The organism is Streptomyces verrucosisporus, from assembly GCF_017114865.1.
Taxonomy (GTDB): Bacteria; Actinomycetota; Actinomycetes; order Streptomycetales; family Streptomycetaceae; genus Streptomyces; species Streptomyces fenghuangensis.
The window spans coordinates 111,645-168,796 of record NZ_JADEYH010000003.1; the positions used below are offsets into that span (position 1 = coordinate 111,645).

50 protein-coding genes and 3 tRNA genes (2 of these 53 cut by a window edge) are annotated in these 57,152 nt (G+C 72.8%); 18 read left to right on the top strand and 35 right to left on the bottom strand.

Annotated elements, in window-relative coordinates:
* The 3 genes from pdhA (IQ279_RS06210) to IQ279_RS06220 all read right to left on the bottom strand — a co-directional run.
* Positions 1-865, bottom strand: partial view of a pyruvate dehydrogenase (acetyl-transferring) E1 component subunit alpha gene (pdhA, locus tag IQ279_RS06210; RefSeq protein ID WP_206347311.1) — the 5' portion only. The gene continues 305 nt to the left of window position 1, outside the view; the window shows 865 of its 1,170 coding nt (coding positions 1-865); it begins with the start codon at positions 863-865; its stop codon lies off the left edge, out of view.
* Between the two features lie 476 nt (positions 866-1,341).
* Entirely contained in the window at positions 1,342-2,370 is a 1,029-nt protein-coding gene (locus IQ279_RS06215; protein ID WP_307792238.1) for a phosphotransferase, read from the bottom strand.
* A gap of 187 nt (positions 2,371-2,557) precedes the next feature.
* Entirely contained in the window at positions 2,558-4,312 is a 1,755-nt protein-coding gene (locus IQ279_RS06220) for a protein kinase domain-containing protein (RefSeq protein WP_206347312.1), read from the bottom strand.
* 426 nt (positions 4,313-4,738) lie between these two features.
* On the opposite strand from IQ279_RS06220, the gene IQ279_RS06225 reads away from it, so the two are divergent.
* On the top strand, positions 4,739-6,454 hold the full coding sequence (locus IQ279_RS06225; RefSeq protein ID WP_206347313.1) for a Stk1 family PASTA domain-containing Ser/Thr kinase: 1,716 nt from the start codon (positions 4,739-4,741) through the stop codon (positions 6,452-6,454).
* Positions 6,455-6,567: 113 nt separating this feature from the next.
* Here the strand turns inward: IQ279_RS06225 and IQ279_RS06230 are convergent, their stop codons facing one another.
* The 9 genes from IQ279_RS06230 to pdhA (IQ279_RS06270) form a co-directional block, all read right to left on the bottom strand.
* Positions 6,568-7,137 carry a bacterial proteasome activator family protein gene (locus IQ279_RS06230; protein WP_206347314.1) on the bottom strand — a complete coding sequence of 190 codons (570 nt, stop codon included), beginning with the start codon at positions 7,135-7,137 and terminating at the stop codon, positions 6,568-6,570.
* 68 nt (positions 7,138-7,205) lie between these two features.
* On the bottom strand, positions 7,206-7,868 hold the full coding sequence (locus IQ279_RS06235; protein WP_206347315.1) for a hypothetical protein: 663 nt from the start codon (positions 7,866-7,868) through the stop codon (positions 7,206-7,208).
* Between the two features lie 97 nt (positions 7,869-7,965).
* Positions 7,966-8,955 (bottom strand): NAD(P)H-quinone oxidoreductase, encoded by a 990-nt coding sequence (locus tag IQ279_RS06240; RefSeq protein WP_206347316.1) that lies wholly within the window; start codon positions 8,953-8,955, stop codon positions 7,966-7,968.
* A 9-nt stretch (positions 8,956-8,964) separates the two neighbouring features.
* Positions 8,965-10,026, bottom strand: coding sequence for a potassium channel family protein (locus IQ279_RS06245; RefSeq protein WP_206347317.1), 1,062 nt, complete (start codon positions 10,024-10,026; stop codon positions 8,965-8,967).
* Positions 10,027-10,030: 4 nt separating this feature from the next.
* Positions 10,031-11,479, bottom strand: coding sequence for a molybdopterin molybdotransferase MoeA (locus tag IQ279_RS06250; RefSeq protein WP_206347318.1), 1,449 nt, complete (start codon positions 11,477-11,479; stop codon positions 10,031-10,033).
* Positions 11,476-12,441 carry an NTP transferase domain-containing protein gene (locus IQ279_RS06255; RefSeq protein ID WP_206347319.1) on the bottom strand — a complete coding sequence of 322 codons (966 nt, stop codon included), beginning with the start codon at positions 12,439-12,441 and terminating at the stop codon, positions 11,476-11,478. Before IQ279_RS06255 ends, IQ279_RS06250 begins: the two co-directional genes overlap by 4 nt.
* A gap of 91 nt (positions 12,442-12,532) precedes the next feature.
* A complete protein-coding gene (locus IQ279_RS06260; protein ID WP_206347320.1) occupies positions 12,533-13,939 on the bottom strand; it encodes a dihydrolipoamide acetyltransferase family protein in 1,407 nt (468 codons plus the stop codon).
* The gene (locus IQ279_RS06265) at positions 13,939-15,045 is read right to left on the bottom strand and encodes an alpha-ketoacid dehydrogenase subunit beta (protein ID WP_372445079.1); all 1,107 of its coding nucleotides are present in this window, start codon (positions 15,043-15,045) and stop codon (positions 13,939-13,941) included. Before IQ279_RS06265 ends, IQ279_RS06260 begins: the two co-directional genes overlap by 1 nt.
* Positions 15,042-16,229: a pyruvate dehydrogenase (acetyl-transferring) E1 component subunit alpha gene (gene pdhA, locus IQ279_RS06270; protein WP_206347321.1), complete on the bottom strand. Its 1,188-nt coding sequence runs from the start codon at positions 16,227-16,229 to the stop codon at positions 15,042-15,044. The genes IQ279_RS06265 and pdhA (IQ279_RS06270) overlap by 4 nt, the downstream gene beginning before the upstream one ends.
* Before the next feature lie 179 nt (positions 16,230-16,408).
* Between pdhA (IQ279_RS06270) and IQ279_RS06275 the strand changes: the two genes are divergently transcribed.
* Positions 16,409-16,909, top strand: a complete 501-nt coding sequence (locus IQ279_RS06275) for an Lrp/AsnC family transcriptional regulator (RefSeq protein ID WP_206347322.1) — start codon at positions 16,409-16,411, stop codon at positions 16,907-16,909.
* Positions 16,910-16,957: 48 nt separating this feature from the next.
* On the opposite strand, the gene IQ279_RS06280 is transcribed toward IQ279_RS06275, so the two are convergent.
* Positions 16,958-17,626 (bottom strand): TetR/AcrR family transcriptional regulator, encoded by a 669-nt coding sequence (locus IQ279_RS06280; protein WP_206347323.1) that lies wholly within the window; start codon positions 17,624-17,626, stop codon positions 16,958-16,960.
* A gap of 181 nt (positions 17,627-17,807) precedes the next feature.
* Here IQ279_RS06280 and paaN point away from each other — a divergent pair, with 181 nt between their 5' ends.
* A complete protein-coding gene (gene paaN, locus IQ279_RS06285; RefSeq protein ID WP_206347324.1) occupies positions 17,808-19,520 on the top strand; it encodes a phenylacetic acid degradation protein PaaN in 1,713 nt (570 codons plus the stop codon).
* A gap of 64 nt (positions 19,521-19,584) precedes the next feature.
* On the opposite strand, the gene IQ279_RS06290 is transcribed toward paaN, so the two are convergent.
* The 3 genes from IQ279_RS06290 to IQ279_RS06300 all read right to left on the bottom strand — a co-directional run bounded on the left by IQ279_RS06290 (position 19,585) and on the right by IQ279_RS06300 (position 22,450).
* Positions 19,585-20,271, bottom strand: a complete 687-nt coding sequence (locus IQ279_RS06290; protein WP_307792239.1) for a TrmH family RNA methyltransferase — start codon at positions 20,269-20,271, stop codon at positions 19,585-19,587.
* Positions 20,268-21,512 (bottom strand): HTTM domain-containing protein, encoded by a 1,245-nt coding sequence (locus IQ279_RS06295; RefSeq protein ID WP_206347488.1) that lies wholly within the window; start codon positions 21,510-21,512, stop codon positions 20,268-20,270. Before IQ279_RS06295 ends, IQ279_RS06290 begins: the two co-directional genes overlap by 4 nt.
* Positions 21,513-21,706: 194 nt before the next feature.
* On the bottom strand, positions 21,707-22,450 hold the full coding sequence (locus IQ279_RS06300; RefSeq protein ID WP_372445080.1) for a DUF5819 family protein: 744 nt from the start codon (positions 22,448-22,450) through the stop codon (positions 21,707-21,709).
* Positions 22,451-22,645: 195 nt separating this feature from the next.
* Here IQ279_RS06300 and paaA point away from each other — a divergent pair, with 195 nt between their 5' ends.
* From paaA to IQ279_RS06325, 5 genes are read left to right on the top strand one after another with little or no spacing between them, the layout of a single operon-like run.
* Entirely contained in the window at positions 22,646-23,632 is a 987-nt protein-coding gene (paaA, locus tag IQ279_RS06305) for a 1,2-phenylacetyl-CoA epoxidase subunit PaaA (protein ID WP_206347325.1), read from the top strand.
* On the top strand, positions 23,629-23,916 hold the full coding sequence (paaB, locus tag IQ279_RS06310) for a 1,2-phenylacetyl-CoA epoxidase subunit PaaB (protein WP_206347326.1): 288 nt from the start codon (positions 23,629-23,631) through the stop codon (positions 23,914-23,916). The genes paaA and paaB overlap by 4 nt, the downstream gene beginning before the upstream one ends.
* Entirely contained in the window at positions 23,913-24,635 is a 723-nt protein-coding gene (gene paaC, locus IQ279_RS06315) for a 1,2-phenylacetyl-CoA epoxidase subunit PaaC (protein WP_206347327.1), read from the top strand. Before paaB ends, paaC begins: the two co-directional genes overlap by 4 nt.
* Complete coding sequence (gene paaD / locus IQ279_RS06320; RefSeq protein ID WP_372445081.1) at positions 24,629-25,177, top strand: 1,2-phenylacetyl-CoA epoxidase subunit PaaD; 549 nt, start codon at positions 24,629-24,631, stop codon at positions 25,175-25,177. Before paaC ends, paaD begins: the two co-directional genes overlap by 7 nt.
* On the top strand, positions 25,174-26,241 hold the full coding sequence (locus IQ279_RS06325) for a 2Fe-2S iron-sulfur cluster-binding protein (RefSeq protein ID WP_206347329.1): 1,068 nt from the start codon (positions 25,174-25,176) through the stop codon (positions 26,239-26,241). The genes paaD and IQ279_RS06325 overlap by 4 nt, the downstream gene beginning before the upstream one ends.
* Before the next feature lie 203 nt (positions 26,242-26,444).
* On the opposite strand, the gene IQ279_RS06330 is transcribed toward IQ279_RS06325, so the two are convergent.
* The 4 genes from IQ279_RS06330 to IQ279_RS06345 all read right to left on the bottom strand — a co-directional run bounded on the left by IQ279_RS06330 (position 26,445) and on the right by IQ279_RS06345 (position 30,280).
* The gene (locus IQ279_RS06330) at positions 26,445-26,786 is read right to left on the bottom strand and encodes a rhodanese-like domain-containing protein (RefSeq protein ID WP_206347330.1); all 342 of its coding nucleotides are present in this window, start codon (positions 26,784-26,786) and stop codon (positions 26,445-26,447) included.
* Positions 26,787-26,893: 107 nt separating this feature from the next.
* Complete coding sequence (locus tag IQ279_RS06335) at positions 26,894-27,805, bottom strand: hypothetical protein (protein WP_372445082.1); 912 nt, start codon at positions 27,803-27,805, stop codon at positions 26,894-26,896.
* 214 nt (positions 27,806-28,019) lie between these two features.
* Positions 28,020-29,438 carry a DUF2252 domain-containing protein gene (locus IQ279_RS06340; protein ID WP_206347331.1) on the bottom strand — a complete coding sequence of 473 codons (1,419 nt, stop codon included), beginning with the start codon at positions 29,436-29,438 and terminating at the stop codon, positions 28,020-28,022.
* Between the two features lie 758 nt (positions 29,439-30,196).
* Positions 30,197-30,280 (bottom strand) — tRNA-Leu (locus tag IQ279_RS06345).
* A 322-nt stretch (positions 30,281-30,602) separates the two neighbouring features.
* Between IQ279_RS06345 and IQ279_RS06350 the strand changes: the two genes are divergently transcribed.
* The 6 genes from IQ279_RS06350 to pknB all read left to right on the top strand — a co-directional run bounded on the left by IQ279_RS06350 (position 30,603) and on the right by pknB (position 38,586).
* Positions 30,603-31,418, top strand: coding sequence for an FHA domain-containing protein (locus tag IQ279_RS06350; protein WP_206347332.1), 816 nt, complete (start codon positions 30,603-30,605; stop codon positions 31,416-31,418).
* 10 nt (positions 31,419-31,428) lie between these two features.
* On the top strand, positions 31,429-31,929 hold the full coding sequence (locus IQ279_RS06355) for an FHA domain-containing protein FhaB/FipA (RefSeq protein WP_093851012.1): 501 nt from the start codon (positions 31,429-31,431) through the stop codon (positions 31,927-31,929).
* Positions 31,930-31,954: 25 nt separating this feature from the next.
* Complete coding sequence (locus IQ279_RS06360) at positions 31,955-33,556, top strand: Stp1/IreP family PP2C-type Ser/Thr phosphatase (RefSeq protein WP_307792240.1); 1,602 nt, start codon at positions 31,955-31,957, stop codon at positions 33,554-33,556.
* Between the two features lie 16 nt (positions 33,557-33,572).
* Positions 33,573-34,976, top strand: coding sequence for an FtsW/RodA/SpoVE family cell cycle protein (locus tag IQ279_RS06365; protein WP_206347334.1), 1,404 nt, complete (start codon positions 33,573-33,575; stop codon positions 34,974-34,976).
* Complete coding sequence (locus IQ279_RS06370) at positions 34,973-36,430, top strand: peptidoglycan D,D-transpeptidase FtsI family protein (RefSeq protein WP_206347335.1); 1,458 nt, start codon at positions 34,973-34,975, stop codon at positions 36,428-36,430. The genes IQ279_RS06365 and IQ279_RS06370 overlap by 4 nt, the downstream gene beginning before the upstream one ends.
* A gap of 149 nt (positions 36,431-36,579) precedes the next feature.
* Positions 36,580-38,586, top strand: a complete 2,007-nt coding sequence (pknB, locus tag IQ279_RS06375) for a Stk1 family PASTA domain-containing Ser/Thr kinase (RefSeq protein ID WP_206347336.1) — start codon at positions 36,580-36,582, stop codon at positions 38,584-38,586.
* A gap of 236 nt (positions 38,587-38,822) precedes the next feature.
* Here the strand turns inward: pknB and IQ279_RS06380 are convergent, their stop codons facing one another.
* From IQ279_RS06380 to IQ279_RS06400, 5 genes are all read right to left on the bottom strand, one after another.
* The gene (locus tag IQ279_RS06380) at positions 38,823-39,563 is read right to left on the bottom strand and encodes a class E sortase (protein WP_206347337.1); all 741 of its coding nucleotides are present in this window, start codon (positions 39,561-39,563) and stop codon (positions 38,823-38,825) included.
* Positions 39,564-39,605: 42 nt separating this feature from the next.
* Positions 39,606-40,841, bottom strand: coding sequence for a class E sortase (locus IQ279_RS06385; RefSeq protein WP_372445083.1), 1,236 nt, complete (start codon positions 40,839-40,841; stop codon positions 39,606-39,608).
* Positions 40,838-41,467: an aminodeoxychorismate/anthranilate synthase component II gene (locus IQ279_RS06390; protein ID WP_206347338.1), complete on the bottom strand. Its 630-nt coding sequence runs from the start codon at positions 41,465-41,467 to the stop codon at positions 40,838-40,840. Before IQ279_RS06390 ends, IQ279_RS06385 begins: the two co-directional genes overlap by 4 nt.
* Positions 41,464-41,649: a hypothetical protein gene (locus tag IQ279_RS06395; RefSeq protein ID WP_206347339.1), complete on the bottom strand. Its 186-nt coding sequence runs from the start codon at positions 41,647-41,649 to the stop codon at positions 41,464-41,466. Before IQ279_RS06395 ends, IQ279_RS06390 begins: the two co-directional genes overlap by 4 nt.
* 109 nt (positions 41,650-41,758) lie before the next feature.
* Entirely contained in the window at positions 41,759-42,496 is a 738-nt protein-coding gene (locus IQ279_RS06400; protein WP_307792241.1) for a DUF881 domain-containing protein, read from the bottom strand.
* 166 nt (positions 42,497-42,662) lie between these two features.
* Between IQ279_RS06400 and crgA the strand changes: the two genes are divergently transcribed.
* Complete coding sequence (gene crgA, locus IQ279_RS06405; RefSeq protein ID WP_093851020.1) at positions 42,663-42,920, top strand: cell division protein CrgA; 258 nt, start codon at positions 42,663-42,665, stop codon at positions 42,918-42,920.
* A gap of 323 nt (positions 42,921-43,243) precedes the next feature.
* Here crgA and IQ279_RS06410 read toward each other — a convergent pair whose 3' ends face one another.
* Entirely contained in the window at positions 43,244-44,134 is an 891-nt protein-coding gene (locus tag IQ279_RS06410; RefSeq protein WP_206347340.1) for a rhomboid family intramembrane serine protease, read from the bottom strand.
* A gap of 208 nt (positions 44,135-44,342) precedes the next feature.
* On the bottom strand, positions 44,343-44,870 hold the full coding sequence (locus IQ279_RS06415; RefSeq protein ID WP_206347341.1) for a peptidylprolyl isomerase: 528 nt from the start codon (positions 44,868-44,870) through the stop codon (positions 44,343-44,345).
* Positions 44,871-45,185: 315 nt separating this feature from the next.
* Here IQ279_RS06415 and IQ279_RS06420 point away from each other — a divergent pair, with 315 nt between their 5' ends.
* Complete coding sequence (locus IQ279_RS06420; RefSeq protein WP_206347493.1) at positions 45,186-45,839, top strand: DUF5324 family protein; 654 nt, start codon at positions 45,186-45,188, stop codon at positions 45,837-45,839.
* A 135-nt stretch (positions 45,840-45,974) separates the two neighbouring features.
* Here IQ279_RS06420 and IQ279_RS06425 read toward each other — a convergent pair.
* A tRNA-Ala gene (locus IQ279_RS06425) sits at positions 45,975-46,047 on the bottom strand.
* Between the two features lie 130 nt (positions 46,048-46,177).
* Here IQ279_RS06425 and IQ279_RS06430 point away from each other — a divergent pair.
* Positions 46,178-46,729, top strand: coding sequence for a helix-turn-helix domain-containing protein (locus IQ279_RS06430; RefSeq protein WP_206347342.1), 552 nt, complete (start codon positions 46,178-46,180; stop codon positions 46,727-46,729).
* Between the two features lie 66 nt (positions 46,730-46,795).
* Positions 46,796-48,190: a serine/threonine-protein kinase gene (locus IQ279_RS06435; RefSeq protein WP_206347343.1), complete on the top strand. Its 1,395-nt coding sequence runs from the start codon at positions 46,796-46,798 to the stop codon at positions 48,188-48,190.
* A gap of 36 nt (positions 48,191-48,226) precedes the next feature.
* On the opposite strand, the gene IQ279_RS06440 is transcribed toward IQ279_RS06435, so the two are convergent.
* The 7 genes from IQ279_RS06440 to gyrB all read right to left on the bottom strand — a co-directional run.
* Positions 48,227-49,519: a hypothetical protein gene (locus tag IQ279_RS06440; RefSeq protein ID WP_206347344.1), complete on the bottom strand. Its 1,293-nt coding sequence runs from the start codon at positions 49,517-49,519 to the stop codon at positions 48,227-48,229.
* A 573-nt stretch (positions 49,520-50,092) separates the two neighbouring features.
* Positions 50,093-50,992, bottom strand: coding sequence for a vWA domain-containing protein (locus tag IQ279_RS06445; RefSeq protein ID WP_241027689.1), 900 nt, complete (start codon positions 50,990-50,992; stop codon positions 50,093-50,095).
* A 302-nt stretch (positions 50,993-51,294) separates the two neighbouring features.
* Positions 51,295-51,429, bottom strand: a complete 135-nt coding sequence (locus tag IQ279_RS27775) for a DLW-39 family protein (RefSeq protein ID WP_217655894.1) — start codon at positions 51,427-51,429, stop codon at positions 51,295-51,297.
* Positions 51,430-51,608: 179 nt separating this feature from the next.
* Positions 51,609-51,682: transfer RNA gene (locus IQ279_RS06450), tRNA-Ile, on the bottom strand.
* A 93-nt stretch (positions 51,683-51,775) separates the two neighbouring features.
* The gene (locus IQ279_RS28625; RefSeq protein WP_206347345.1) at positions 51,776-52,450 is read right to left on the bottom strand and encodes a DUF3566 domain-containing protein; all 675 of its coding nucleotides are present in this window, start codon (positions 52,448-52,450) and stop codon (positions 51,776-51,778) included.
* A 7-nt stretch (positions 52,451-52,457) separates the two neighbouring features.
* Entirely contained in the window at positions 52,458-55,118 is a 2,661-nt protein-coding gene (gyrA, locus tag IQ279_RS06460; RefSeq protein WP_277402512.1) for a DNA gyrase subunit A, read from the bottom strand.
* A 38-nt stretch (positions 55,119-55,156) separates the two neighbouring features.
* Positions 55,157-57,152: the 3' portion of a DNA topoisomerase (ATP-hydrolyzing) subunit B gene (gyrB, locus tag IQ279_RS06465; protein WP_206347346.1), read on the bottom strand. The gene runs 101 nt beyond the window's last position; the window shows 1,996 of its 2,097 coding nt (coding positions 102-2,097); its start codon lies off the right edge, out of view — the gene reads right to left on this strand; its stop codon occupies positions 55,157-55,159.

Sequence of the window (57,152 nt, forward strand, 5' to 3'; positions counted from 1 at the left end):
AGGTGGTGTGGGCGCCCATCCGGTAGGTGAACGCCTCGACCAGGGTCGGGCCCTCGCCGGCACGGGCGCGCTCCAGGGCGGCCCGGGTCACGGCCAGCACCGCCAGCACGTCGTTGCCGTCCACCCGGACGCCGGGGAAGCCGAAGCCCGCGGCGCGCTGGTAGATCGGGACGCGGGACTGCTTCTCGGTGGGCTCGGAGATCGCCCACTGGTTGTTCTGGCAGAAGAACACCACCGGCGCGTTGTAGACCGCGGAGAAGGTGAACGCCTCCGCCACGTCGCCCTGGCTGGAGGCGCCGTCGCCGAAGTAGGCGATCACCGCGCTGTCCGCGCCGTCCTTGGCCACGCCCATCGCGTAGCCCGTGGCGTGCAGCGCCTGCGAGCCGATGACGATGGTGTAGAGGTGGAAGTTGTTGCTGTAGGGGTCCCAGCCGCCGTTGTTGACGCCGCGGAACATGCCCAGCAGGTTGGTCGGGTCCACCCCGCGGCACCAGGCCACGCCGTGCTCCCGGTAGGTCGGGAAGACGTAGTCGTCGTCCCGCAGCGCCCGGCCCGAGCCGATCTGCGCGGCCTCCTGGCCCAGCAGCGACGCCCACAGGCCCAGCTCGCCCTGACGCTGCAGCGCGGTGGCCTCGGCGTCGAACCGGCGGGTGAGGACCATGTCGCGGTACAGACCGCGCAACTCGTCGGGGGTCAGGTCCAGCGAGTAGTCCGGGTGCTCGACCCGCTCGCCCTCCGGCGTCAGCAGTTGTACGAGCTCGGGGCGCGCTGCCGACTGCGAGCGCTTCCTCGCCCCGCTCGTCGTGGTGCGCTTTCCGCTGCTGCGGCGCGGCTTGCTGCGCGCGGCAGTGCTCTCCACGGTCACTTGTGCTCCTCCGTCTGTCCGGCCCCCGGGGTCGCCGGGAAGCCTGGGGGTTCCCCGCCGGTGGCAGGGAGAGGCTCGCCCGGATCCGTACGGCCCACGGGGTAGGTGCGGCGCGGACGGAACCGAGCGGTGACAGGTGTCCCGTTCGACGGCCCGCTGCCAGCACGTTACCCAGTACCTCCGCACATGCGCGAAGGGTCCCTGACCTGCAATTTTGCTTGGGTTTCCAAGTAAATCGCAAAAGCCTGGAACGTCACTGGTCACAGCCTCGCAAGCGCCTGGGACAAGCGCACGTTATCCCGGTACCGAAGTGACGGGAAGAGCTGTGGATGAGTGACGCGGAGTTGGTGCCCGATCGGTATGTGAGACGGACACGGAGGGTGAAGGGGCACACGGTCCCGCAGGAGCCGTATACCACCCATATGGGCCCGTGTAACGCCTACGGGCGGAAGTACGGCCGGATCCGGCGGGCGGGACTACAGGCAGAAGGCGTCGCGCACCGCCTCGTAGCGGCCGGTCCACCACACCACCAGCGCGGAGGCCGCCGGGAACTGCGGATCGGTGCGGCGGTCGCGCAGCTGGTAGCGCCAGCGCAGCATCCAGAAGTCGTTGAGCCGCTCCCACCACACCCGGTGGACGGCCGCGGCCATCTCGTCCGCCCCGGCCCCGGTGGCGGCGCGGTAGGCGCGGGCGTAGGCCCGGATCTTGGCCAGGTCCAGGGTGCCGCCGGGCCGCAGGAAGAAGATGACGGCGGCCCGCACCGCCTCCTCCGCGCGCGGCTGCACGGCGAGCCGGTCCCAGTCCACGATCGCGACGGGCTCCCAGGGGGCCCGGTCCCGGTAGAGCAGGTTGAGGGGGTGGAAGTCGCCGTGCACCCACCCGGCGACCGGCTCGGCCCCGGCGGGCGGGCGGCGGTGGGCGTGGCGCTCCAGCAGGGCTCGGCGCTCGCGCAGCCGGTGGTCGGCCAGCTCGTCGAAGCAGTCGCGCCGGGCCCGGGTGCGCACCCGGGCCAGCAGCTCGTCGATGAGGCCGAAGGTGACCTCCGGATCGGCGCTGGGCTCGGCCGCGCACTCGGCGCCGGGCACGGGTGCGACCTGGCCCAGCCGTACGTGCACCAGGCCCAGCAGCGCGCCCAGGCGGCGCGACTGCCCGCGCGAGAGCTCGCCGCCGTCGCGGTGGCGGCCGTCCACCCACGGGTGGAGGGCGTAGCAGCGGTCCTCCACCACCGCGACGGTCCGCCCCGAGACGTCCTCGACCGCCGGTACTACCGGCACCCCCAGGGCGCCGAGGCGGACGGTGACGCGGTGCTGGTACTCGATGCGGGCCGGGTCGCGCGGATCGCCGTCGAGGTGGTGCTTGAGGAAGAACCGGCCCCGCGTTGTGGACAGCCGGTAGCCGCGGTTCAGCAGCCCCTGCGTCACCGGCTCGCAGGAGATCGGCTCCCCGGCGCCGAAGCGCCGCACCAGCGTGGCGAGGGTGAAACGGGAGAGGTGGGGAGACTGCACGCCGGGGATCGTAGATCACCGAGAGCCACCGTCCGGACGCGTTGTGCGCCGGGAGCGCGGAGGTGGTATGGGCGGTCGGAGCCGCCCGGGTGTGCCGGGGATGCCCGGGCATTGGGGGCGCCGGGCTCTGCCCGAGCCCGGCGGCCTGCCGGCCGGAGGCTGCGGAGGCCGTCCGTCGTGGGCCGGGTCAGCCGCCGGAGCCGCCGCCGGGAGTGCCCGGCGCTCCCCCGGCCGTGGCCGCCCCGTCGCCGGCTGTGGTGCCGCCGTCGGTGGTGTCGGCGCCGCCGGTGGTGGTGCCGCCGTCGCCGCCGGCGCCGCCCTCGGTCGTGCCGCCGTCGCCCGTGCCCCCGGTCTCCGTGCCGCCGCCGTCGGTGGTGCCCTCGGTCGTGCCGCCGGTGTCCGTGCCGCCGTCGGTGGTGCCGCCGTCGGTGGTGCCCTCGGTCGTGCCGCCGTCGGGCTCGCTGGGCTCGCCGCTGGTCGAGGGCTTCGGGCTGCTCTCCCCGCCGCCCGTCCCGCCGGTGCTCCCACCGCCGTTCTGCCAGCCGCCCGTGCCGCCGGGCTGGGTGTCGTCGCCCTGGCCGGGCTCCTCGGTCTCCTCCTCGTCGGGCGAGGGCTCCGACGAGCTCTCCTCCGGGGAGGGCGTGGAGGTGGTCTTCTCCGGCGCCTTCTGCTCCTGGCCGCCCTCGTTGCCGTTGACGGCCAGGAAGATGCCCGCGGCGATGGCGAGGACGGAGAAGAAGGCGATCAGCCCGTACTTCAGGCCGCTGCCGCCCCGGCCCCCGTCGCCGTAGCCGCCGCCCGTGTCGTATCCGCCGCCGCCGTACGAGCCGCCGCCGGGGGCGCCCATCAGCAGCGGCGGGCCGACCCGGGTCGCGGCGTCGTCGGGGTAGCCGCCCGCGGGGGTGGCGGAGGGGGTGTCGCCGCCCTGGTGGACGCCCGGGGTGCCCATGGCGGGCGTGGCGCCGGTGGAGACCACCGCGCCGGTGTTCCACAGGCCGCCGGTGTGGCCACCCTGCTCCTGGAGCATGCGCAGCGCGTACTGCACCAGGCCGCGCATCTCCTCGGCGGTCTGGAAGCGGTCGTCCGGGTCCTTGGCCAGCGCCCGCATCACCAGGCCGTCCAGCTCCGGCGGCACCGAGTCGTTCACCCGCGAGGGCTGCACCGGCTCGTCCTGGACGTGCTGGTAGACCACTGACAGCGGGGTCTCGCCGGTGAACGGCGGGCGCAGGGCGAGCAGCTCGTAGAGCATGCAGCCCGTGGCGTACAGGTCGGAGCGGGCGTCCACCGTCTTGCCGAGCGCCTGCTCGGGGGAGAGGTACTGCGGGGTGCCCATGACCATGCCCGTCTGGGTCATGGTGGTGGACGCGCCGTGCAGGGCGCGGGCGATGCCGAAGTCCATCACCTTCACGGCGCCGTTGCCGGTGATGATGACGTTGGCGGGCTTGATGTCGCGGTGCACGATGCCGTGCTGGTGGCTGTAGGCGAGCGCCTCCAGCACCCCGGAGATGATGATCAGCGCCTGCTCGGGCGGCGGCGCGTCGGCGTTGAGCAGGAGGTCGCGGATGGTGCGGCCCTCGACCAGCTCCATGACGATGTACGGCACGGTGTTGCCGCCGACCACGTCCTCACCGGAGTCGTAGACGGCCACCACGGCATGGTGGTTGAGGCCGGCGACGGACTGCGCCTCGCGCGTGAAGCGGGCCTTGGAGATCGGGTCCTCGGCGAGGTCCGCGCGCAGCAGCTTGACGGCGACGGTGCGGCCCAGGCGTACGTCCTCGGCGGCGAACACCTCTGCCATGCCGCCGCGGCCGAGCCGGCCCGTGAGACGGTAACGCCCGTCGCCCACCACACCGCCGCCACCCCACGACTCGGGCGAATCGGACACCCCACCAGCAGTCTCGTCGGGCTCCGAAGGCCCTCCGGCGGCTTGTGTCTGTGCCATCAGTCCTCGCCGTAGATCAGGTCCGCGAGCGCGGATCCGTACGCTCTGCTCCCTGAGCACGCTAACAGGGTCCGAGGGCCGTGCCCCTCGGCGAAGGCGAAGAGAGCGGCGCGGAACTGCGGTACCGGGAGCGCTGGGGGCAGCAACGGACCATCCAACCCGCTCGGGTGTCCGGCTGGCAAGTTACGATGTCGGGCGCCCTCGCGAGCACGTGTGACGTGTATGCGCGCATCGGGTCACGGAACGGGCAAGCGCCTTGACGTGTCCGGCCGCTGGGGCAGACTTGGCCTGGAATCACGGGTGGACCGGTACCCCGCCCGGCGTTCTCGAAGGCCGGGCGGGGGCATCACGGATACCGGCAGAGCAACCGCACACGCGCAGGCCCGTAAGACGGCAGTCCTGCGGCGCCGAGGGGGAAGCAGTCAGATGAGCGACGACGGCGCGCAGGCCGCGTACCGGGGGCGTACGGTCGGCGGCGGGCGCTACCAGCTGCGCGATCTGCTGGGCCAGGGCGGCATGGCGTCGGTTCACCTCGCCTACGACACGGTGCTCGACCGGCAGGTGGCGGTCAAGACCCTCCACACCGAGCTGGGCCGCGAGCAGTCCTTCCGGGAGCGCTTCCGCCGTGAGGCGCAGGCGGTCGCCAAACTGACGCACACCAACATCGTCTCGGTCTTCGACTCCGGCGAGGACGAGGCCGACGGCGCGACGGTGCCCTACATCGTCATGGAGTACGTCGAGGGCAAGCCGCTGCGCACCGTCCTCGACGAGGACGTGGCCCGGCTCGGGGCGATGCCGAGCGACAAGGCGCTGACGATCGTCTCCGAGGTGCTCGCCGCGCTGGAGGCCAGCCACGAGGTGGGCCTGGTGCACCGGGACATCAAGCCGGGCAACGTCATGCTCAACAGACGCGGCACGGTCAAGGTGATGGACTTCGGCATCGCCCGCGCCATGCAGTCCGGCGTCACCTCGATGACGCAGACGGGCATGGTCGTCGGCACCCCGCAGTACCTCTCCCCCGAGCAGGCGCTGGGGCGCGGCGTGGACGCCCGCTCCGACCTGTACTCGGTGGGCATCATGCTCTTCGAGCTGCTCACCGGGCGCCTCCCCTTCGACGCGGACTCACCGCTGGCCATCGCGTACGCGCACGTCCAGGAGGAGCCGCCCGTACCGTCGTCGGTCAACCGGTCGCTGCCCGCGGCCGTGGACGCGCTGATCGCGCGGACGCTGCGGAAGAACCCCAACGAGCGGTTCCCGACGGCCGAGGCGATGCGCCAGGAGTGCGAGCGCGTCCGCAACTCGGTGGTCGCCTCGAACACCACCCCGCTGATCGCCGGCGGCGCCCCCGGCCCCAACAGCGGGGCGGCCGTCTCCCAGTCGGTCTTCCCGCCGGTGGACGCCCAGACCACCCCGCCGCCGCCGAACGTGCAGCAGCCGTACCAGCCGCACTACGCGCCGGCGGCCGGTTTCGGGGCCGCGGGGCCGGTCCAGCAGGGCTACTCCACGCCGGTACCGGGCCCGTACGGTCCCCAGGGCGGTGCGCCGACCCCGCCGCCGTACACCGTCCCGCCCCAGCCCTCGGGCGGCAGGAACACCGGGGTGATCGTCGGATCGGCGGTCGCGGCGATCATCGTCGTCGCCGCCGTGATCATCGCCGTGACGCTCAACGGCGGCAGCGGGGAGGATCCGCGGGCGGGCGAGTCCCCGGGGCCCGTCCGGACGGCCGAGCAGCCCGCGGGCACCGGCGGGGGCGACTCCGGCGGCACGGGCGGCCAGGAGACCGAGGGCGAAGGCACCGGCACGGACACGGACGACGGCGGTGACGACGGCGACGACGGCGACGACGGCTTCAAGGACGAGGACACCTCGAAGACCATCGATCCGGCCAAGTGCACGGAGGCCTCGGAGAGCCTCTTCGACAAGGGCAAGACGAGCATGCCCGACCTGACGTTCAAGCACCTGGACTCGGTCAAGGACTGCGTCCGCGAGGCGGGCTGGGTCCTGGAGGACGTCGAGTACGAGGACGAGAACCTGTACGGGAAGAACACCGTCCTCAAGCAGTCCCCGGAGGCCTACGACGGCTTCGACCCGAAGAAGGACAAGATCACGCTGACCGTCTCCACCGGCCACCCGGAGGGCTGACGGCGGCGGACGCGGACGAGGGGCGGCACGCGGATCGCGTGCCGCCCCTCGCGCGTGCGGAGCCCGGGCCGCCCGGGGCGGGCGCCCGGGGCGGCGCTCTCAGGGGTGGCCGCTCAGAGGTAGGGGCCGCCGGAGCGGATCTGGCCGCCGCGCCCGTCGCCCTCCTCCTCGGGCATCACACCCGCCGGAAGCGCGCGGCGCATCTGCTCCAGCTGGGCGCGGGCCGCCATCTGCTGGGCGAACAGCGCCGTCTGGATGCCGTGGAACAGCCCCTCCAGCCAGCCCACCAGCTGGGCCTGGGCGATCCGCAGCTCGGCATCGGTGGGCACCGCGTCGTCGGTGAACGGCAGCGAGATCCGCTCCAGCTCCTCGATCAGCTCGGGCGCCAGACCGTCCTCCAGCTCCTTGACCGAGCTGGCGTGGATCTCCTTGAGCCGGGCGCGGCTGGCCTCGTCCAGGGGGGCCGACTTGACCTCCTCCAGGAGCTGCTTGATCATGCTGCCGATCCGCATGACCTTCGCGGGCTGCTCGACCATCTCCGTCACGGGGATCTCGCGCGGCTCGTCGTCGGAGCCGCCGTCCCCGCTCCTGGGAGCGGCGGCGCTGCCGAGGGCCATTCCGTCCGGCCCGACGACCAGGACGTGCTGGCTCTCCTGCGAGCGTTCGTTCATCGGCTGAGTCATACCCCCATTCTGCAATGCCCGCCCGTGCGGCCGAAGGGCGATCCCCCCGGGGGGCGACGCGGCCCTTCTCAGCGCCGCAGCCGCAGGGCGAGCGAGGCCAGGCCCAGGCCCAGGAAGGTCAGCCCCGCGCCGAGCGGCAGCACCGGGAGGAGCTGACCGCCGGTGGCGGGAGTCGCACGGTGCCGGGCCGGCTCGTCGGCGCTTCGGCCGTCGTCGTACACGTAGTCGTCGTAGTGGCCGCCGCCGCTCTGCCGGTCGACGATCTGCTCGGCCCGGCCCTGGGGGGTCTGCCGCGGCGTGCCCGGCGGTCCGGCGGATTCGGTGGGGCCGCGCTCCTCGTCGCCGTCCCCGCCGGGGGCCGTACCGGACGGTTCGCCGGAGGGCTCACCGGAGGAGGGCTCCGGCGTGGGTGTGGACGTGGACGACGGGTCAGGGCCGGGGGAGGAGCCGTCCGGCGGCCACGGCGGCAGGGTGAGCCTCGGGGGGCGTTCCGTCTCCTCCGGGTCGTCCGTCTCCTCCGGGTCGTCCGGCTCCCCGCTCTCCTCCGGGTCGTCCGGGGAGGCGGTGGGGGAGGACGAGGGCTTGCCCGGACCCTCAGCCCGGGGCTCCACCGCGTCCCGCGCGCCGCCGGGCACGGCCGAAACGGCCGCGGACTGCTGGGAGGCCAGGGCGACGGGTGCCGGAACCAGCACCATCGCGCAGGCCAGCAGGGTGATCGCGGCTTCCCTCACCGCTACGCCCCCTCCCGTACCAGGCATCGAATGGTGTAACAAGCGTCACACGAACGCGCGGACCCGGCATCCCGGCCCGGCCCGCCGGACCGGCGCCTCAGACGGTGAGGACGACCTTGCCCACGTGATCGCTCTCCTCGAGTACCCGGTGAGCCCGGGAGGCATTACTCATCGGCACCGTGCGGTCCACGACCGGGCGGACCCGCCCGGCGGCGATCAGCGGCCAGACGTGCTCGCGCACCGCGGTGACGATCTCCGCCTTCTCCTCCAGCGGACGGCCGCGCAGCGATGTGGCCGAGACCGTACCGCACTTGGCGAGCAGCGCACCCAGGTTCAGCTCCCCCTTGACCCCGCCCTGGAGCCCGATGACGACGATCCGTCCGCCGCGGGCGAGCGCCCTGACGTTCCGCTCCAGGTACTTGGCGCCGATGATGTCGAGGACCACGTCCGCGCCGCGTCCGCCGGTGGCCGCCCGGACCTCCTCGGCGAAGTCCTGCTCGCGGTAGTCGATCAGGACGTCCGCGCCCAGCTCCGCGCAGCGCTCCAGTTTCCCACGGCTGCCCGCGGTGACCGCCACCCGCGCGCCGACGGCCTTGGCGAGCTGGATCGCCATGGTGCCGATGCCGCTGGCCCCGCCGTGGACCAGCAGGGTCTCGCCGGGGCGCAGCCTCGCCTGCATGAAGACGTTCGACCAGACCGTGCACACGACCTCGGGGAGGGCGGCGGCGGCGACCGGGTCGAGCGGGCCGTCGGGAGTCTCGGGCAGCGGCAGGAGCTGGCCGTGCGGCACGGCGACCTTCTGCGCGTACCCGCCGCCGGCGAGCAGCGCGCACACCTGGTCGCCGGTCCTCCAGCCGCCCACGCCCGGCCCCAGCCCGGCGATCCGGCCCGCGCACTCCAGCCCGGGGTAGGGCGACGCGCCCGGAGGCGGGTCGTAGAAGCCCTGCCGCTGGAGGATGTCGGCCCGGTTGACGGCGCCGGCCGCCACCTCGACCAGGACCTCCCCGTCGCCGGGCACGGGGTCGTCCACCTCCGTCCAGGCGAGGACGTCGGGGCCGCCGGGTTCGGTGATGGTGATCGCGTGCATGGGGTGACGCTACCTCCGCGGGGTCTCCGAGGGCATGACGGTGGTGGAGGGGGTGGCACGGCGGATGACGACGAGGCGGTCGGTCAGCTCCAGGACGGCCGCGTCCGGGTCGTCGTAGCCCAGCACCCGGTGGCCGCGGACCACGGAGACCACGAGGTCCCTGCACTCGCGAGGGGAGCGGCCGGCCTCGGCCTTGGTGACCGGGCGCTCGGTGAGGTTCAGCCCCGTGCCCTGGTGGATCAGGTCCTCCATCACCGCGCCCGCGCTCGGGCTGAGCATGGACATCCCGAGCAGCCGTCCGGCGGCGCTGGCACTGGTGATCACGGAGTCCGCGCCGGACTGCCGCAGCAGCGGCGCGTTCTCCTCCTCGCGCACCGCCGCGACGATGCGCAGACCGCGGTTGAGCTGGCGGGCGGTGAGCGTCACCAGAACCGCGGTGTCGTCGCGCTGGGTGGAGATGACCACCTGGGCGGCCCGCTGCACCTCCGCCTTCAGCAGGACGTCGCTGCGGGTCGCGTCGCCGACGACGCCGGTGTAGCCGTCGGCGTTCGCCGCCTCGACGACCTTGCGGCTCGGATCGATTATCACGATCCGCTCCCGGGGGACCCCGGTCGAGATGAGCGTCTCGGCCGCGGAACGCCCCTTCGTGCCGAAGCCGATGATGACGGTGTGGTCGCGCAAGGAGGACCTCCAGCGGGCCAGGCGGAACTGCTGGCGGGTCCGTTCGGCCAGCACCTCCAGGGTGGTGCCGATCAGGATGATCAGGAACAGGACGCGCAGCGGGGTGATGACCAGGACGTTGACCAGCCGGGCGCTGTCGCTGACCGGGGCGATGTCGCCGTAGCCGGTCGTGGAGAGGGTGACGGTGGTGTAGTAGAAGCAGTCCAGCAGCGAGACCTCGCCGTCGGCGTTGTCCGTGTAGCCGTCACGCTCGAGGTACACCAGGAACACCGTCACGAGCAGCACGATCAGCGCGGCCACCAGCCGCCGCAGCACCTGCCGCAGCGGCCCGGCCGCGGGCTCGGGCAGCTGCACGAAGTGCTGCAGTTCCTCGGGCGAGGTGTGGTTCATGCCGTCACGCCCACGGGAGTCTCAGGAGGTGTACGCCGGCCCCGGTGGGGACGCCGCCGGGCGGCACGACCGCCAGGGCGGTGGCCGCCGCGATGCCGCGGAGCATCGCGGGGCCGCTGAACCGCAGCGGCCGCACGCCACCGCCATCCTGCACGACCGGGACCAGCCGTGTGTCACGGGGGTGGCCCTGGACCTCGCCTAGGAGGGCGGCGCGGGGCAGGGGGTCGTCCGCCGCGGACCGCTCCCCGTGCCGCGCCTCGGCCGGACCGGCGCCGGTGGCGGCCCGCAGCAGCGGTTCGGCGAGGGTGAGCAGCCCGGACACGGCCGCCAGCGGGTTGCCGGGCAGCCCGACCAGATGCGCGCCCGAGGGCAGCCGTGCCAGCAGCATCGGGTGGCCGGGACGTACGCGCACCCCGTCGACCAGCAGCTCCGCCTCCAGGCGGCGCAGGGACGGATGGACGTGGTCGACGGGACCGGAGGCCGTGCCGCCGGTGGTGACGACGAGGTCGGCGGCGGTCTCCTCCAGTGCGGCGTGCAGCGCCCCGGCGTCGTCGCCCAGGCGGCGGGTGGTGGTGACCTCGGCGCCCAGAGCCGTCAGCCAGGGACCGACCATCGGGCCGAGCGCGTCGCGGACCCGGCCGCCGGAGGGGATGCCGGAGGCCAGCAACTCATCGCCCAGCACCAGGACTTCGGCGCGGGGGCGGCGCACCACCGGCAGCTCGTCCCAGCCCGCGGCGGCGGCCAGGCCCAGCACGGCCGGGGTGACCGGCGTACCGCCGGGCAGCAGGTGGTCGCCCGCACGGCACTCCTGGCCGCGGGGACGGATGTCCGCACCGTGCTGGGGCGCGCCGCTCGCACGCAGCCGCCGGTCGCGGACCTCGCCGTACTCGGAGCGCAGCACGGCGGTGGTGCCGGGCGGGATGCGGGCGCCCGTGGCGATGCGGACGGCGTGGCCGTCCGGGAGCGGGGCCGGGCGGTCGTCGCCGGCCAGGATGCCGTGGGGCGTGGTGTGGGGGGTGCCCTGGGATGTGCCCTGGGGGGTGCCGTCCTCGGGGTCGAGCGGCTCCCACGGGCCGGGGCCGGAGACGGCCCAGCCGTCCATGGCCGAGGCGTCGAACGCCGGCAGATCGGTGAGCGCGGTCAGGGGGGCGGCGAGACGGTGGCCGAGGGCCTCGTCCAGGGGGACGGCGGCGGGCTCGGGCCACCGGCCGGCCCCGGCGCGGGCGGCGGCGGCACGGGCGGCGGGCCAGTCGCGGTGCCGTACCGCGTCCTGCGCGTCGTGGGGGGCGCGGGGGTCGTGAGGGCCGCTGCCCCGGGAGGCCGGTCCGGGTTCCCGTCCCACCGGCCGACCGTCACCGCGGATGCCGCCGTGCGTGCCGCCGGGGACGGTGCCGCGTGTGTCGCCACGGCCGTTGGCCAGGGCCAGGGCGTCGGCCAGCTCGTCGCCGCTCATCCGGCGTCCGTTCCCTCTCCGCCGCGCGGCTGCCCGCTGCCGCCGGTCTTCCCCGTGCCCTCCGCCCCGGCGGCCCCGGCGGACTCGGCGGCTTCCCCGGCCCAGCGCCGGGCCAGTTCGGCGGCCTTGCGCGCGGCCTCGGCCACGTCCTCGGGGCTTCCGCCCGCACGCGCCGCCGCGTATCCGACGAGGAAGGTCGTCAGCGGGGCGGCGGGCCGGGCCACGCCGTGCGCGGCGTCCCGCGCGAGGTCGAGGAGGGCGGCGGTGTCGACGTCGAGGTCGACACCGAGTTCGGTCTTGGCCGCGGTCATCCATTCGTTCAGCACACGTCCATGCTCCCTGATGCGGGAGCGGGCCGAGGCGAGTTCCTCCCAGGTGTCGCAGTCACGGGCCTCCTCGGGGCCGGCGGGGGCGATGCGGCGCAGTACGAGCTCGTCCGTGAGCAGCCGCAGGGGAAGGTTCGCCGGCCGCCCGTGCTCGGCGGCGAGCAGGGCCAGTTCGCGGCGGAGGGACTCGGCGCGGTAGGCGCCCAGGAGGGGCTGGGCACGCCCGCCGTCCACCACGACCGCCCCGTCGGGGGCGGCCGTGCCGCCGGTGCCGGGAGCCGTGCCGTGCGTGCCGTGCACGGCACGCACGGCGTCCAGCAGCGCCCGCACTGTGGCGGGCGTCAGGAACGGCAGATCGGCGGAGAGCACCAGCACCGTCCCGCTCCCGGTGCGGCGCAGTCCGGCGTCGAGGGCCGCCAGCGGTCCGCCGCCGGGCGGAGTCTCGCGCGTCCAGTCCACCGGCCGGGCCGTCGGCCTGCGCGGGCCGACGACCACCGTCCGCGCCGCGTCCGCGCAGGCGTCCAGCACCCGGTCGAGCAGCGTCCGGCCCCCGACGGTGAGGGCGGGCTTGTCCGTCCCGCCGAGCCGGCGGGCGGCGCCGCCGGCGATGACGACGGCGTCGTACACATCAGTCATGTCCCGAGTGTGACCCCCGCCTCCCCGGTCCGGGCGAAGGGGGCCCGGGCCGGGGAGGCGGACGTCAGACGGACGTCAGGACGTCAGGACGTCAAAGGGTGCGCAGCAGTACCGCCGGGTGCTCGACGCAGTCCGCCACGTACCGCAGGAAACCGCCCGCCGTACCGCCGTCGCACACCCGGTGGTCGAAGGTGAAGGACAGCTGCACGACCTGGCGCACCGCCAGCTCGCCCTCGTGCACCCACGGCCTGGGAGTGATGCGGCCGACCCCGAGCATCGCCGCCTCGGGGTGGTTGATGATCGGAGTCGAGCCGTCCACCCCGAACACGCCGTAGTTGTTGAGGGTGAAGGTGCCGCCGGTCAGCTCGGCGGGCGTCAGTCTCCCCGCGCGGGCGGACTCGGTGAGCCGGGCGATCTCCTCGGACAGTCCGGCCGCGCCGCGGGTGTGGGCGTCGCGTATGACGGGGACCACGAGTCCGCGGTCGGTCTGCGCGGCGAAGCCCAGGTGGACCTCGGGCAGCCGGACGATCTCGCGCGCGGCCGTGTCCACCGTCGCGTTCAGCTCGGGGAACCGGGCGAGGGCGGCCGTGCAGATGCGGGCGAGGAGCGCGAGCAGGGAGATCTTCGGCCCCGCGGCGTTCATCGCCCGACGGGCGGCGAGCAGTTCGGTGGCGTCGGCGTCCACCCAGCAGGTGGCGTCCGGGATCTCGCGCCGGGAGGTGGAGAGCTTGTCGGCGACCGTACCGCGCAGCCCGCGCAGCGGGATCCGCTCGCCGTGCGCGGCGGGCGCGGGTGCGGACACGGCGGTGGCGGCGGCCGGGGCGGGCTCCACCCGGGCCGCCGCCACCGCGCGTTCGACGTCGGCGCGCAGGATCAGCCCCCGCGGGCCGGAGCCGGCGACCTGCCGCAGATCGACCCCGTGCTCCCGCGCGAGTCGCCGTACCAGCGGCGAGATCACCGGGACGGGTCCGTCGGCAGGGCGGATGTCCACGGGCGCCGCGGGCCGGCCGGCCGCCACGGGTGCGGCGGGCTCCGGAGCCGGAGCGGCGGGGGCGGCGGGCTCCGGAGCCGGAGCGGCGGGGGGCGGGACGGGCACGCCGTTCGCCGGGCGGACCCGCCTGCGGCGGGCGGCGGGCGCGCCCGTGCCGTACCCCACCAGCACGTTCCCGGACTTCTCCGAGGTGTCTGCCGGAGCGTCGGCCCGCGCCTCGGCGGGGGCGGCGGCGGCCGGCCCGCCCGCCGGGACGGCGGACGCTCCGACGGCCACCGTCACCAGCGGCGCGCCGACGGGGATCTCGGCGCCCTCCTCCCCGAACCGGGCGGTGACCACACCGCCGTACGGGCACGGCACCTCGACCATCGCCTTGGCCGTCTCGACCTCCACCACCGGCTGGTCGACGGCGACGACGTCGCCCACGGACACCAGCCAGCGGACGATCTCGGCCTCCGTCAGCCCCTCGCCCAGATCGGGCAGGGCGAACTCGCGGACCTCGGCCATCAGCGGCCACCCCTTCCGGTGGCTCCGAAGGCCTCGGGCCGCTCGGTCCACTCCGACTCCCACTGGAGCCGGGCGACGGCGTCCAGGACCCGGTCCACTCCGGGCAGGTGGTGGCGCTCCAGCATCGGCGGCGGGTAGGGGATGTCGAATCCGGCCACCCGCAGCACCGGCGCCTCCAGGTGGTGGAAGCAGCGCTCGGTGATCCGGGCGGCGATCTCGCCGCCCGGGCCGCCGAAACCGGAGGACTCGTGGACGACCACGGCCCGCCCGGTGCGCCGCACCGACTCGCAGACCGTCTCGTCGTCGAAGGGGACCAGGGAGCGCAGGTCGACGACCTCCAGGTCCCAGCCCTCCTCGCGGGCGGCCTCGGCCGCCTCCAGGCAGACGGGCACCGACGGGCCGTAGGTGACCAGCGTCGCGGACGTGCCGGCCCGGCGGACGGCGGCACGTCCGATGGGCGCGACCTCCTCCGGCTCCTCGGGCGACCAGTCGGCCTTCGACCAGTACAGCCGCTTGGGCTCCAGGAAGACCACCGGGTCGTCGGAGGCGATGGCGGCCCGCAGCATCCCGTAGGCGTCGGCCACCGTCGCCGGGGTCACCACGTGCAGGCCGGGGGTGGCCATGTAGTAGGCCTCGGAGGAGTCGCTGTGGTGCTCCACACCGCCGATCCCGCCGCCGTAGGGCACCCGGATGGTGATGGGCAGCGGCAGCGCGCCGCGCGTGCGGTTGCGCATCTTGGCGACGTGGCTGAGAAGCTGCTCGAAGGCCGGGTAGGCGAAGGCGTCGAACTGCATCTCCACCACCGGCCGCAGCCCGTACATGGCCATGCCGACGGCCGCGCCCAGGATGCCGGCCTCGGCCAGCGGGGTGTCGGTGCAGCGGTCCTCGCCGAACTCGGCGGTCAGGCCGTCGGTGATGCGGAAGACGCCGCCGAGCGTGCCGACGTCCTCGCCGAGCACGTGCACGGACGGGTCCTCGGCCATGGCGTCGCGCATCGCGCGGTTGAGGGCCTGGGCCATGGTGGCGGGCTTGCGGGCGGCCCCGGATCCGGCCTGCTTCTTCCCGTCCGCCCTGTCCGCGCTCCTGCCCGTGGTCGCGGTCGTCATCGCTCGCCTCCCGCAATGTTCCCGGCGTGCCCGCCGTCCCCGCCGTTCCCGCCGTTCCCGTCCTGGTCGTCGTTCTCCGCGTCCAGCTCCGCGCGCAGCTGTGCGGCCTGCTCCCCCAGCTGCGTGGTCTTCTCCGCGTAGACGTGGCCGAAGAGGTCCATCGGATCGAGCACCGGGTCCTCGTTCATCGCATCGCGCAGCAGCGAGGCCATCTCCTCGGCCTCCTCGTGCGCCCCGTCGCGTGTCGCGTCGTCGAACAGGCCGCGCTCGGCCAGTTCGCGCTCCAGCAGCGCCACGGGGTCGTGCTCGAGCCATTCCCCGACCTCGTCGTCGCCGCGGTAGCGGGTGGCGTCGTCGGCGTTGGTGTGGGCGTCGATCCGGTAGGTCACGGCCTCCACGAGGGTGGGCCCCTCGCCGCGCCGGGCGCGCTCGACGGCCTCGGCCAGCACCCGGTGGACGGCGGCGGCGTCGTTGCCGTCCACCAGCCGGCCGGGGATGCCGTAGCCGACGGCCTTGTGGGCCAGCGAGGGCGCGGCGGTCTGCTTGGCCAGGGGGACGGAGATCGCGAAGCCGTTGTTCTGCACGAGGAAGACCGTCGGGGTCCGCCAGACGGCGGCGAAGTTCAGCGCCTCGTGGAAGTCTCCCTCACTGGTGCCGCCGTCGCCGACCATGGCCAGCGCCACCACGTCGTCACCCTTGAGCCGGGCGGCGTGGGCGAGCCCGACGGCGTGCGGCAGGTGGGTGGCCAGCGGTGTGGACAGCGGGGCGACGCGGTGCCGGTGCGGGTCGTAGCCGGTGTGCCAGTCGCCGCGCAGCAGACCCAGCGCCTCGGCCGGGTCCATGCCGCGGGCGACGGCGGCGAGGGTGTCGCGGTAGCTGGGGAAGAGCCAGTCGCGCTCCCGGAGCACCAGGGCCGCGGCCACCTCGCACGCCTCCTGCCCGGTGGAGGAGGGGTAGACGGCGAGCCTGCCCTGCCTGGTGAGCGCGGTGGCCTGCCGGTTGTAGCGGCGGCCCCTCACCAGGTGCGCGTAGAGCGTCCTGAGCAGGCCGGGGTCGAGGTCGGCGCCGGTGCCCAGCAGCCGGTACGGCTCGGAGTCCGGCAGCAGCGGCACCGGGTCCGTGCGCGGCTGCCAGGCGGGCGCCGGCGCGGGGCGGTATGCGCCTGGCTGCTCCAGGACTGTCATGCGGCACCTCCTGGTAGGGGGGCATCTGCGGGCAGGGGGGCCGCCGGATCGGGCGACCTCCCCTACCGATTGTTCGGTCGCCGGCGCATTTTGGCTACGGGTGGCATCGCCCTGTGGACAAACGGTTCCGCACCGCGTGGGATGTCGGCAGGACGTCCATGGAGGGGAGGCGGCAGGCCATGCCGGAAGAACAGATGGCCCCCGAGGCGCCGGAGGAGGGGAACCGGCCGCCCGCCAGACCGCTCGATCCCGTCGACCGGTCCATCCTGCGGATGCTGCAACTGGACGGGCGCGCGTCGATACGGTCGGTCGCCGAACGGGTGCACGTGTCCCGGGCGAACGCGTACGCCCGGATCAACCGCCTCGTGGAGGACGGGGTGATACGCGGCTTCGCGGCCCGGGTGGACCACGAGCGGGCCGGCCAGGGCGCGTCGGCGTACATCACGCTGAAGATCGTGCAGAACTCCTGGCGCGCGGTGCGCGAGAAGCTCCAGGCGCTGCCGGGCGCCGCGCACATAGCACTGGTCAGCGGCGACTTCGATGTGCTGCTGCTGGTGCACACCGCCGACAACCGGGCGCTGCGGGAGCTGGTGCTCACCCGGATACAGGCGATGCCGGAGGTGCTGAGCACCCGCACCCTGCTGGTCTTCGAGGAGACCGATCTCGAGCCCGAGCCGTGAGCGGCGGGCCGCACCCGGTCCCCGCCCCCGGCTCCCGCGCCGCTGCCGCTACTGCTTGCGCAGCCCCTCGAAGGCCAGCCGCACCACGGCGTCGGCGACCCGCTCGCGGTCCGCGGCGTCCCCGGGCTGCGGGCGGTACCACTCCACGATGGAGTTGATCATCCCGAACAGCAGCCGGGTGGCCAGCCGGGCCTCCAGGTCCGAGCGGATGTCGCCCTCTGCGGCGGCGGCCTTCAGCAGCCCGGCCACCCGGTGGTCGAACTCCCGGCGGCGCTCCATCGCCCAGCGCTCGGTGCGGGTGTTGCCCCGTACCCGCAGCAGCAGGGTGACGTAGGGCAGCTCGGCCATCAGCACCTCGGTGGTGCGGCGGGTGACGTGCTCCAGCCGCTCGATCGCCCGTCCCCGGCCGGCGTCCGGCTCGTCCAGGATGGCGAAGAGGCCGTCGAGCGCGCGGGCTATCGCCCGGCGCAGCAGTTCCTCCTTGCCCCGCACGTGGTGGTAGATGGAGGACTTGGAGATCCCCGCCGCACGGGAGAGGTGCTCCATCGAAGTGCCGTCGTAGCCACGCTCGTTGAACACCTCCACGGCCACCGCGAGGAGCGACTCGGGCGTGTAGGTGTCGCGCCCCGGCGACTTGGCTGAGGGCCTGGCCGGGGGGTCGGCCGGCGACCCGGCCGACGGCTTGACTGGCGGCTTGACGGGCGGCTCGACTGGCATGGTCTCGATGTTATCCACAGGCGGCCTGCCCCTCTTGCCCCGACCGATCGTTCGGTAGCAGTATCTACCTGTCCGTCCGTCCGCGCACGGCTGCCCGCGCGCCCTCCACGGCCCGCCCCGGCACCGTCCGTACGGGCGCCGCGCCCGCCCGCTCGCAAGCTCGACGAGGAGTTGGTCCCCGATGGCCGCCGCACCCACCCAGGCCCCGCCGCTGACCCCGGAGGGGCTCGCGGACAAGCACCGCCCGACGCTCCAGCGGGCGCTGGAGGCGATCCGCACCAGGGAGTACTGGTCCCCGTATCCGGAGCACCCCAAGGCGTACGGCGAGGAGCACGGCACGCTCGGCCCCGCCGGGGGGAAGGCCGCGTTCGACGCCCTGCTGGGCCGCCGCTTCGAGCTGGACCAGCCCGGCACGGACGGGTGGGTGGGCGGCGAGGTCTCGCCGTACGGTGTCGAGCTGGGCGTGGAGTACCCGCATGCCGACATCGAGGCGCTGCTGCCCGCGATGCGCGCCGCGCTGCCCGCCTGGCGGGACGCGGGGCCTCAGGTGAGGGCGCTGGTGTGCCTGGAGATCCTGGCCCGGATCAACGCGCGCACCCACGAGTTCGCCCATGCGGTGATGCACACCAGCGGGCAGGCGTACATGATGGCGATGCAGGCCGGCGGCCCGCACGCCCAGGACCGCGGTCTGGAGGCGGTGGCGTACGCCTACGCCGAGCAGACCCGCACCCCGGCCTCGGCGCGGTGGTCCAAGCCGCAGGGCAAGCGGGACCCGCTGGAGCTGGCCAAGGGGTTCACACCGGTGCCGCGCGGGGTCTCGCTGATGATCGGCTGCAACACCTTCCCCACCTGGAACGGCTACCCGGGCCTGTTCGCCTCCCTGGCCACGGGCAATCCGGTGCTGGTCAAGCCGCATCCGCGCGCGGTCCTGCCGCTGGCGATGACGGTGCGGGTCGCCCGTGAGGTCCTCGCCGAGGCCGGCTTCGACCCGAACACGGTGGCGCTGGCCGCCGAGCGGGACGGCGAGGGCATCGCCAGGGAGCTGGCCCTGCGCCCCGAGGTCCGGATCATCGACTACACGGGTTCGACCGCCTTCGGCGACTGGCTGGAGGCCAACGCCCGCCAGGCCCAGGTCTTCACCGAGAAGGCCGGCGTGAACACGATCGTCGTCGACTCCACCGACGACTACCGGGGCATGCTGGGCAATCTGGCCTTCTCCCTGTCCCTCTACAGCGGCCAGATGTGCACCACCCCGCAGAACCTGCTGATCCCGCGAGGCGGCATCGACACCGACGCGGGCCACAAGTCCTACGAGGAGTTCACCGCCGACCTGGCGGGCGCGGTGGGCAAGCTGCTGGGCGACGACCAGCGGGCGGTGGCGCTGCTGGGCGCGATCGTCAACCCCGGGGTGCGCGAGCGGCTGGAGGGCGCCTCGGAGCTGGGCGAGACCATCCTGGCCTCGCGCGCGGTGGAGCATCCGGAGTTCCCCGGCGCCACGGTCCGCACCCCGGCGATCGTCGGGCTGGACGGGGCGAAGCCCGAGTCGGAGGAGGTCTGCATGTCGGAGTGCTTCGGTCCGGTCTCCTTCGCCGTCGCCGTGGACTCCACCGCCGAGGCGGTCGAGCTGCTGCGCCGCACCGTCCGGGAGAAGGGCGCGATGACGGTCGGCGCCTACACCACCTCGCCCGAGGTGGAGCGGCTGGTGGAGGAGGCCTGTCTGGAGGAGTGCGCCCAGCTCTCGCTGAACCTCACCGGCGGGGTGTACGTGAACCAGACCGCGGCGTTCTCCGACTTCCACGGCTCCGGCGGCAACCCGGCGGCCAACGCCGCGCTGTGCGACGGGGCTTTCGTGGCGAGTCGCTTCCGTGTGGTGGAGGTCCGTCGGCAAGCCTGACGCCCCCGCCCCCGGGGCCCGCCGTGCGGCGGGCCCCGGGCCGGACGGCCCCGGCGGGGCGCTCTCAGCCGATGTCGGCGTGCGCGCGGATCCAGGCGTGCATGGCGATGGCCGCCGCCGCGCCCGCGTTGATGGACCGGGTGGAGCCGAACTGGGCGATGGAGCAGACGCGTTCGGCGTGCTTCCAGGCCTCCTGCGTCAGCCCCGGGCCTTCCTGGCCGAAGAGCAGCACACAGCGGCGGGGCAGTTCGGTCGTCTCCAGCGGGACGGCGCCGGGGAGGTTGTCGATCCCGATGACCGGCAACCCCTCGGCCCGTGCCCAGCCGGCCAGCGCGGCCAAGTCCGGATGGTGGGTGATGTGCTGGTACCGGTCGGTGACCATCGCGCCGCGCCGGTTCCACCGGCGCTTCCCGACGATGTGGATCTCCCTGGCCAGGAAGGCGTTGGCGGTACGCACGACACTGCCGATGTTGAAGTCGTGGTTCCAGTTCTCCACCGCGACGTGGAAGTCGTGCCGCCGGGTGTCGAGGTCGGCGACGATCGCCTCCCGGGTCCAGTAGCGGTAGCGGTCCACGACGTTGCGCCGGTCGCCGCCGGCCAGCAGTTCCGGGTCGTAGTGCCCACCGGCCGGCCACGGCTCGGGGTGGGGGCCGACGCCCACCTCCGTGCCGTAGCCCTCGTCGTACTGCACGGGCTCGTCCCGCACGAGTTCGTCCCGCACCGGCCGGTTCTCCGTCTTGCCTTCGCTCACCCCACGAGGGTACGTGCGGGGCCGTCGGCCCCGGAGCCCTCGGAGGTCTCCGCTTCCTCCTCCGGCTCGCGCGGTCGGCCGCGGCGCAGCCGCCCGGCCGCCCGGGACGCCCCGGCCCCGATCCAGACCAGGAAGACCGTCGGCAGGAAGACGGCGTCGGCCGCGATCATGGCGAGCGAGAAGAAGGGCAGACCGAGGATGACGGCGATGGAGGCGTGCTCCAGCATCATCACGGCGAGCAGCACGTTCTTCACCCGGCGGTTGAAGAGGGTGAAGGGGAAGGCGACCTGGACGATCACCGTGCCGTAGGTGAGCAGCATGACCATCAGTCCGCTGCTGCCCAGCACCTCGGCGAGGGCCGGCCAGGGGGAGAAGTAGTCCAGGTGCAGCGGGTAGTAGACGGCGGTGCCGTCCTGCCAGCGGGAGCCCTGGATCTTGTACCAGCCGGCGGTCGCGTAGATCAGGCAGACCTCGGCCATGATGATCAGCAGGACGGCGTTGTGGACGATGTTGCCCAGCACGTCCATCAGCCGGCGGACGTTCTCCCGTCCGTCCGCGGGGCGGGTGACGTACCACCACAGTCCGTACACCAGCCACAGGCCCCACAGGAAGGTCGCCCAGCCCACGTAGAGCACCGGGCCGTCGTCGCCGAACCAGCTCAGCCGGCCGCCCGCGGTGGCCACCAGCAGGACGGCGCCGAGCAGCGACCACAGCGCGATGCCGACCAGGTCGTTCCCCCCGGCTCCCGCGCCGCCCCCGGCGCGGGAGCGGCGGGCGCGGCGTGCGTCGAGCGACCAGACCCGGCCGCAGCGGGTGAGCACCAGGTACATCGCCATCAGATGGATGACGTTGTCGCCGCCGTCGCCCATGAAGACGCTGCGGTTCTGCAGTGACAGCACGCCGACCATGAACAGCACCGACATGGTCCTGGTGCGCCAGCCGGCCAGCAGCGCGGCGGAGGAGAGCACGGCCAGGGCGTAGACGGCCTCGAACCAGACGGCGCTGTCGGACCACAGCAGCACCGTGAAGGCGTGGTTGCCCGCCACCAGCCGCTCGCCCAGCTCCCAGCTCCACGGGCCGTCCGGGCCGTACAGCTCGCGCCGGTGGGGCCACTCGAAGAGCAGGAAGACCAGCCATGTGAAGGAGAAGCCGATCCGGACGACCGCGCTCTGGTACGGGCCCAGCGCCCGGTCGCTGACCTTGACGATGCCGCGTGCGACCGCTTCGTCGGCCTTCGACAGCAGACGCCGCGACCACGACCGGGGCGGTGCGGCGGGCGGCGCGGCGGACGGTTCGCCGGACGGCCGCTGCCCGGCCCGCGAAGGCTGCTCCCCGGCCCGCCGGGCGCCGGGGACGGACACGCCGGGGACGGACGCGGCGGAGGCGGACGTGGTGGAGGCGGGCACGGGCGCGGGGGAGCCGTTCTCGGACTGTGTCACTTGTCCTCCGGGATGTCCGTGCGGTCGACCGGCCACCAGGGCAGCACCCGGTACGTGGTCTCGGCGCCCGCGCTCTCACCGCTCCACGGCGGCGGCGCGACCGGCGTGGTCGCCGACCGCACCTGCACGCGCCGGATCTCGCCGCCGTTCAGCTCGGGTCCGAACCGCGACATTACGATCCGCCGCAGATACTCCTCGGAGAGGTCCCCGCGCAGCCCGTTGGACCGGTTCTCCTGGTCGTGCGAGCCGGTGAAGAAGTCCCAGGCGCGGCGGAGCTCGTTCTGGTCGGTGTGGCTGGGGAAGGGGTTGCCGCGGATGTTGCCGATGTCCATCGCCGTCAGGTCCACCCAGCCGGTCCGCTCGCGTCCGCCGTCCGGCCGGACCACCTCCGCGCGTGCGTGGACGGCGATGTTCTGCTGGAGCGGGTTGGGGGCGAACAGCTTCCAGTTCTGCTCGAACTCGGGGTTGATGTAGTCCGAGACCGTCGAACCGTGCTGCTTGCTGAGGGTGTTGTCCGGCGCGACGTGCAGGAAGACCATCGTCAGATGCACGCCGGTGAGCACGGTGACGACGCCCAGCGCCACCGCGACGGCGATCCGCGCCGCGGGCGGGAGCGACATCACCCCGGGGGCGTCCTCGGGGGGCGTGCCGGAAGGCTCCTCGGGAGGCGTACCGGAGGGGGCGCCGTCCGCCGCCGGGGGCGGCGGCGCCTCCTGGCGCGTCTGTGCTTGTGGATCCATGCCCTCCCCGATCTCGGGCCCGTCCGGGCCCCGCTCTCACGACCCCGCGACAACGGTCGCGCTCCCCCGCGGCCGCCCCGGTCCGCGGCGGCCCTACGAGGTTATCCACAGCCTTGACACCTTGGGGCCCGGACGACCACCATTGAACCGAACGATCGGTCGGTTGGTTCCTCGCCAGGAGCAAGGGAGCTCTGCATGACGACGCTGCTGCCGGAGACGGACCGGGGCGGAGGGCCCGGAGCGCACCAGGAGGTGTTCGACGCGGCGATCGCGGCGGACGAGCGGATCGAGCCGCGCGACTGGATGCCCGACGCCTACCGCGCCACGCTGGTGCGCCAGATCGCCCAGCACGCCCACTCCGAGATCATCGGCATGCAGCCGGAGGCCAACTGGATCACGCGCGCGCCCTCGCTGCGCCGCAAGGCGATCCTGATGGCCAAGGTGCAGGACGAGGCGGGGCACGGGCTGTACCTCTACAGCGCCGCCGAGACGCTCGGCGCCAGTCGCGACGAGCTGCTGGACAAGCTGCACTCCGGGCGCCAGAAGTACTCCTCGATCTTCAACTACCCCACCCTGACCTGGGCCGACGTCGGCGCGATCGGCTGGCTGGTGGACGGCGCGGCCATCACCAACCAGGTGCCGCTGTGCCGCTGCTCCTACGGGCCCTACGCGCGGGCCATGGTCCGCGTCTGCAAGGAGGAGTCCTTCCACCAGCGCCAGGGGTACGAGCTGCTGCTCGCGCTGAGCCGTGGCACCGAGGCCCAGCACGCCATGGCGCAGGATGCCGTGGACCGCTGGTGGTGGCCGTCGCTGATGATGTTCGGACCGCCCGACGACGCCTCGAAGCACTCGGCCCAGTCGATGGCCTGGAAGATCAAGCGGCACTCCAACGACGAGCTGCGCCAGCGCTTCGTGGACATCTGCGTGCCCCAGGCCGAGTCCCTCGGCCTGACCCTGCCCGACCCCGAGCTGCGGTGGAACGAGGAGCGCGGGCACTACGACTTCGGGCCGATCGACTGGTCCGAGTTCCACGAGGTGCTGCGCGGCAACGGCCCGTGCAACGATCAGCGGCTGGACCGCCGCCGCCGCGCCCATGAGGAGGGCGCCTGGGTGCGCGAGGCCGCCGCGGCGTACGCCCGCAAGCACGGCGGGCAGGACGGCGACGGAAGGACGGCGGCATGACCACCAGCGAATGGCCCCTGTGGGAGGTCTTCGTCCGCAGCAGGCGCGGCCTGTCCCACACCCACGTCGGCAGCCTGCACGCGCCCGACGCCGAGATGGCCCTGCGCAACGCGCGGGACCTGTACACCCGGCGGTCGGAGGGCGTCTCGATCTGGGTGGTGCCGTCGTCCGCGGTCACCGCCTCCTCGCCCGACGAGAAGGACCCGTTCTTCGAGCCCGCCGCCGACAAGCCCTACCGCCACCCCACCTTCTACGAGGTCCCGGAAGGGGTGCGGCACCTGTGAGCGCTCCCCGCACGGCCGTGCTGGCCCTCGGCGACGACGCACTGGTCCTCTCCCACCGGCTGGGGGAGTGGGCCGGGAACGCACCCGTCCTGGAGGAGGAGGTCGCCCTCGCCAACATCGCGCTGGACCTCCTCGGCCAGGCCCGCGCCCTGCTGACGATGGCCGGGGACGAGGACGAGCTGGCGTACCTCCGCGAGGAACGGGCCTTCACCAACGTGCAGCTCGTCGAGCAGCCGAACGGCGACTTCGCCCACACCATCGCCCGCCAGCTGTACTTCTCCGCCTACCAGGAGCTGCTGTACGAGCGGCTGGCCGACGGCGGTACCGACGACGCCGAGCTCGCCGCGCTGGCCGCCAAGGCGGTCAAGGAGGTCGCCTACCACCGCGACCACGCCGAGCACTGGACACTGCGCCTGGGCGACGGCACCGAGACGAGCCGCAAGCGCATGAAGGACGCGCTGGAGGGGCTGTGGCGCCACACCGGCGAGCTGTTCCGGCCCGTCGAGGGCCTGGACGTCGACTGGGCCGGACTGGACGAGCAGTGGGCGCGGCGCATCACCGGTGTGCTGGAGCGCGCGGCCCTCACCGTCCCCGAAGGGCCGCGGAGCAGCCCCTGGGCCGCCGGCGCCGGACGGCAGGGTGTCCACACCGAGCCGTTCGGCCGGATGCTCGCCGAGATGCAGCATCTGCACCGCAGCCACCCTGGAGCGTCGTGGTGACGCCCCCGGCAGAGGCGAAGGCGGCAAAGGCGGCGGCTGGGACGACGGTGCTGGAGGCGGAGCTGCGTGAGATCGCCGGCTCCGTCCCGGACCCGGAGCTGCCGGTGGTGTCCCTGGCCGAGCTGGGAGTGCTGCGCGGTCTGCACCTGCTCGGGCCCGGCCGGGTGGAGGTCGAGCTGACCCCCACCTACACCGGCTGCCCGGCGGTGGAGGCGATGTCCGCCGACGTGGAGCGGGCACTGCACGAGTACGGCGTGGCGGAGGTGACGGTCCGCACGGTCCTCTCCCCGCCCTGGACGACGGACGCGATCACCGCCGAGGGCCGCCGCAAGCTGGCCGAGTTCGGGATAGCCCCGCCCCGTCCCGGTGCGGGTGCCTCCGACAGCGGCGGGCCGGTCGCGGTGGACCTGGCCATCCGCTGCCCTCACTGCGGCTCGGCCGACACCACCCTGCTCAGCCGCTTCTCCTCCACCGCCTGCAAGGCGCTGCGCCGCTGCGCCTCCTGCCGGGAGCCGTTCGACCACTTCAAGGAGCTGCTATGAGGTTCCATCCGCTCCGGGTCCGCGAGGTGGAGCGGCTCACGGACGACTCGGTGGCCGTGGCGTTCGAGGTGCCGCCCGAGCTGCACGACACCTTCCGCCACGTTCCGGGCCAGCACGTCACCCTGCGGCGCGAGGTGGACGGCGCGGAGGTGCGCCGCACCTACTCCGCCTGCTCCCCCGCCGTCCCCGCACCCACCGAGCCGGTACTCCGGGTCGGCATCCGGCTGGTGGAGGGCGGCGCGTTCTCCGCCCACGCCGTCAAGGAGCTGTCCGCCGGAGACACGGTCGACGTGACGCCCCCGACGGGCCGCTTCACCCTGCGCCCCCGTCCCGGCCGCTTCGCGGCGGTCGTCGGCGGCAGCGGCATCACACCGGTGCTGTCCATCGCCGCCACGCTGCTGGCCGAGGAGCCGGACGCCCGGTTCTGCCTGATCCGCACCGACCGCACCGCGGCGTCGGCGATGTTCCTGGAGGAGGTCGCCGAGCTGAAGGACCGCCACCCGGACCGCTTCCATCTGGTGCACACGCTCTCCCGCGAGGAACGCCAGGCCGGCCTGCCCACCGGGCGGCTCGACGCCGAGCGCCTCGCCGACCTGCTGCCCGCCCTGCTGCCGGTGCCCGACGTGGACGGCTGGTTCCTGTGCGGGCCGCACGGGCTGGTCCGGGAGGCGGAGCGCGCGCTGACCGCGCTCGGGGTGCCCGCCGCCGAGGTCCACCAGGAGATCTTCCATGTGGACGACGCCTCCCCGGCCGCGGAGCAGCGGACGGCCGCCCGTACCGCGCCCGGCGGCTCGAAGCTCACCGCCACGCTCGACGGCCGGATGGGCGTCTGGCCCGCCGCCGAGGGCGAGACGCTGCTGGAGACGGTGCTGCGCAACCGCTCCGACGCGCCCTACGCCTGCAAGGGCGGGGTGTGCGGCACCTGCCGTGTACGGCTGGTGTCCGGCGAGGTGAGCATGGACCGCAACTTCGCCCTGGAGCCGGAGGAGGTCTCGGCGGGATATGTGCTGGCCTGCCAGTCGCGGCCGGTCACCGATGCCGTCGAGGTGGACTTCGACGCCTGAGGGTTCCAGAGCCTCTCGGACGGTACGGCCCACGGCCCACGGGCCCTTGGGACAACCGGCTTTCGCACAGCCGGTGGGCCCGGCGCGCTCCGACTCCGCGCCGGGCCTCTTTCACTCGCGGATCACAGCTCACAGCACATGTCATGCGTCACACGGCGCCCGCCTCGGCAGCACGCCACGCAAGCAGCGCGCTCCCGTCTGCCTCACGCCACGTGGGCAGGTCCCCGCCCGTCGTTCACCAGCGGCTTCCCGGCAGCCTCCCAGGCCAGCATGCCGCCGTCGACGTTCACCGCGTCGATGCCCTGCCCCAGCAGATACCGCGTGACCTGCGCCGACCGGCCACCGACCCGGCAGACCACGTACACCCGCCGGTCCGCGGCCTTCTCGGTCACCTCGCCGAACCGTTCCACGAACTCGCTCATCGGCACGTGCACGGCCTCCTCCGCGTGCCCGGCCGCCCACTCGTCGTCCTCCCGGACATCCAGCAGAAGGCCCTCCGACGGCACCGCCGCGGCCTCCACCGAAGGAATCCGGCCGTACTGCATCAGGTCACGCCCCTCTCACCCGGCCCCGGCCCTCCGGCGCCGTCCCACACATTCCACACATGCCGCATGCTCCGACCGAGCACCCCGGCCGACCGCCTTCCGGGAACCTAACCCGTCGGCCCCGGCCGCTCCGCCCGGCCCGCCTGGTCCATCCGACCGGTCAGCTCGGCCAGACGCGCCTCCTTCTCGGCGATCCGCTCGTGCAGCCGCCCGGCGATCTCCTCCAGCAGGCCGTCCGGATCGTCGGGCGCCAGCCTGAGCATGGAGCCGATCGCGCCCTCCTCCAGCTCCGCCGCGGCCGCGGCCAGCATCTCCTTGCGCCGCGCCAGCCACTCCAGACGCGCGTACAGCTCCTCGCCGCGGGCGGCCGCCCGCTCCTCCCCGGTCCGCGGCCCGGCGGCCCACTCCTCGGCCAGCGCGGCGAGCGCCTCCTCGTCGCCGTCGGAGTACGCCTTGTTCGCCCGGGTCATGAACTCCTCGCGCCGCCCGCGCTCCGCCTCGTCCTGCACCAGGTCCGGATGCGCGGAGCGCACCAGCTCCCGGTACAGGCGCCTGGCCCGCTCGCTGGGCCGCACCCGCTCCGGAGGCCGCACCCGCTGCCCGGTGAGCATCGCGACGGCCTCCGGTGGCAGCCCGGCGGAGTCCATCCAGCCCTGGTACAGCTCCTCCACGGCCGGCATCGGCAGGAAGGAGGCGCGTGCCTCGCGCGCTCTGCGCACGTCCTCAGGGTCGCCGGTGCACGCGGCCACCGCCTCGGCGATCAGGACATCCAGTTCCTCGATCCGGCCGTACAGCGGACCGAGCCGCTGCTCGTGCAGCCGGGAGAAGTTCTCCACCTCGACCCGGAAGGTCTCCACGGCGATCTCGTACTCGATCAGCGCCGTCTCGGCCGCACGCACGGCCCGCTCCAGACGCTCGACGGCCTCCCCGCCGACGCTCGGGGCGGCCTCCGGCGCATCCTGCGGCTCATGCGTCTCGTGCCCGGCCTGCCGGGCTTCCTGCTGGGCTTCCGGATCCACGGGCTTCCTCGCGACGGCGTTCCACTGCGCCCCGGCCCTGACCGGCTCCCTGACCGGGGTCCTGACCGGGATTCGCGCCGCGGCCGCCGGGAAGGCTCCCCGGCCGGACGGCGGCGTCACCCGGCCAGCCTACGGCTCCTCCGGCCCGTGCCTCACACCCCGCCCGCGCTCCCGTCCGCGCGCAGGTCCTCGGGCCCGGCCTCGCACCCCGCTCTCACACCTCCCGTTCGGCCGGCAGCCGCCCGGCGCGCACCGCGGCCGCCAGCTCCGCGTGGTCCCTCTCGGTACGGTCGGCGTAGGCGACCGCGAAGGCGGCCACCGCCTCGTCCAGTTCCTCCGACTTGCCGCAGTACCCCGCCAGCAGCCGCGGATCGGCGCTGTGGGAGTGCGCACGGGCCAGCAGAGCCCCGGTCATCCGCGCGTAGTCGTCGATCTCGCAGGCGCCCAGCGCCGCCGGGTCCACGCTGCCCTTGCGGTTGCGGAACTGCCTCACCTGGTACGGCCGCCCCCGTACCGTCGTCCAGCCCAGCAGCGTGTCGGAGACCACCTGCATGCGCCGCTGCCCCAGCACCACCCGGCGCCCCTCGTGCACCGGTCCCGGCCCCGGTTCCGGCACCGGCCCGGCGATGCCCGCCAGGACCGTGTACGGCCGCAGCACCGACGGCCGCGCCTCCTTCACCTGGAGCACCAGCGGCTTGCCCCGGTGGTCCAGGAGCAGCACCACGTACGAGCGTGTGCCCACGCTGCCGGTGCCCACGACCCGGAACGCCACGTCGTGGACCGCGTACCGCGCCAGCAGCGGCAACCGGTCCTCGGGCAGCGTCCCCAGGTACTCCTCCAGCGAGGCGGCCACGGCCGCCGCCTCCTCGTCGGACACCCTGCGCAGCACCGGCGGGGCGTCCACGAAGACCCGGCCGCCGTCACCGGTCTCCCGGGTGGACTTGGCGGCGAAGCGCGCGCTGGTGTTGCGCCGGGCCTTCTCCGAGACCCGCCGGAGGGTGCCCAGCAGATCGTGGGCGTCGGCGTGCGAGACGAGCTCCTCGTCGGCGACGGCGTTCCAGGCGTCGGCCGCCGGCATCCTCGCCAGCAGCCGCAGGGTGTGCCGGTAGGCGCCGGCCGCGTCGTACGCCGCCGTCCGGCACACGTCCTCGTCCGCCCCCGCCTCCCGCCCGGCCAGCACCAGGGAGGCGGCCAGCCGCTTGAGGTCCCACTCCCAGGGGCCGCACACGGTCTCGTCGAAGTCGTTCAGGTCGATGGTCAGGCCGCCGCGGGCGTCACCGTAGATGCCGAAGTTCGCGGCGTGCGCGTCACCGCAGATCTGCGCGCCGACGCCGGTGGCGGGCGTGCCGTGCGCCAGGTCGTACGCCATCAGCCCGGCGGAGCCGCGCAGGAACGCGAAGGGGGAGGCGACCATCCGGCCGACCCGGATCGGCACCAGTTCCCCGATCCGGCCCCGGTTGGACTCCTCCACGGCCGTCACCGCGTCCGGCCGCCCCGGCGCCTCGGAGAACCCGGCGTGCGCCCGCCTGGGCACCGCCTCCCGCAGCGTCCTGCCCTCCCGCTTCGGCGCCCGCAGGCTCCCGCGGTCCGCGAAACCCGGCACATACGGCAGCCGCTCGTCCACGGCCCCCACCCCCTGCTACTTACCAGCGGGCGGCGGCAGGCCGGCACCGACCGGGGCCGACCCGCGCCGACCGCGACGATCAGCGGACTCGAAGGTACCCCCCGATCCCGGCCCGGGGCAGTGCCGGGACGGCCGGAGTCGGCACCACGCCCATCTCCCGCCGTCCGCCGCCCGAGCCGCCGCGCCCCGGCCGGGGCTCCGCCGACACCGGGGAGTTGGCCGGATACCTGCGTGAGCTGGGGGAGGAGATCGCCCGGCTCCGGCGTGACCTTGAGGAACTGCGCCGATCCCGCCGGGCGGAGGACTGACCGACCACCGTCGCGACAGACCCGAACGGAGTAGCGGTGACCGATCCGATCGTCACCGTCGCCGACGGCTCCGGGCGCAGTCTGCGAGCCCTGGTGCGGGCGGCCCACTCGGCCGCGCTGCACCACTGCGTCCTGCGCGTCGTCCATGTGCTGCCCTGCCGGGAGCACGACCTGCCCTTCTTCCCCGAAGGCCGCTTCGCGGTGGCGCAGCGCCGCGGCCACGACCTCGTCGAGGAGGCCGGCGCCCGGGGCCCGGGGTCTCCACGCCGGCCGGCTGGACGGCGGCCTCCTCGTCCACAACCGCCCCGATCCGCTGCTGCCCGGCCTCCTGGTCTGCCGCCCCGATGCGGTCGCGCGCTTCCGCTTCCCCTACGCCGATCCCGGACACATACGACGAGGAGCGGGCCTCCGACAGTGACTTCCGCCACTTCCGGAGACCCGCTCCTCGGTACTTCTCTGTGCGCGAGGGGGGAGTTGAACCCCCACGCCCTTTCGGGCACTGGAACCTGAATCCAGCGCGTCTGCCTATTCCGCCACCCGCGCATGGGTGTTGCCGCTTTGATTCTCCCACGCCCCCGGACTTCTCTCGTCCGGTCCGGTGGGATCGCCTGGCGACACACAGAACATTAGCACGCTGTCCGGGGTGGTCTCACACCCATATCGACCGACCACGGTTTGGGACACTGGACCCGTGCCACCTCTACGATCCGTGTGAGGGTTGACACCCGCGCGCCGGGTCCCGGTGGGGAACCAGCCGTTCACCCCGCGCGTGGATACGATCAGTAAGCAGTATCGGAAGGCAACGCGTCGTGCGCGACCGCGACCGGCGCACTAGAGCCGTGGGCATCGGGGAAGGAGGTGCACCGTGGGAGTTCTGAAGCGCTTCGAGCAGCGTCTCGAGGGTCTCGTCAACGGCACCTTCGCCAAGGTGTTCAAATCCGAGGTGCAGCCCGTCGAGATCGCGGGCGCCCTCCAGCGCGAGTGCGACAACAACGCCACCATCTGGAACCGGGAGCGGACGGTCGTCCCCAACGACTTCGTCGTCCAGCTCAGCGCCCCGGACTTCGAGCGCCTCAGCCCCTACTCCGGTCAGCTCGGCGACGAGCTGGCCGGCATGGTGCGCGAGTACGCCAAGCAGCAGCGCTACACCTTCATGGGCTCGGTCAAGGTGGGCCTGGAGCGGGCCGACGACCTCGACACCGGCCTGTACCGGGTGCGCAGCCGCACCCTCGCCTCCAGCTCCTCCCAGCACCAGTCCCCGCACGGCGCGCCACCTGCCCCACAGGCCCCCGGAGCCCCCGGCGGCTACGGGTACCCGCCGCAGCGCCCGGCCGGGCCGCCGCCCATGCCTGCCGGCCCGCCCCCCGGGCACGCCCCCGGCGCTCCGATGCCGCCCGCCCGGACCCGCCACTGGATCGAGATCAACGGCACCCGCCACCAGATCTCCCGCCCCACCATGGTGCTGGGCCGCTCCACCGAGACCGACGTGCGGATCGACGACCCCGGCGTCTCCCGGCGCCACTGCGAGATCAGGGCCGGAAATCCGGCGACGGTCCAGGATCTGGGCTCCACCAACGGCATCGTGGTGGACGGACAGCACACCACGCGCGCTACGCTCCGCGACGGCTCACGCATCGTCGTGGGCAGCACCACGATCATTTACCGGCAAGCCGAAGGGTGAAGCGGGGGCAATGTCAGAGCTGACCCTGACGGTCATGCGGTTGGGTTTTCTCGCCGTACTGTGGCTGTTCGTCATCGTGACCGTGCAGGTCATCAGGAGCGACCTCTTCGGCACCCGCGTGACCCAGCGCACGGCCCGCCGTGCCGAGGCCCAGCGTCCTCCCCAGCCGCGCCAGGCCCCGCAGCAGGCGGCCCGCGGCGGGCGGCAGCGCCGCGGCGCCCCGACCAAGCTGGTGGTGACCGAGGGGTCACTCACCGGCACCACCGTGGCCCTCCAGGGCCAGACCATCACGCTCGGCCGGGCCCACGACTCCACGATCGTGCTGGACGACGACTACGCCTCCAGCCGCCACGCCAGGATCTACCCGGACCGCGACGGCCAGTGGATCGTCGAGGACCTGGGTTCCACCAACGGCACGTACCTGGACCGGACCCGGCTCACCACACCGACACCGATCCCGCCCGGTGCGCCGATCCGCATCGGCAAGACGGTCATCGAGCTGCGGAAGTAGTGAACGCGACCATGACGACCGGAGGGTGGGCACCGTGCGGATGTACCCGGAGCCGACGGGCGAGGTGCGCATGAGTCTGTCACTGCGCTTCGCCGCCGGATCGCACAGAGGCATGATCCGCGAGGGCAACGAGGACTCCGGCTACGCCGGTCCCCGGCTGCTCGCGATCGCCGACGGGATGGGCGGCCAGGCCGCCGGCGAGGTCGCCAGCTCGGAGGTGATCTCGATCCTCGTGCAGCTGGACGACGACGTCCCCGGCTCCGACCTGCTCACCTCGCTGGGCACGGCGGTGCAGCGCGCCAACGAGCAGCTGCGCGTCATGGTCGAGGAGGACCCGCAGCTGGAGGGCATGGGCACCACGCTCACCGCCCTGCTGTGGACGGGCCGGCGGCTCGGTCTGGTGCACGTCGGCGACTCCCGCGCGTACCTGCTGCGCGACGGCCGGCTCACCCAGATCACCCAGGACCACACCTGGGTCCAGCGCCTGGTGGACGAGGGCCGGATCACCGAGGAGGAGGCCACCACCCACCCGCAGCGCTCCCTGCTGATGCGCGCGCTGGGCAGCGGCGACCACGTGGAACCGGACCTGTCCATCCGCGAGGTGCGGGCCGGGGACCGCTACCTGCTGTGCTCCGACGGCCTGTCCGGCGTCGTCAGCCACCAGACGATGGAGGAGACCCTCGCCGCCCACCAGGAGCCGCACGAGACCGTGCAGGAGCTGATCCAGCTCGCCCTGCGCGGCGGCGGTCCCGACAACATCACCTGCATCGTCGCGGACGTCCTGGACGTCGGCGACGACACCCTCGCCGGCCGGCTCAACGACACCCCGGTCATCGTCGGCGCCGTCGCCGAGAACCAGCAGCAGCTCGGCGACTCCGGCGCCCTCCGGACCCCGGCGGCCCGCGCCGCCGAGCTCGGCCGCGGCGGCGTGCCCCAGCAGCAGTCGTCCGAGGGGCCGCAGGGGAGCTTCGGCCCGCCCGGCAGCGGTGGCGCCACCCCGCCCGCCGGGGCGTTCGGCACCTACGCCGAGGGCGACTTCGCCAAACCGCGCAAGCGGTTCAGGTGGCTGAAGCGGATCCTCCTCGCCCTGCTCGTCCTCGGTCTGCTCGGCGGCGGCCTGTACGGCGCCCACAGATGGACCCAGACCCAGTTCTACGTCGGGGCCGACGGCGACCGCGTCGCGATCTACCGCGGCATCAGCCAGAAGCTGGCCTGGATCCGGCTCAGTGAGGTCGAGCGGAGTTCGCCGGTCGAACTCAAGTACCTCCCGACCTACCAGCGCAACGAGGTCGAGGCCGGGATCTCCATGGACAGCCTCGCCCAGGCGGAGAGCCGGCTGGAGAAACTGGCGGAGCAGGCCGAGGTCTGCGAGATCGTCGCCGCCCAGCGCAGGGCGAAGGAGCGCGCGGAGACGGAGGCCGGGAAGGCCGACGAGAACGGCTCCGCCCGCGAGGGCGACGGAGCCGGCGAGCGCTCCGAGCCGTCCGCCTCCCCCGACCCGGCCACCTCCTCTCCCGACTCCCTCAACTCCGCCGCCACCGCCAGCGTCAAGAGCCCGACCGCTCCCACCCCCGGCCCCACCCTCCCGGAGGAGCAGCAGAGGCTCGCCAAGCAGTGCACCACGTGATAAGGGGCCGCACGCCATGAGCACCAGTCAAGCCACCGGGACCACCGGCAGCAACACGACGATCTCCCCCGGAGGTCTGCCCAGCCGCCGCAACACCGAGCTGGCGATGCTCGTCTTCGCCGTACTGATCCCGGTTTTCGCCTACGCCAACGTGGGCCTGGCCATCAACGGCGAGATGCCCGCCGGCATGCTCGGCTACGGCCTCGGCCTCGGTCTGATGGCCGGCGTGGCCCACCTCGTGGTGCGCAGGTTCGCGCCGTACGCCGACCCGCTGATGCTGCCGATCGCCACGCTCCTCAACGGGCTGGGGCTGGTGCTGATCTGGCGGCTCGACCAGTCGGAGAGACTGGTGGACCCCCCCGGCGCGCCCAACCAGCTGATGTGGTCCGCGCTGGGGATAGCGCTCTTCCTCGCGGTGCTGGTCTTCCTCAAGGACCACCGCATCCTGCAGCGCTACACCTACATCTCCATGGTCGTCGCGCTGGTCCTGCTGATCCTGCCGATGTTCTTCCCCGCCGTGAACGGCGCCAAGATCTGGATCTCCATCGGCGGGATGTCCATCCAGCCCGGCGAGTTCGCCAAGATCATCATCGCGGTCTTCTTCGCCGGCTACCTGATGGTCAAGCGGGACGCACTGGCCCTGGCCAGCCGCCGTTTCCTGGGCCTGTACCTGCCGCGCGGCCGCGACCTCGGCCCGATCCTGGCGATCTGGGCCCTGAGCGTGCTCATCCTGGTCTTCGAGACCGACCTGGGCACCTCGCTGCTCTTCTTCGGCCTCTTCGTGGTGATGCTCTACGTGGCCACCGAGCGCACCAGCTGGATCCTCTTCGGCCTCACCCTGGCCCTCGTCGGCGCGGTGGCCGTGGCCAGCTTCGAACCTCACGTCCAGAGCCGCGTGCAGGACTGGCTCGACCCCTTCCACGTCGTCCGCGAGACCGGTAACGCCAACCAGCCCGCACAGGCCATGTGGGCCTTCGGCGCGGGTGGCATCCTCGGCACCGGGCTGGGCCAGGGCAACTCCGATCTGATCATGTTCGCGGCCAAGAGCGACTACATCTTCGCCACCGTCGCCGAGGAGCTGGGCCTGACCGGTGTCATGGCGTTCGTGCTGCTGTACGGCCTGCTGGTCGAGCGCGGTATCCGCACCGCCCTGGCGGCCCGCGACCCGTTCGGCAAGCTGCTGGCCGTCGGGCTGTCCGCGGCCTTCGCCATCCAGGTCTTCGTGGTGGCCGGCGGTGTGATGGCCCTGATCCCGCTGACCGGTATGACCATGCCCTTCCTCGCTCAGGGTGGCTCGTCGGTCATCGCCAACTGGGCGCTGGTCGCGATCCTGCTGAAGATCAGCGACACCGCCCGGCGTCCCGCACCGGCCCCCGCACCCTCACCCGATGTCGAGATGACCCAGGTGGTCCGATCGTGAACAAGCCACTGCGCCGTGTCGCCATCTTCTGCGGTCTGCTCATGGTCGCCCTGATGGTCCGCAGCAACTGGATCCAGTTCGCCCAGGGCGACGAGCTGAGGAACGACCCGAAGAACCGCCGTGTCGCCATCGAGCGGTACGCCCAGCCGCGCGGCAACATCATCGTCGACGGCAAGGCCGTCACCGGATCGAAGGCGACCGAGGGCACCGACTTCAAGTACAAGCGGACGTACAGGAACGGCGAGATCTGGGCCCCGGTGACCGGCTACGCCTCCCAGGCCTTCGGCGCCACCCAGCTCGAGTCCATCTACGACGGCATCCTCACCGGCGACGACGACCGGCTGTTCTTCAACCAGACCATCGACATGCTCACCGGCGAGGACCAGAAGGGCGGCAACGTCGTCACGACGCTGGACGCCGACGTCCAGAAGGCCGGCTTCGAGGAGATGGGCGACAAGAAGGGCGCGGCCGTCGCGATCAACCCGGAGACGGGCGCGATCCTGGGTCTGGTCAGCACCCCCTCCTACGACCCCTCCTCCTTCGCGGGGAACTCCTCCAAGGACGCGGAGAAGTGGAACGGCCTGCTGAAGGACGAGGACGAGCCGATGCTCAACCGGGCGCTGCGCCAGACCTACCCGCCCGGCTCGACGTTCAAGGTCGTCACCGCCGCCGCGGCGCTGGAGAGCGGCATGTACGACATCGACGAGAAGACCGACACCCCGGACCCGTACCGGCTGCCGCAGAGCACCACCGACCTGGGCAACGACGGCAACCACCCCTGTGAGGACGCCTCGCTGCGGGTGGCCATGCAGTGGTCGTGCAACACAGTCTTCGCCAAGATCAGCGACGAGCTCGGCAACGAGAAGATGATCGATTACTCCGAGCGGTTCGGCTTCAACCAGGAGCACTTCGTCCCGGTCCGCGCCGCCGAGTCCGTCTACCCCGAGGACAACCGGCCGCAGAACGCCATGGCCGGCATCGGCCAGGCGTCCAACCGCGCCACCCCGCTCCAGATGGCCATGGTGGCCGCCGCCGTCGCCAACGACGGCAAGATGATGGAGCCGTACATGATGGACCAGCTCATCGCGCCGGGTCTCAGCGTCGTCGAGGAGCACAAGCCCAGGGAGATGGGCGAGGTCGTCTCGGGGGAGAACGCCCAGAAGCTCCAGCAGATGATGGAGACGGTCGTCGAGAAGGGCACGGGGGTCCCCGCGCAGATCGACGGCGTCACGGTGGGCGGCAAGACCGGTACCGCGCAGCACGGCGAGAACAACGAGAAGAACCCGTACGCGTGGTTCATCTCGTACGCCAAGACCTCCGACGGCTCGACCCCGATCGCCGTCGCGGTCGTCGTCGAGAGCGCCGACGTCCTCCGCGACGACATCGCGGGCAGCAAGCTGGCCGCCCCGGTGGCCAAGGCCATGATGGAGGCGGCTCTCGACGGCAAGAGGTGACCGGGAGGCCCGGTCTCCTCGGCGGTCGCGCCGAAGGTCACATCAGCGGTCGCATCCCGGCCCGCCGCACGGTCCGGGTACCGTATGCCGAGCAGCACCGCCGGACCGCGCAGGGAGACGGTCAGGACGCACGGAGAGGGCTGGAGACTATGGAAGAGCCGCGTCGCCTCGGCGGCCGGTACGAGCTGGGCTCGGTGCTCGGCCGGGGTGGTATGGCCGAGGTCTACCTCGCCCACGACACCCGCCTGGGCCGCACCGTCGCGGTGAAGACCCTCCGGGTGGACCTCGCGCGCGACCCCACGTTCCAGGCCCGCTTCCGCCGTGAGGCCCAGTCCGCCGCCTCGCTCAACCACCCGGCGATCGTCGCCGTCTACGACACCGGCGAGGACTACGTCGACGGGATCTCCATCCCGTACATCGTCATGGAGTACGTGGACGGCTCGACCCTGCGGGAGCTGCTGCACTCCGGGCGCAAGCTGCTGCCCGAGCGCTCCCTGGAGATGTGCGTCGGCATCCTCCAGGCGCTGGAGTACTCGCACCGCAACGGCATCGTCCACCGCGACATCAAGCCCGCGAACGTCATGCTGACGCGCACCGGGCAGGTCAAGGTGATGGACTTCGGCATCGCCCGCGCCATGGGCGACTCCGGCATGACCATGACCCAGACAGCCGCCGTCATCGGCACCGCCCAGTACCTCTCCCCGGAGCAGGCCAAGGGCGAGACGGTCGACGCCCGCTCCGACCTGTACTCCACCGGCTGCCTGCTGTACGAGCTGCTGACGGTGCGGCCGCCGTTCGTCGGGGACTCCCCCGTCGCGGTGGCGTACCAGCACGTGCGCGAGGAGCCGCAGTCGCCCAGCTCCTTCGATCCCGAGATCACGCCCGAGATGGACGCCATCGTCCTCAAGGCGCTGATGAAGGACCCGGACTACCGCTACCAGTCCGCCGACGAGATGCGCGCCGACATCGAGGCGGCCCTCGACGGCCAGCCGGTCGGCGCCGCGGCGGCCATGGGCGCGGCCGCCTACGGCACGGGCGGCGGCTACCACCCCGACGACCAGCCCACCACCGCCCTGCGCGCCGCGGCCCCGGCGTCCGCCCAGACCTCGATGCTGCCGCCGATGCGCGAGGACGACGGGGGCTACGGCTACGACGAGCGGCCCGACCGGCGGCGCGGCGGCGGGGGGCGCAACCAGCTCTCCACGATCCTGCTGGTCCTCGGCGGCATCCTGGTGCTGATCGGCGCGGTGTTCATCGGCAAGGTGATCTTCGAACCCACCGACAACAACCCGAAGGTGCCGAACCTGATCGGGAACACCTTCGAGGAAGCCGAGAAGAAGGCCGTCAACTCCAGACTCCAGGTCGCCGAGGGCGCCAGCGAGTTCTGCGAGGAGAAGAAGGGCACCGTCTGCAGGACCGACCCGGCGGCCGACACCGAGGTCGAGGAGGGTGAGACGATCACCCTGATCATGTCCAAGGGCCCCAGCGAGGTCGAGGTTCCGGACGTCGTCGGCGAGACGGCGGACGACGCCGAGCAGGAACTGAAGGACGCGGGCTTCGAGGTCAAGCGCGAGACCGAGGTCTCGGAGCAGCCGGCCGGCACCGTCACCGAGCAGGACCCGGGCAGCGGGGAGAACGCCAAGCCGGGCACCACCGTCACCATCACGGTGGCCACGGAGGACCCGCGGCCGACCCTGCCGCCCGTCGTCGGGCAGGACTTCGAGGCGGCCAGGAAGCAGTTGCAGGACGCGGGCTTCACCAACATCTCGCGCGCCGAGCAGGAGAACGGCGAGCAGCCCCCGAACACGGTCCTCAAGCAGGACCCCCCGGGGAACCAGAAGGTCGAGGCGGACACCTCCATCACCCTGATCGTAGCCAAGGCGCCCGCCGAGGAGCAGGTGGCCGTCCCCGCCATCGCCGCCGGCACGCCGCTCAAGGACGCCCGCAAGACGCTCCAGGACGCCGGATTCAACGTCAACGTGTCGGGTCCGGGCGACGGCAACGCCGTCGTCCTCACCACCGACCCGCCCGCCGGCACCCAGCTGAAGAAGGGCGAGACGGTCACCGTGCGCACCTTCGGCGGCGGAGGCGGAGGGGACGGCAGGCCGGGCGGTGGCGGCGGCTTCATCGAGGGGATGACCGGCGGGGACGACTGATCCCGCAGGACGCCTGCCGCCCACCGCCCGCGAGACCCGTACGCACGCGGTGCAGCCGAGGGCCCCGACCGGAAGCGACCGGTCGGGGCCCTCGGGCGTTCCGTCCCCGGGCGGACCGGGCGGACTGGGCCGGCGGGGCGGTGGTGCCGCGGACGGTAGGCGCCGCGGCCGGGGCCCCACCGCCCGGCCACAGCCCGGCCACCACTCAGCGCCTGCCGCTCAGCGCGGCGTACCGGTCAGCGCAGCTCCTTCGGCGGGGTGCGCTGCTCGTCCACCTTCTCGGTGCGCACCAGCTCGCCCCAGACGATGTAGCGGTAGTCGGAGGTGAGGATGGGGGTGCAGGTCGTCAGGGTGACGTACCGGCCGGGCTTCTTCTTCCCGGACTCCTCGGGGATGTCCGCCAGCACGCCGACGTTGTACTTGGATGTCTTGGGGAGCGTCTCGTAGACCTTGTAGACGTACCAGGTGTCCTCGGTCTCCACGACGATCGGGTCACCCTCGTCGATCTTGTGGATGTCGTGGAACTTGGCGCCGTGGCCGTCGCGGTGCGCGGCCAGCGAGAAGTTCCCCTCGCCCTCCCACGGCGGCGCGGCCTCCACGGGGTCGGTGTAGTAGCCGGCGACGCCCTTGTTCAGCTCCTCGGTGTCGGTGCCCTTCTTGATCAGCACCTCGCCGCCCATGGACGGCACATGGAGGAAGCCGACGCCGTCCCCGCCCTCGTACTCCTTCTTCCCCTCGCCGCCCGGCCCGTCCTTCGCCCAGCTCTCGCGCACCTCGTTGCCGTCGCGCTCGGCCTCGCGGTTGGCGAGCACGTTCGTCCACCACAGCGAGTAGGCGACGAAGAGGCCCAGCACCACACCGGCGGTGATCAGCACCTCGCCCAGCAGACTGACAACGGCCGGAAGCCAGGAGCGCCGGCGGCGGGGGGCGGGCGGCGGGCCCGTCCGCGAACCGTTGTCCTGGTCGATCACTGCCACCCGACGCACCGCCCGTTCCCCTCCGCAGTTCCTGTGCGCAGGCTATCGGACGAGAGCGTCCGGCTTCCCCTCGCTGCGCGGACGCTCCTCGGCCAGCTTCCCCCAGACGATCATCCGGTACTTCGAGGTGAACTCGGGCGTGCAGGTGGTCAGGGTGATGTACCGCCCCGGCCCGGTGAACCCCGATTCCTCGGGGACGGGGTCGATGACGCCGACGTTCGAGGGCAGGGTGGAGTCGAGGCGGTTGGCCATCTCGTAGACGTAGTAGGTGTCCTTGGTCTCCACCACGATCGGGTCGCCCGGGTCGAGCTTGTTGATGTAGCGGAACGGCTCGCCGTGGGTGTTGCGGTGCCCGGCCACAGCGAAGTTGCCCTTCTCGTCCCAGGGCATCGCCGTCTTCAGGGGCTCCTCGCCGTAGTGGCCGACCATGCCCCGGTCGAGGACGCCGTCCTCGTCCACCCCCTCGGCGACGGGCACCTTCACGTCCAGCCTGGGGATGTGCATGATCGCGAACCCCTCGCCGGCGGAGAAGGCACCGGGGTCGCGGCTGTCCTCCTCCCCCTTCTCGCCCCAGCGCTGCTCCAGCTTCTTCGCCTCGTCGCCCGCCTGGTGGTTGGCGATCACGTTCGTCCACCACAGCTGGTAGGAGACGAACAGCAGCATCACCACCCCAAGGGTGATGAACAGCTCTCCGAGGACCCGGCTGGCGACCACCATCGGGCTCTCCCGGCTCGCCCGCGCCGCGCGGCGGCGGGCGGCACGGCCTCCGGGCAGGGGCTCGCCGGCCTCCGGGGCGGACCCGCCTCCGGACCCGGACGCGGAGGACTTCTCGTGCGGCGCCGGGGACGGGACCGCCACCCGGCGCAGCGCCATCGTCTCGTCCGCCGGGAGGTGCGCCTGCCGCAGCGCCACCGTCTCGTCGTCGAGGGCCGGGGCCGGTGCGGGCCCGGGAGCCGGTGCGGGCCCGGGAGCGGGAGCCGGCTCGGGGGCGACCGGCCGGTACGCCTCCGGGTACATCCGCGGGTAGGAGTCGGCGCCGGGCGCATACGGGTCGGCGTAGGGCGCGTACGTCTGCGGCCGCTCCTCCTCCCGTACCGGCTCCTGCCCCGGCAGCGGATCGTTCAGCGGATCGGCGAGCCGCCCCACCGCGGCCTCGAAGGCCTGCTGCTCGGCCTGCTCGGCGTAGTCGTCGGGGTGGGCGTCGGCGGGCGGGCCGGCCCGGTGGCGCCCGGCGAGCGGGTCAGCCCCGTGGGTGCCCTCCGGACGCAGGGCCGTCACGCCCCGACCACGGGGGCCAACCCCCGCGAGCGCTCCACGGCGCCGGTGTCACCGCACTCCGCGAGCCAGTTGGCGAGCATCAGGTGGCCCCACTCGGTGAGCACCGACTCGGGGTGGAACTGCACGCCCTCCACGGGCAGTTCCCGGTGACGCAGCCCCATGACCACGCCCGTCTCGGTCCACGCGGTGACCTCCAGCTCCGCCGGGACGGTGGCGGGCTCGACGGCGAGCGAGTGGTAGCGGGTGGCGGTGAAGGGGGAGGGCAGTCCGGCGAAGACACCGCCGTCGCCATGGCTGACCAGCGACGTCTTGCCGTGCAGCAGCTCCGGCGCCCGGTCCACCACACCGCCGTAGGCCACGGCCATGGACTGCATGCCCAGGCAGACGCCGAAGACCGGCACACCGCTCGCGGCGCAGTGCCGGACCATCTCGACGCAGACCCCGGCCTCCTCCGGCGTGCCGGGCCCGGGGGAGAGCAGCACGCCGTCGAAGGAGTCCCGCGCGTGCCCGGGGCGGACCTCGTCGTTGCGGAGCACCTCGCACTCGGCGCCGAGCTGGTAGAGGTACTGGACGAGGTTGAAGACGAAGCTGTCGTAGTTGTCGACGACCAGGATGCGCGCGCTCATCGTCCCTGCCCCGATCCGGCCCGTCCCTCGTCGACCGTCACGTCACTGAACGGGAGCAGGGGCTCCGCCCAGGGGAAGACGTACTGGAAGAGCACGTAGACAACCGCCAGGGCCAGCACGAGCGAGAGCAGCGCCCGTACGAGCGTGTTGCCCGGCAGATGCCGCCAGATCCAGCCGTACATGCCGTGTAGCCGTCCCTTCTGTTACTCGCGCAACCAGAGTACGGGTACGCGGGCCCGGCGGGAGGCACAAGTCCCGCAATGCGTCACAGGCCACCCGCGGCCCGGCCGCCTAGTCCACCGGCGTGCTCCGGGTCAGGTCGACCGAGCCCGAGTAGCCGGGGAGGGTCACCTTCTCGTGCTCGTCGACCGACCAGCCCAGACCGTAGGCGTCGACGTACTCCCGGTAGTTGCGGACGGCGGGGGCGGCGTCCAGCGCCTCGCGCATCCGGTCGGGATCGCCGACGGCGGTGACGGTGTACGGCGGGGAGTACAGACGGCCCTGGAGGATCAGGGTGTTGCCCACGCAGCGCACCGCGCTGGTGGAGATCAGCCGCTGGTCCATGACCTTCATGCCCTCGGCCCCGCCCGCCCACAGTGCGTTGACCACGGCCTGGAGGTCCTGCTGGTGGACGACGAGGTCGTTGGGCTGGGGTTCGGGGATGCCGGGCATACGGGCGACGGCGTCGGGCGGGGCGTCGTCGAGGGTGACGGTGAGGCCGGAGCCGGAGAGCTTCTTGGTCCCCGCGGTCCGCTCCAGCTCCTCGAAGACGCGCTTCTCGCTCTCGGTGCCGCCGCTGTCGCGCCGGGCGAGGGCGTCGACCTCCCGGCGCAGGGATCCCACGGACTCGTTCAGCGCCTCGATGTCGTCGCTGCGGTCCTCGATGAGGTCGGACAGCCTCAGCATCGAGTCGTCGGTGCGCAGGTCGGTGCCCTGGGCGGTGTTGAAGCTGACCCAGAAGAGGAAGCCGGCGAGGGCGAAGACGCCCGCCGTGGCGAGCCGGACGGGCCGGAAGCGGGAATTGGTCACCTTACCCTTGTCTCCCTCCAGCACGCGGAAGTACTACGCTAGCGGAATCAGGAATCGTCCCCTCCCCGGCCTCCGGCCGGATCCCGAACCGGGCTCCGGCCGCCGGGGAAGGGCCATCACGAACAGGCCCGCGCGGTCACGCAGCGCATCGACAGGAGAGTCCCTCGTGCCGAAGTCACGGATCCGCAAGAAGGACGAGTTCACGCCGCCGCCGGCGAAGAAGGCCGCGAACATCAGCCTCACCTCGGGGCGGAGCTGGGTCGCGCCGCTGATGCTGGCGCTGTTCCTGATCGGGCTCGCATGGATCGTCGTCTTCTACGTGACGACGGGTGACCTGCCGGTCCAGTCGCTCGGCAACTGGAACATCGTGGTGGGCTTCGGCTTCATCGCGGCGGGGTTCGTCGTCTCCACTCAGTGGAAGTAGCCACCGCCGCACCCCCACCACGACCGGGCCGGATCCACCCCGAGGCAGCGTTATCCACAGGTCTTCCACAGCCCTGGGAAAACTTCAGAAGATCTGTGGATAACTTCTTCAGCCTGTCTGTCGTTATGACCGGTGACCCTCGGTGGGCGAGTGGGTTCGACCCCCGTCACCCTGGGGAAACGCCCATGCGCGCGGCCGCCGGGCTCTCGCACCGACGGCCGCCCACACCGTGCACAAGATCGGTCACCTGCTGTGGATAACCTCTGGCCACAGCTTCGTACGCAGCAGCCGGCCGCCGACGGCCTGCGGTCGACGGCCGCCGGTCAGCGGCCGAGCAGTTCCACCGTACGGATCACACAGACGACCGTGATCGCCAGCAGCACCGCGGCCATCGTCCCGTACTGCACCAGCGCGCGCCGGGCCCGCGGGGCGTACACCATCGCCCAGGCGATGACCGCCCCCACCACCAGGCCGCCGATGTGCGCCTCCCAGGCGATGTTCGGGACCCTGAAGGTGATGAGCAGGTTGATCGCCAGCAGCACCAGGATGGGACGCATGTCGTACCGCATCCGCCGCACCAGCACGGCGGTGGCGCCGAACAGCCCGTAGATCGCGCCCGAGGCGCCCAGCGACTCCTGGTTCTGCGCGGCGAGCAGATACGTCAGCGCGCTGCCGCCCAGCGCGGACAGCAGATACAGCGCCAGGAAGCGCCAGCGGCCCAGCGCCGCCTCCAGCTGCGGCCCGAGCCACCACAGCGCCAGCATGTTGAAGCCGATGTGCCAGATCTCCTGGTGCAGGAAGGCGGAGGTCAGCATGCGGTGCCACTCGCCGTCCGCGACCCCGACCCAGTCGGCCGCCGCAGGATCGTAGGCGTAGCCCAACATCGTCAGCGCGCCGAGCAGCGAGCGGTCGTCGGCGGCGAGCACGGCGAAGAACACCGCCACGTTGATCCCCAGCAGCACCTTGGTGACCAGGCGCTGGTCGGCGGCGACGGTGCCGCCCGCCAGGGTGCGCGGCCGGGCGTCGCCCGCGGCGCGGCCCGCACCGGAACCGCCGCGTACGCACTCGGGGCACTGGTAGCCGACCGAGGCCGGGATCATGCACTCGGGGCAGATCGGCCGGTCGCAGCGGGCGCAGGAGATACCGGTCTCCCGGTCCGGGTGCCGGTAGCAGCGCGGCATCGCCGGCCGCCCACCGTCCTGCTGCTCCTCCATGGCCACCTCAACGCCCCCTCACGACGGACACGGCACACCCCGCCCACGGCGGTGGCATACCCACAAGGACGGAGAACACCGCCTTCTTCGTCCTACGGACGAAGAAGGCGGCGGGTTCCCGTCGGACGGCCCGGGAGCGTGGCGCACACGAGGCCGCGCTCCCCGCGACCGGGCTCCGGCCGGCGCTCCCGGCGCCGCTCGGCGCTTCTCAGCGCTTCTCGATGACCACCGACTCGATCACGACGTCCTGTACCGGGCGGTCGGTGCGCTGGTTGGTCGGGGTGGCCGCGATGGCGTCCACGACCCGCTGCCCCGCCTCGTCGGCGACCTCGCCGAAGATGGTGTGCTTGCCGGTCAGCCAGGCCGTCGGGGAGACGGTGACGAAGAACTGCGACCCGTTGGTGCCCGGGCCGGCGTTGGCCATCGCCAGCAGGTAGGGCTTGTTGAAGGCCAGGTCCGGGTGGAACTCGTCACCGAACTCGTAGCCCGGGCCGCCGGTGCCGTTGCCCAGCGGGTCGCCGCCCTGGATCATGAAGCCGCTGATCACCCGGTGGAAGACCGTGCCGTCGTACAGCCGGTCCGTGGACTTCTTTCCGGTGGCCGGGTGGGTCCACTCGCGCTTGCCCTCGGCGAGTTCGACGAAGTTCTTGACCGTCTTCGGCGCATGGTCCGGGAAGAGCCGGATGGTGATGTCGCCCTGGTTGGTCTTCAGGGTGGCGTAGAGCTGCTCGGCCACGGTCTACCTTCCGTCTGCACTTTCGGAACCCCCCGATCCTCGCACAGCCGGGCCTCCGGCGCCGTTCGGCGGGGGCCCGGCCGGACGGGTCGCGGGAACCGGCGGTCCGCGTGGGCCTCGGGAGCCGGGGGACGGCGTGGACGGAAGCGGGACGAGAAGGGCCGGAGGGCCTCAACCGGAACGGACACCGGAAATACGTCATAGCCCGTATGCCCGTTGAGACATGCCTCGACACTGTTGTGAAGGCATGATCTTCACCATGGGTGGAAGGCGGAAGACACACGCCACCGACGAGGAGGAGATCCCGTGACCCGCATGGACAGCGTGCGCAGCGCGACCGACAACGCGAGGGGGACCGTGCGGCACGCCGCGGAAGCGGTGGCGCCGAAGGTGGCCCTCGCGGCCGGACAGGCCCGGTCCACGGTGCGCGGACAGTACGCCGCCCGTGTCGCGCCTCGGCTGGAGCAAGCCCGCGAGACCCTGCCCCCCGCGGTCGACCAGGCCGCCGCCCGGGCCGCCCACCGCACCCGCGAGGCGGCGCGTACGGCGAGCGAGTACGCGGCCCCCCACGTCGAGGCCGCCCGCGCCGCGGCCGGCCCGGTACGGGAGGCGGCGGTGGCCCGCTCCACCGCGGCCGTCGCCGCGCTGCGCGGCGAGCTGACCGCCCAGGACATCCGCAAGCTCGCGCGCCGCAAGGCCCGCCGGGCGAGCAGGGGCCGGGCGTTCAAGCGGCTGATGGTGGTCGGTGTCGTCGCCGGCGGTGTGGCGGCCGTCTGGAAGTGGTGGGAGAAGCAGTCCAGCCCCGACTGGCTGGTCGAGCCCCCGGCCGCCACCGAGGTCGGCGAGGACGCGGCCGTCATGGAGGGCACCGGGTCCGCCGAGCCGAAGGCCGGGGCCGGGGCGACGGCCGCCCAGACCGACACCCAGGGAATCTCGTCGGAGGCCGCCCCGTCGGACGAGGAGCGCTGACGGCGCCGGCGTCCGTCCCCCTCCGGCGGGGGCGGCCCGTCGCCCACCTCACGAGAGCCGCGCGAAGCGGCACGGCATGCGACAGGCCCGGTGCCGCGGAATCCGTGGATTCCGCGGCACCGGGCCTGTGCGGTGTGGAGCTTAGGGGAGTCGAACCCCTGACATCTGCCATGCAAAGACAGCGCTCTACCAACTGAGCTAAAGCCCCGCCATGGAACAGAGTACCCAATGCCCCGGGTTGGTTCCGACCGGGTATCGCTCCGCGTACGCCGCCTCCGTAGGATGCTCCGAAAGTTCGCTCCAGCGAAGCGGACCCGGGGAGATCAGGGGAGAGAGCGATGGACGCAGCACAGCAGGAGGCGACCGCCCGGGCGAGAGAACTGCAGAGCCAGTGGTACGGCGAACCGCTGGGCACCCTCTTCCGCAGGCTCATCGACGACCTCGGCCTCAACCAGGCACGGCTGGCCACGGTGCTCGGCCTCTCGGCCCCCATGCTCTCCCAGCTGATGAGCGGCCAGCGGGCGAAGATCGGCAATCCCGCCGTCGTCCAGCGGGTCCAGGCGCTGCAGGAACTGGCCGCCGAGGTCAGCAAGGGCACCGTCACCGCGGCCGAGGCCACCCAGCGCATGGACGAGATCCGCCGCACCGCCGGCGGCAACGTGCTGACCTCCTCCACCCATGTCACCCCCTCCGGCGGCCAGGCCACCACCGTCAAACGCGTCGTACGCGAGATCCAGGCGCTGCTGCGCTCGGTCGCGGACGCGGCCGACATCATCGACGCCTCCGACTCCCTCGCCGAAAGCCACCCGGAGCTGGCAGAGTTCCTGAGGGTGTACGGCGCGGGCAAGACCGCCGACGCGGTCCGGCACTACGAGGCGCACCAGGCCTGAGAACGGCGGCGGCCGGCCGGCGGGACGGGCAACCGACGGGTACAGGGACGAGGCGGGCACAGCGCGATGGGCGAGGTCTTCGCGGGTCGGTACGAACTGGTCGACCCGATCGGACGCGGCGGCGTGGGCGCGGTCTGGCGCACCTGGGACCACCGGCGCAGGCGCTACGTGGCCGCCAAGGTCCTCCAGCAGAGCGACGCGCACACCCTGCTGCGGTTCGTCCGCGAGCAGGCGCTGCGCATCGACCACCCCCACGTTCTGGCCCCGTCGAGCTGGGCCGCCGACGACGACAAGGTCCTGTTCACCATGGACCTGGTACGCGGCGGGTCGCTCGCCCACCTCATCGGCGACTACGGCCCCCTGCCCCCGGTGTATGTGTGCACACTGCTCGACCAGCTGCTCTCGGGACTCTCCGCGGTGCACGCCGAGGACGTGGTGCACCGCGACATCAAGCCCGCCAACATCCTGCTGGAGGCCACCGGCACCGGCCGGCCCCATCTGCGGCTGTCCGACTTCGGCATCTCGATGCGCAAGGGCGAACCGCGGCTGACCGAGGCCGACTACGTGGTCGGCACCCCCGGCTACTTCGCCCCCGAGCAGCTGATGGGCGCCGAGCCGGACTTCCCCGCCGACCTGTACGCGGTCGGGCTGGTGGCCCTGTACCTGCTGGCCGGCCGCAAGCCCGACTCCCAGGCGCTGGTGGAGGCGTATGTCCACGGAGTGCCGCCCGCGCCGCAGGACATCCCCGAGCCGCTGTGGCAGGTGCTGGGCACCCTGCTGCACCCCGACCCGGAAGCACGCTTCCGTACGGCGACGGGCGTGCGCAGGGCGCTGGCGTCCGCCGCGGAGATGCTGTCGGCGGACGCCACGGCGGAGCAGGAGGCCGTGGAGGTCTTCGACCAGATCGGTCCGCTGCCGCCGGGGTTCGGGCCGGAGGGGCCGGAGAACCGGGAGGACCCGCAGGAGGCCCGGCCTCCCGGGGACACCGGGGATCCGGGGGAGCCCGGGCGGGGGCCGCGGGGCGGGAGCGGGGAAGGCCCGCGGGCAGAGGCGTTCCCGGTCTCCGACACCGGGAGCTTCCACCTTCCCCCGCCCGTGCGGGCACACCCCCAGGAACCGCCGCAGGCCCCGCCGTTCCCGGCGCCGGCTCCGCCGGCGGCCCCGGCCCACGCGCCGGCGCAGGAGACCACGCAGACGTCTCCCGGAGCCCCCGCCCAGCCGTACGCGTATCCGCAGCCGTACTCGCAACCGCACCTCACCGGCATGCCGACGCAGCCGACCCAGCAGACCCAGCCCTACACGACGGCCCGGCCGCCCGCCCCCGCAGGGCCCGCGGACGCCGGGCACCGCGCCCCCGCGGCGCGCAGGCCGGGGCCACCCCCGAAGGTGGCGGCTTCGCTCCTGGTGCTGGCCCTGGTCCTCATCGCCGTCGGCGTCTGGGCTCTGACCCAGGCGCCCTGAAGCCCCGGAGCACGCCCCGGGGTTTCAGGGCGGCCCTCAGGCACGGGCCGCGCTCCGGCGGGCGAGGACCGTCCACAGGCCGAGCCCCAGGATCAGCGCGGTGCCGGAGCCGATCCCGGCCCAGCCCAGCAGCCGCAGGGTCTCCCCACTCTCCGCGGCCGACCGGTTCAGCCCCTCGGCCGCGGCCTCGCGGTCGTCCTCGGTGACCCCGAAGCCGGCCTTCTCGGCGTCCCCGTCGTACTCGGGGCCGGCCTCCGGCTCGCCCGCGATCGTGGTGCGCAGCACCACCGGCACCGTGCCGTCGACGGACTCGGCCAGCTTTCCGTTCGCGTGCACCGCGATGTAGTACCAGCCGGCGAAGCGCGTCCCGCCGAGTTCCGTGCCGCCGTCGAAGCGGTTGGCGAAGGCGACGCGCTGTCCGTCCAGCCGGTACGCGGCGGGCTGGTCGGGCCGGTAGCCCACGCCGTCGGTGCCGATCCGCCCGCGGGCGGTGTTGTAGAAGTCCACCCGGAAGGCGCCGCTGACGTACGGGGCGCTGTCCCCCTTGGCCTTGGCGGTGCCGAACTCCACCTGGGTGTGGAGCCGCTGGCCCCAGTCGAGCGGCACCTTGTAGAAGCGGGTCTCGCCGGGCCGCAGCCGGTCCCTCCAGTTGCCCTCGCCCATGCCGGGCGCGTCGTTGAAGCCGGTGCCGCCCTCGATGGGCCTGGCCTCCCCCTCCGGCACCCCCGGCGGGCTCGGCGTCGCGGCGTCGGGTGCGGCCTCGGACGGGCCGCCGGAGGCCGGGTTCCGCAGCCCCGGCTCCCGCATGAAGGAGATCTCCAGCGGCCAGCGTCCGGCGTCGGCGGTCTCGTGGCTGTCCCGCTCCACGGAGAAGTGGTAGACGCCGGGCTCCTGGCAGTAGCCGTCCTTCTTGATCATGCGCCCGGCGAGGTCGGCGATCGGTCTGGCCGTGTCCTCGGAGCCGAAGCTCACGTCCCCGTCACCGCAGTCGGTGCCGTCCGCCGCCTCCAGGGAGACCTCGATGCCGTCCATGCTCTTGACCCGGCTGCCCGGCTCGGGCAGGGCGGTCGCGGAGATCCAGACGTTGGACTCGCCGTCCAGCGTGACGCTGTAGTACCTGCGCTCGCCCGGCCCGATGTCGTCGGTGTGGAAGCCCGGTTCGATGGCCGGCCCGTGGGCGCTGCTCTCCTCGCCCTCGACGCGCTGGGCGCCCGGGGCCGTCTCGTACGCGGGCAGGTCATCCGGTCCGGCCGACTGCGCGGCCGCGGCCGGGCCCGGCAGTGCCGCGGCCGCGCACAGTGCCGCCGCGGCGGCCAGTGAACTCCTCATCCTGCTTCCCGCCCGCCCCTTCACCATGCGCCACCCTCCGTCTCGCCGTTCGCCGTCCCGCCGGCGCCGCCGTACACGCCACCGCGTGCCCGCGCGAGCGCGTGTACCGCGTGCACACGGCCGCCTGCGCGATCGCCGGCGCCGTCACCGCCCCGGCCGCCGCGGCGACGGCCGGACCGGACCGGACCATCCTGCACCGCCGGGGCCCGTTCCGTCCCGGGCGGCCCCCGCTTCCTCGCGCGCACCCACGCCGTCATGCCCGCTGTCGCGCTCGCGTACGGCGGGCGCGCCGTGCTCCGGTCCGGCCTTCTCCTCGCCGGTCACCGCCACGCGCAGCACGAAAACGACGGCGACGTTCTCGGCGAGTCCGGCGGCGGGCGCCGTTGAAGCCGGTGCCGCCCCCGACGTCGCGAGGCGGGCCGGTGGGCAGGGGCGCGTCCTCGCCGCCCGCGCCGTAGTCGGGTTCGGAGTGCGCCGGCACGGTGCCCTCCGCGAGGGGCTTCTCGGTGGCGAGGAGCAGTTCGAAGGGCTACCGGCCCCGGTCGGAGTCCTCGTGCGAGCGCCGTTCGACCCTCAGCGGATAGCGGCCCGCCCCGTCGCAGGCCCGGTCTCCGCCGGTCGAGGGGATCCGGCTGACGGCGGCGGTGACCGGCATGGCTCCGGCGTTCCGGCCGAAGTACCGCCAGGTGCTGCCGCACCGCGGCCGGTGCCTCTCGTCCTGGACGAGGGTGAGCCGGAGGCCGTCCATGGAGGCGACCGGCACCCCGGCCGGGGCACGGCCGTCACGGCGAGGTCGTCGGCCGTCCGTCCGCCGGTGATCCGCTCGCCCTCCATGCGGTAGCCGTCGGCGGACAGCCGCGGGACGCGCTGGAGCCGGCGGGCCAGCGCGCCGACGTCGGGCGCGTCGTAGTACGAGCCGTGGCCGGCCCGGGCGATGCACTCCAGCTGCTCGCGGGCCTTCCCGTCCACCTGGAAGCCGATGGCGTCGCTCCGCGGGGTCCCCGAGGACCCCGCGGACCCCGACGAGCGCCCCTGTCCGCCGAGTTCGGCGGCGACCTCACACGGGTCGGGGGTGCCGCAGGTGTCCTCGCCGTCGGAGACCAGCGGGATCGTACGGCGGTCCGGGGAACCTCCGGACGCCCCGGGCAGGTCCTCGGCCGCTCTGCGCGGCGCCGGACCGATGGGGGCGTCCCCCCTGGGCTCCACCTCGGCGACGACGCGTTCGACCGCGGCGCGGTCCAGCGGCTCCACCGGTCGCACCAGGCGGGTGTCGGTGCACCCCGCCTCCCGGTCCGCGCCGTATACCCGCAGACCGGTGGGGTGTCCGCCGGGGAGCGCGTCGACGACCGCGCCCACGGCGCGGCGGGCGGACTCGATACGGGTGCCGTCCGAGCCGTCGTCCTCGGCCATCGAGCCGGAGGAGTCCAGCACCATCACCAGCGATGCGTTGTCTTCCGCAACCGTCTGCGGCACTGCGGGAGCCCCGCGGGGAGCCGCGGCGGCGAGCGGTGACGCGATCAGCGCCAGGTGTGTCCCGCGGCTCAGCAATGCGGCCGTGCGGCGGTGGAGTCGCGCCATGTGCCTTCGTCACTCTCGGGCGCGCCTCTCGGGTCGGCTTCGCGGAAGCATCGCATTCATTTGCTAACGCGTGCACCAAGGCGGTTGCCGTCGCGGTCCCGCGACATGTGCGCACCCACCGGCCCGCCCGGACACCCGAGGACGGCGAAGCCCCGGCCGGAAACCGGCCGGGGCTTCGCTCGAAGTACCTGTTGCTCTCAGACGCCCGAACCCGCGGGCACGGAGTCGGTCGCCTCCGTCCACAGATCCTGCTCGGCGCGATCCGCCTGGATCTGGCGGTACACGAGGAGCCCGCCGACGGCGGCCAGTGCGATCAGGAGAAGCTTCTTCACCGCGCTACCTCGTCCTCTTCTAGACGTTGGGACCTACTGGCGCCCGATGATACCCAAGCGGGCATCCCGGCAGAGCGACCGACCCGGGCGGACGGCACCCGCCCTTCCGCACATCGAGGGGCCCGCAACGCCGAGCGCCCGGCCCTCTCGGGGAGGGTCCGGGCGCTCGGTTCGCCGTGTGGGGCTAACAGGACTTGAACCTGTGGCCTCTTCCTTATCAGGGAAGCGCTCTAACCGTCTGAGCTATAGCCCCGCGCTGCACCGAAAGATTAGCGCACTTCAGCCGCGTGCCAAAATCGCGTCGGTCCGCGGCCGCTCCGGTGCGGCGCCCGGGAGGCTCCCGGGGTCACTCGTCCTCCGCGAGGGTCACCTCGACGCCGCCGACGAGGCCGGCCGACATGTTGTAGATGAACGCCCCCAGCGTGGCCAGGGCCGTCATCAGCACCACGTCGATCACCGCCACCACCGAGGTGAAGGTCAGCACCCGGGGCAGGGACAGGAAGCCCTGGAGGTCGAAACCACCGCCGCTGTCCGAGGAGGTCGCCTCGCTGACCGTCCCGCCGACCGCCGCGAACACACCCATGGCGTCCATCACCATCCACAGCACGGCCACCGCGATCACGGTGCAGATGCCGAGGGCTATCGACAGCAGGAAGCCGACCTTCATCACCGACCACGGGTCGACCTTGGCCACCCGCAGCCGCGCCTTGCGCGTCCTGGGGACCGTACGGGCGCCGGTGCGCGAGCGGCGCATGACGTCCTGCCGGAGGTCTTCCCGCTCCTCCTGGGCGGCCCGCGGCGGCGGGGTGGCGCCCGGCGGAGGCGGGTAGGCCTGCGGCGGCTGGTGCGGCTGCGGCGCGCTCGCGTGCTGCTGGGCGTGCGGCTGCGGTTGCGGGTGGGCACTGGTCACGGTTGTTCCCCCACGGTGGGATTCGCCCTGTCGTCGAGCGTCGTCAGCGGCCGGTCCACGGGCGCCGCCTTCATCGTCGCCGCCCCTGGCGGCGCCCGCGGTTCCACTCACGTTCTGTCTACTCCTCGTTGTCCGGAGCCGCCTCGGCGGCCGTCTCCGGGGAAGACGCCTGCGAGGACTCCTCGGTGCCGTCCCCGGCACCCGTCTCCGCGTCGACCTCCTCGGCCTCGCGGCCGGCCTCGGCATTGCGCGCGATACCGACCACGGCGTCGCGCTTGCCGAGGTTGATCAACTGGACGCCCATCGTGTCACGTCCGGTTTCCCTGACCTCGGCGACCCGCGTACGGATCACGCCGCCGCCGAGGGTGATGGCGAGGATCTCGTCCGTCTCCTCGACCACCAGGGCCCCTACCAGCGAACCGCGGTCCTCCACGATCTTTGCCGCCTTGATGCCCAGACCGCCGCGGCCCTGAACGCGGTACTCGTCCACGGCCGTGCGCTTCGCGTACCCGCCATCGGTGGCGGTGAAAACGAACGTACCGGCTCGCACCACGTTCATCGAGAGCAGTTCGTCCCCTTCGCGGAAACTCATGCCCTTCACGCCGGATGTGGCGCGCCCCATCGGGCGCAGCGCGTCGTCGGTCGCGGTGAACCGGATCGACTGCGCCTTCCTGCTGATCAGCAGCAGGTCGTCCTCGGGCGAGACCAGCTCCGCGCCGATCAGCTCGTCCTCGCCGCCGCCCTCCAGCTCCCGGAGGTTGATGGCGATGACTCCGCCGGAGCGGGGCGAGTCGTAGTCCTTCAGCGGGGTCTTCTTCACCAGGCCCGACTTGGTGGCCAGCACCAGGTACGGCGCGGCCTCGTAGTCCCGGACCGCCAGGATCCGGGCGATCGCCTCGTCCGGCTGGAAGGCCAGCAGGTTCGCCACGTGCTGGCCGCGCGCGTCCCGCCCGGCGTCCGGCAGCTCGTACGCCTTCGCCCGGTAGACGCGGCCCTTGTTGGTGAAGAAGAGCAGCCAGTTGTGGGTGGTGGTGACGAAGAAGTGGTCGACGATGTCGTCTTCCTTGAGCTTCGTGCCGCGTACACCCTTGCCGCCGCGCTTCTGCGACCGGTAGTCGTCGGTCTTCGTGCGCTTGACGTAGCCGCCGCGCGTGATGGTGACGACGATGTCCTCCTCGGCGATCAGGTCCTCGATGGACATGTCGCCCTCGAAGGGCACCAGCTTGCTGCGCCGGTCGTCGCCGTACTTGTCGACGATCGCGGCCAGTTCCTCGCCGATGATCCGCCGCTGCCGCTCGGGCGAGGCCAGGATCGCGTTGTACTCGTCGATCCTCGCCTGGAGCTCGTCGTGCTCGGCGGTGATCTTCTGCCGCTCCAGGGCGGCCAGGCGGCGCAGCTGCATCTCCAGGATCGCGTTCGCCTGGATCTCGTCGATGGCCAGCAGCTCCATCAGGCCCCCGCGCGCCACGTCCACGGTGTTGCTGCGCCGGATCAGGGCGATGACCTCGTCGATCTCATCCAGCGCCTTGAGCAGGCCGCGCAGGATGTGGGCGCGCTCCTCGGCCTTGCGCAGCCGGTAGCGGGTGCGGCGGACGATGACGTCGACCTGGTGGGTGACCCAGTTGCGGATGAACGCGTCCAGCGACAGCGTGCGCGGCACCCCGTCGACCAGGGCCAGCATGTTGGCGCCGAAGTTGGTCTGCAGATCGGTGTGCTTGTAGAGGTTGTTCAGCACGACCTTGGCGACCGCGTCCCGCTTGAGGACGATCACCAGCCGCTGGCCGGTGCGCGAGGACGTCTCGTCGCGGACGTCCGCGATGCCGGCGATCCTGCCGTCCTTGACCAGCTCGGCGATCTTCAGTGCCAGGTTGTCCGGGTTGACCTGGTACGGCAGTTCGGTGACGACCAGGCACTGCCGGCCCTGGATCTCCTCCACCGCCACCACCGCGCGCATCGTGATCGAGCCGCGGCCGGTGCGGTACGCCTCCTCGATGCCCTTGCGGCCCACCACCAGCGCGCCGGAGGGGAAGTCCGGTCCCTTGATCCGCTCCAGCAGCGCCTCAAGCAGCTCCTCGCCCGTGGCCTCGGGGTGCTCCAGGTACCACTGGGCGCCGGCGGCCACCTCGCGCAGGTTGTGCGGGGGGATGTTGGTGGCCATGCCGACCGCGATGCCCGCCGAGCCGTTGACCAGCAGGTTGGGGATGCGCGACGGCAGGACGGTCGGCTCCTGGTTGCGGCCGTCGTAGTTGTCCTGGAAGTCGACGGTCTCCTCGTCGATGTCCCGGAGCATCTCCATGGCCAGCGGCGCCATCTTGCACTCGGTGTAGCGCATGGCGGCGGCCGGGTCGTTGCCCGGCGAGCCGAAGTTGCCGTTGGAGTCCACCAGCGGCATCCGCATCGACCACGGCTGGGCCAGGCGGACCAGGGCGTCGTAGATGGAGGTGTCGCCGTGCGGGTGGTAGGTGCCCATCACGTCGCCGACGACGCGGGCGCACTTGTAGAAGCCCTTCTCGGGCCGGTAGCCGCCGTCGTACATGGCGTACAGCACCCGGCGGTGCACCGGCTTGAGCCCGTCGCGCACGTCGGGCAGCGCACGCGAGACGATCACGCTCATCGCGTAGTCGAGGTACGAGCGCTGCATCTCGGTCTCGAGGCTGACCGGCTCCACCCGGAGTCCGGCGTTCTCGTCGACCACGGGAATACCCGGGGCCGGCACCAGGGGGCCGGGGTTGGGTACGGCGTCGCCCTCGGTCTGGGCAGGGGTGGTCTCGTCGGCCATTACTGGTCAATCCCTTCGTTGAGCGGCGTACGGCCGACTCAGATGTCGAGGAAGCGGACGTCCTTGGCGTTGCGCTGGATGAACGAGCGCCGCGCCTCCACGTCCTCGCCCATCAGGATCGAGAACAGGTCGTCGGCGGCGGCCGCGTCGTCCAGCGTCACCTGGCGCAGCACCCGGTGGGCCTGGTCCATGGTGGTGACGCGCAGCTCCTCGGCGTTCATCTCGCCCAGACCCTTGAAGCGCTGGACCGAGTCCTCCCTGATGCGCTTGCCCTGCTCGCGGCCCAGGCGGATCAGGCTGTCGCGCTCGCGGTCGGAGTACGCGTACTCGAACTCGTCGCGCGACCACTTGATCTTGTAGAGCGGTGGCTGGGACAGGTAGACGTGGCCGGCCTCGACCAGCGGCCGCATGAAGCGGAACAGCAGCGTCAGCAGCAGGGTGTTGATGTGCTGGCCGTCGACGTCGGCGTCGGCCATCAGGATGATCTTGTGGTAGCGGAGCCTGGAGATGTCGAAGTCCTCGTGGATCCCGGTGCCGAAGGCCGAGATCAGCGCCTGGACCTCCTGGTTCTGCAGGACCTTGTCGATCCGCGCCTTCTCCACGTTCAGGATCTTGCCGCGGATCGGCAGGATGGCCTGGTACTGCGGATTGCGGCCGGACTTGGCCGAGCCGCCCGCGGAGTCGCCCTCGACGATGAAGATCTCGCACTTGGACGGGTCGTTGGACTGGCAGTCGCTCAGCTTGCCCGGCAGCGAGGCCGTCTCCAGCAGGCCCTTGCGGCGGGTGAGGTCCCTCGCCTTGCGGGCCGCCACGCGCGCGGTGGCCGCCTGGATGCCCTTGCGGATGATGTCGGCGGCCTCGTTGGGGTTGCGGTCCAGCCAGTCGCCGAAGTGCTCGTGGACGATCTTCTGGACGAAGGTCTTGGCCTCGGTGTTGCCCAGCTTCGTCTTCGTCTGGCCCTCGAACTGCGGCTCGCCCAGCTTCACCGAGATGATCGCCGTCAGACCCTCGCGGATGTCCTCGCCGGTGAGGTTGTCGTCCTTCTCGCGCAGCAGCTTCCTGTCGCGGGCGTAGCGGTTGACCAGACCGGTCAGCGCGGCGCGGAAGCCCTCCTCGTGGGTGCCGCCCTCGTGGGTGTGGATGGTGTTCGCGAAGCTGTAGACACCCTCGGTGTACTGGGTGTTCCACTGCATCGCGATCTCCACCGAGATCTTGCGCTCCTTGTCCTCCGCCTCGATGTCGATCACCGAGGGATGGACGGGCTCGCCCTTGCGGGAGTTGAGGTGGCGGACGAAGTCCGAGATGCCGCCCTCGTAGTGGTAGCGGACGTGGCGCGGCTTGTCGTCCTCGGAGGTGTCGGCGGTGTCGGCCCCGGCCGTCTGCTTGGCCGCCGCCCGCTCGTCGGTCAGGGCGATCGTCAGACCGCGGTTGAGGAAGGCCATCTCCTGGAAGCGCCGTGAGAGCGTCTCGAAGGAGTAGTCGGTGGTGTCGAAGATGTCGCCGTCGGCCCAGAACGTGACCGTCGTGCCGGTCTCGTCGGTGGCCTCGCTCCGCTGGAGAGGAGCTGTGGGCGCACCCATCTTGTACTCCTGCGTCCAGCGGTAGCCGTCCCTCTTGACCTCGACCGAGACCTTGGTGGACAGCGCGTTGACCACCGAGACGCCCACACCGTGCAGACCGCCGGAGACCGCGTAGCCGCCGCCGCCGAACTTGCCGCCCGCGTGCAGCACCGTCAGCACGACCTCGACGGCCGGCTTGCCCTCGGAGGGCACGATGTCCACCGGGATGCCGCGGCCGTTGTCCACGACCCGGACGCCGCCGTCGGCCAGCAGCGTCACGTCGATGGTGTCCGCGTGGCCGGCCAGCGCCTCGTCGACGGAGTTGTCCACCACTTCCTGCACGAGGTGGTGGAGGCCGCGCTCACCGGTGGACCCGATGTACATGCCGGGCCGCTTGCGGACCGCGTCCAGGCCCTCCAGGACCGTGATCGCACTGGCGTCGTACGACGGCTCGCCGCCACCGGCTCCGGAGACG

Coding starts and splice junctions, on each gene's coding strand:
- IQ279_RS06265 (WP_372445079.1), bottom strand. CDS start 15,045: ATGACGACCGCGACCACGGGCAGGAGCGCGGACAGGGCGGACGGGAAG.
- IQ279_RS06435 (WP_206347343.1), top strand. CDS start 46,796: ATGGGCGAGGTCTTCGCGGGTCGGTACGAACTGGTCGACCCGATCGGA.
- IQ279_RS06275 (WP_206347322.1), top strand. CDS start 16,409: ATGCCGGAAGAACAGATGGCCCCCGAGGCGCCGGAGGAGGGGAACCGG.
- IQ279_RS06250 (WP_206347318.1), bottom strand. CDS start 11,479: ATGAGCGGCGACGAGCTGGCCGACGCCCTGGCCCTGGCCAACGGCCGT.
- IQ279_RS06255 (WP_206347319.1), bottom strand. CDS start 12,441: ATGACTGATGTGTACGACGCCGTCGTCATCGCCGGCGGCGCCGCCCGC.
- IQ279_RS06390 (WP_206347338.1), bottom strand. CDS start 41,467: ATGAGCGCGCGCATCCTGGTCGTCGACAACTACGACAGCTTCGTCTTC.
- pdhA (WP_206347321.1), bottom strand. CDS start 16,229: ATGACAGTCCTGGAGCAGCCAGGCGCATACCGCCCCGCGCCGGCGCCC.
- IQ279_RS06420 (WP_206347493.1), top strand. CDS start 45,186: ATGGACAGCGTGCGCAGCGCGACCGACAACGCGAGGGGGACCGTGCGG.
- IQ279_RS06330 (WP_206347330.1), bottom strand. CDS start 26,786: ATGCAGTACGGCCGGATTCCTTCGGTGGAGGCCGCGGCGGTGCCGTCG.
- gyrA (WP_277402512.1), bottom strand. CDS start 55,118: ATGGCCGACGAGACCACCCCTGCCCAGACCGAGGGCGACGCCGTACCC.
- IQ279_RS06300 (WP_372445080.1), bottom strand. CDS start 22,450: ATGGATCCACAAGCACAGACGCGCCAGGAGGCGCCGCCGCCCCCGGCG.
- IQ279_RS06225 (WP_206347313.1), top strand. CDS start 4,739: ATGAGCGACGACGGCGCGCAGGCCGCGTACCGGGGGCGTACGGTCGGC.
- IQ279_RS06440 (WP_206347344.1), bottom strand. CDS start 49,519: ATGAGGAGTTCACTGGCCGCCGCGGCGGCACTGTGCGCGGCCGCGGCA.
- IQ279_RS06245 (WP_206347317.1), bottom strand. CDS start 10,026: ATGAACCACACCTCGCCCGAGGAACTGCAGCACTTCGTGCAGCTGCCC.
- IQ279_RS06240 (WP_206347316.1), bottom strand. CDS start 8,955: ATGCACGCGATCACCATCACCGAACCCGGCGGCCCCGACGTCCTCGCC.
- IQ279_RS06395 (WP_206347339.1), bottom strand. CDS start 41,649: ATGTACGGCTGGATCTGGCGGCATCTGCCGGGCAACACGCTCGTACGG.
- IQ279_RS06430 (WP_206347342.1), top strand. CDS start 46,178: ATGGACGCAGCACAGCAGGAGGCGACCGCCCGGGCGAGAGAACTGCAG.
- IQ279_RS06410 (WP_206347340.1), bottom strand. CDS start 44,134: ATGGAGGAGCAGCAGGACGGTGGGCGGCCGGCGATGCCGCGCTGCTAC.
- IQ279_RS06325 (WP_206347329.1), top strand. CDS start 25,174: ATGAGGTTCCATCCGCTCCGGGTCCGCGAGGTGGAGCGGCTCACGGAC.
- IQ279_RS06220 (WP_206347312.1), bottom strand. CDS start 4,312: ATGGCACAGACACAAGCCGCCGGAGGGCCTTCGGAGCCCGACGAGACT.
- IQ279_RS06230 (WP_206347314.1), bottom strand. CDS start 7,137: ATGACTCAGCCGATGAACGAACGCTCGCAGGAGAGCCAGCACGTCCTG.
- paaN (WP_206347324.1), top strand. CDS start 17,808: ATGGCCGCCGCACCCACCCAGGCCCCGCCGCTGACCCCGGAGGGGCTC.
- paaA (WP_206347325.1), top strand. CDS start 22,646: ATGACGACGCTGCTGCCGGAGACGGACCGGGGCGGAGGGCCCGGAGCG.
- pknB (WP_206347336.1), top strand. CDS start 36,580: ATGGAAGAGCCGCGTCGCCTCGGCGGCCGGTACGAGCTGGGCTCGGTG.
- IQ279_RS06365 (WP_206347334.1), top strand. CDS start 33,573: ATGAGCACCAGTCAAGCCACCGGGACCACCGGCAGCAACACGACGATC.
- IQ279_RS06260 (WP_206347320.1), bottom strand. CDS start 13,939: ATGGCCGAGGTCCGCGAGTTCGCCCTGCCCGATCTGGGCGAGGGGCTG.
- IQ279_RS06355 (WP_093851012.1), top strand. CDS start 31,429: ATGTCAGAGCTGACCCTGACGGTCATGCGGTTGGGTTTTCTCGCCGTA.
- paaB (WP_206347326.1), top strand. CDS start 23,629: ATGACCACCAGCGAATGGCCCCTGTGGGAGGTCTTCGTCCGCAGCAGG.
- IQ279_RS06280 (WP_206347323.1), bottom strand. CDS start 17,626: ATGCCAGTCGAGCCGCCCGTCAAGCCGCCAGTCAAGCCGTCGGCCGGG.